The sequence below is a fragment of the Actinoplanes italicus genome, assembly GCF_003001815.1.
Lineage (GTDB): Bacteria > Actinomycetota > Actinomycetes > Mycobacteriales > Micromonosporaceae > Actinoplanes > Actinoplanes italicus.
In genome coordinates this window covers 172,766-227,619 of sequence record NZ_PVMZ01000018.1, presented here as the reverse complement: position 1 = coordinate 227,619, position 54,854 = coordinate 172,766, and the positions used below count along the sequence as shown (strand labels likewise).

Below are 54,854 nucleotides of genomic sequence, written 5' to 3'. Positions count from 1 at the left end.
CGGGCCGAACGGTGCCGGGAAGACGACGGCGCTGCGGGCCCTCGCCGGTCTCGCACCGCTTCAGGACGGGCACCTCGTCCTGGACGGCCGGGACATCAGCGAGCTGCCGCCGGAGGAACGGCCGATCGGTGTCGTGTTCCAGGACTATCTGCTGTTCCCGCACCTCAGCGCCCGGGACAACGTGGCCTTCGGGCCCCGGCGGCACGGCATGGATCGCCGGTCGGCGCATGCGGTCGCCGATCGCTGGCTGGAACGCGTCGGGCTCGCCGAGCACGGCCGCCGTAAACCGCGCAACCTCTCCGGCGGGCAGGCGCAGCGGGTCGCCCTGGCGCGGGCGCTGGCCGTCGATCCGGTGCTGCTGCTGCTCGACGAGCCGCTCGCGGCCCTCGACGCACGGACCCGGCTGGAGACCCGTGGTGAGCTGCGGCGGCACCTGGCCGCCCACCCGGGGGCGACGCTGCTGGTCACCCACGATCCGCTCGACGCGCTGGTGCTCGCCGACCGGCTCGTGATCGTGGAGGAGGGCCGGGTGGTGCAGGAGGGCGACGCGGCGACGATCACGGCGCGGCCGCGCACCGACTACGTGGCCCGGCTGGTCGGGCTCAACCTCTATCGCGGGCGGGGGGACGGGCACTCCGTCGCGATTGCCGACGGGCTCGCGCTGACCAGTACCGACACCGTGGAGGGGGATGCCTTCGTCGCCTTCCCGCCGTCGGCGGTGGCGCTGCATCCGCACCGGCCGGAGGGCAGTCCACGCAACACCTGGGCGGCGGTGCTGGCCGACGTTCAACGGCATGGAGACAATCTGCGGGTACGGCTCGACGGGCCGATAAGCGTGGCGGCCGACATCACGCCGGCCGCCGCCGCCCAACTGCATCTGGAACCCGGCCGCGAACTCTGGGTGGCCGTGAAGGCCGCCGAGACCCGCGCCTATCGGGCCTGAATCAGACCCGGCACTGCCAGGTGGACGCGTCGTAGAAGTTCACGAAGCGGTTCAGCTTGGCGTAGCCGTGCGTCAGCTCGGTGCAGGCCGCCGCCACGTCGATGTCGTAGTAGGTCGGGCCGGCCCGGCTGTACTGGACGCAGTGCCAGTCGTACACCGTGGTGCCGAGCAGCGCGGCGTCGCTGTAGCCCTTGCCGGTGCAGTACTCGGCGAAGCGGGGCGTGACGACGTCCGGCTGGACCAGCCAGCACCGCACCGACGCCGGGTCGTGGAAGTCGGCGATGCGGTCGACGGCGTGCTCGGAGGCATACGCCGACTTGCAGGCCGCGTCGAACGAGAGGTCGCCCTCACGGTCGCCGCTGACGCAGTGCCAGTCGTAGGCGGTGGACCCGGTGAGGGTGGCGTCCGTGTAGCCGATCGACCGGCAGTAGGCGCCCAGGTCGAGCCCGCCGAGATCGGTGGGCGGGGGCGGCGACGCGGAGGCCGGTCCGCCGACCGCCAGAACGCCGGCGAGGCCCACGAGCAAGGCGAGAAAGAACTTGCTGACAGAGCGCGAACGCATAGCTCTCCTGAAAAGGGGCGATGTGACCCCGACAGCCTAATATGGATCAAGCTCTTTGCAAGTCCTTGCAGAAGTTGCGGTCTTCTTAACAGCTCATTCTCCGTGGAAGACCGGTGGACGGCGCTCCAGGCTCGCGGCGATGCCCTCGGCGCTGTCCCGCGTCGCCCAGTGGATCTTCTGCTCGGCGAGTTCGTGGTCCAGGGCGGCCCGCACCCGGTCGGCCAGCCCCGCCCGCAGCGTCGCCCGGATCGACCGGACCGCCAGCGGCGCCGACGCCGCGATCTCCGCCGCCAGTGCCCGCGCCGTCTCATGCAGCCGGCCCGGCTCGGCCAGCCGGTCGGCCAGACCGATCCGCATCGCCTCCGCGCCGTCGATCCGCCGGCCGGTCAGCAGCATGTCGGCGGCGGCCTGCCGCCCGACGATCTCCGGCAGCGTGACGCTCGTGCCGAACCCCTGATGGAAGCCGAGCCGGGCGAAGTTCGCCACGAACCGCGTCGACGGCTCGGCCACCCGGAAGTCGGCCGCGCACGCCAGGCCGAGTCCACCGCCGACCGCGGTGCCCTGCACGGCCGCCACGATCGGCGTACGCACGTCGAACAGTTGCGCCGCCCGCCGGTAGAGCCGCTCCGCCGCGGCCACGTGATCGCGCGCGAAGTCGCCGCCGCCGAAATCCGCGCCGGCGCAGAAGTGCCTGCCCTCCGACGCCAGCACGATCACCCGGCAGGCCGGGTCGTCGTCGAGGGTGAGCGCCGCGTCGACGACCTGCCCGATCAGCGCCTCGTCGAAATGATTGGCGGGCGGACGCCGCAGCTCGAGGCGGGCCACACCGTCGGAAACCGAGACCGATAGATCCACCGGCTCATCGTCGCACGCTCGGAGAACAGCATGATCGGCAGGAAGAGGCCTGTTCCCGATGTGAATCTGGATTTACATTGTGGGCACTTCTCCACCGAAGCAGGAGGCCCGCATCATGCTCACTCCGACTCAGATCGACGTCCTTCGCCTGCTCTGCGACACCGTGGTCCCCTCGATCGAACACCCCGGCGACAGCGACGGATTCTGGGCCCGCCGCGCCACCGACACCGGTGCCGACCAGGGCGTCCTCGCTCTCATCGCGGCCATGCCCGCCGAGCATCAGCAGGGTTTCGGCGCACTTTTCGACGCTCTCGACGCCAACGGCTTCCGGACCGCGCCGCAGGCGGCCCGCGAGCAGCTGCTCCGGGCCATTCCCGAGACCGGGCCGCTGGTCAGCATGATTCTGCTGATGGTCTACGGGATGCCCGGTGCGGACGGCCGGAACCCCAACTGGACCCGGCTCGGCTATCCCGGACCGATCGGTTCGGCGGCCGCGCGTGGCCGTACCATCGCGACTTTGAAACCGGCCGGAGACCTGGAGCTGGACGCCGACGTCGTGGTGATCGGATCCGGTGCCGGAGGCGGTCTGATCGCCGGGCGGCTCGCCGCCGGAGGCGCCCGGGTGGTGGTCCTGGAGGCCGGCCGGTACCGCACCGAGGAAGACTTCCACCAGCTCGAACTCCCCGCCTACCAGGCGTCCTACTGGCGTGGCGGCCCGACGCCGACGGGCGACATGAACATCAACCTGGTGGCCGGCGCCGGGCTCGGCGGAGGCACCGTGATCAACTGGACCAACTGCCTCAAGACCAGGGATGGGGTACGGCGGGAGTGGGCCGCCGAGCACGGTCTCACCGACCTCGCGACCCCGTCGTTCGACCACCACCTCGACGCCGTCTGGCGGGAGCTCTCGGTGACCGGCCGGTGCTCGGAGTTCAACGGAGTCCACGAGGCCATGCAGCGCGGCGCCGAGAAACTGGGCTGGTCGTTCGCCACGATCTTCCGCAACTGGGACGAGAAACGCCACGACGCCGCGGCCGCCGGCTACCTCGGTTTCGGCGACCGCTCCGGGGCGAAACAGTCGACCCTCAAGGTCTACCTGGAGCCCGCGGCCGAGGAGCACGGAGCCCGGATCGTCGACGGCTGCCGGGTGGACCGGATCCTGGTGTCCGGCGGACGCGCCGCCGGTGCCGTCGGGCACTGGACCAGCGAGGACGGCACCGACAGCGCCACCGTGACGGTCCGCGCCCCGTCCGTCGTCGTGGCTGCCGGCGCCCTCGAGTCACCCGGCGTGCTGCTGCGCTCCGGGATCGGCGGGCCGGCGGCCGGGAAGTATCTGCGGCTGCACCCGTGCACCGTCACCATGGGTGACTACGGCGACGACATGCGCGCGTGGTGGGGGCCGCCGCAGGCCGGGCTGGTCAACGAGTTCGCGGACGTCGAGGACGGGCACGGGTTCCTGATGGAGAGCGTGCAGTACGCCCCCGGGCTCGGCGCGTCGTCGGTGCCGTTCACCTCGCCCGCCGAGCACAAGGAGGCGATGTCGAAGTATCGCGGCTACGGCTCGTACATCGGCCTGATCCGCGACCGTGGGCACGGCTCGGTCACGCTCGACCCGGCCGGGAACACCGTGGCCTGGTACGACCTCACCGACGAACTGGACGTCCGCAACTCGCAGCGGGCCCTCGAGGCGCAGATCCGGCTGCACCACGCGGGCGGGGCGCGGGCCATCCAGGTGTTCGCGGCCGGTTTCGGCGCCTGGAGGCAGGGCGAGGACCTGGACGCCTACATCGCGGCGGCGCGGCGGTTGCCGCTCTCGGCCGGGGGCGCGACGCTCTTCTCGGCGCACCAGATGGGCAGCTGCCGGATGGGTACCGACCCGGCGACCAGTGTCGCCGACCCTCGTGGCGAGCTGCACGACACGCCCGGCGTGTGGATCGGTGACGCGTCGGCGTTCCCGACCCCGTCCGGGACCAACCCGATGATCACCATCATGGCCCTGGCCTCCCGGACCGCCTCCCACATCGCCACCTCCTGACAGCTGGATCAGAGGGCGGTCAGTTCTACGCGGCGGTTCTCGGCTCGGTGTGCCGGGGTGTCGTTCGGGACCCTCGGGCGGGCCTCGCCGTAGCCGGTCACCGTCATCCGGTCGGTGGGCACGCCCAGCTCCTCCAAGGCAGCGCGGACCGCGTCGGCGCGAACGCGGCTCAGGGCCAGGTTCGTCTGACTTCCGCCGCGGGAGTCGGTGTGGCCCTCGACGCGGATCCGGGCGTGCGGGTGCTGTCCGAGCAGGGCCGCCGTCCTTTGCAGTGCGGCTCGGGACTCGGCGGTCAGTCCGGCTTCGCCGGTTTCGAACACCAGCGGGGGTACGGCGGCGAGCTCCCGCCGCAGCCGGGTGTCGGCGACACCGGCGGCCAGGGCAGCCCTGACGCGCTCGGTCACGCGCCGCACGCTCGGCTGCGTCCGGTCGGGGATGGTCTGCGTGACTACCACGCGGGTCCGTACCGCGCGGACGCCGTCGACCGCCGCGACCACGTCGTGGGCGCGGGCCGACAGCGGCGCGGACGTCACGACCAGGCCGTCCCGGCCGATGAAGGTGACGCGCGTGTCCGGCTGACCGGCCGCGACCAGAGCCGCTGTGGCACGACGGGTCAGATCGGCCTCGATCCGCTGCCGGTTGGGGCCGAGCTGGCCCGCGATGACGGCGGCCAGTGCGAACAGCACGGTGAGGCCGAGGGCGATGCGGCGGCTCATCGGGTCGCACGCTCCGACGTCGCGTGCTCCGAGGGCGGCTGGTCCGGGGGCGGCTCTTCCTCCGGCGCCGGCGGGCGGGGCCGCGGGCTCGGGCGGCGGCCTCGTGGTGAGGCGGCGGCCGTCTGACGGGCTGCGGCTGTCTGGCGGGCGGTGGCTGTCTCACGGGCGGCGGCCAGGCGGGCGGTCAGCGCGGTGAACGCGGCCTCGTCGCCATCGGCGAGCAGGCGTGCCTGACGGCTCCAGGTGCTGAGATTCGGCGCGGAACGGAGTCCTGCGGCACTGATCGCGGCCCGTTTCGTGTCGTCGTCGCATTCCGCCAGATCGGCGAAGGTCCGAATACCGGCAGCACGCAGTGCATTCGCCAGTTCCGTACTGATTCCCTCGATGCGCTCCACATCTTCGTGGACAGGGGGCGTCGTTGGGGCGACATTTTCCCGAGGTTTCACGGAAAGGCGTCCCGCAATCACACCGAGAAGGAATGCGAGCGCGATGACGACGAGGGACTGGCCGACGAACCAGGCCACGCTGACCTCCGGAAACGCGTGGAAGACAGCGGTTTCCCGCGTTGCGGACCGCCACGACATGATCATGGTATAGCGTCGCTCGCCCCTTTACCAAAGGGACTGACGACGCCATTGCGTGAGTGCGCGGCTACAATTTCACGGGTTCAGGAAGGCCAGTTTCACGGCCGCGTCCCGGGCCAGCAGGAATCCGACGATGCCGACGATCCAGGCCAGCGTCTCGCTGTTGGTCATCCACTCGCTGATCCGGGCCAGCACCGGTTCGATCCGCTTCCCGGCGGCCAGCCGGACGGTCAGCAGCGCCAGCGCCGGCACGATCATCAGCAGGCAGTAACCCGCCAGTGTCACGGCGACCGTGGCGACGGGCAGCTGCGCCGTCGTGATCAGGCCGATCGCGGCGATGTACGGCAACATCGTGCCCACCTCCACCGCGGCGGCCGTCAGTGCCAGCCCGGCCAGTGGCAGCGCCCCGCCCTCGTCGTTCAGAGCCCGCTCCCGCCACCGCTGCATGCCGGTCCGCTCGCCCTTCTTCCGGTTCCGCCCCATCACGAAGCTGTAGAAGAACAGCGCCACACCGAGAACCAGCTGCGCCCACTGCACCGGGCGGGTGTCCAGGAACGCCGAGATCTGCGGGAGGAACGCGCCGGCACCGAGCGACACGACCAGGCCCAGCGCGAAGTAGAACGCGGCGACCGTACCGAGAAAGATCAGAATGCGAGCGGAACGCACCGGGCCCGGATGGAGCAGCAGCCAGATCGGGATCAGCAGGGTTCCGAAACTGGTGGAGTCGATCAGCGCGAGAACGGCCAGTGAGGCTACGAGGGCGGCATCCATACCCCTCACGGTGGACGAGACCCGCCCCCGCGCGCGTCGAACCAACGATGTGCGTCCGGCCGCGGCCTACAACTTTAGGCGGACGCCACGGTGATCGCCGACATGATGGGATGGCGGCGTGAACGTGCGGAACCTGGCCACTCCCGCCGCCAACCTCGGCATCGGCCTGGTGCTCAACGGGGTCGGCCTCACCGACGTGTGGGACATCCCGGAACTGCTGCCCGGCCTGTCCGACTGGTGGCACACGCTGCCGCTGGCCGCCGGGTGCCTCATCATGCTGGGCCGGCAGCGCCGTCCGATGATCGCGCTCGGCGCCGGCCTCGTCGCCTTCTCCGCCGACATGGCGCTCGGCGGCAGCATCGCGTTCGTCCTGGTGCTGTTCGACCTGCTGTTCTCGGTCGGCCGGTACGCCTCGGCACGGGCCCGCAACATCGTGACCAGCGTGGTCTTCGTGGCGATCGGAACGGCCGGCGTGGTCGGCGGTCTGGCCGCCGGTGAGATCCGGATCGCCGTGTTCGTCTGGCTGCAGCTGACGGCACTGCTGTTCGTGCCGCTGTGGTGGGCCGCCAACCTGCGCCAGCAGCACCAGCTCGTGTCCCTCGACGCCGAACGCACCGCCCGCGAGGCGGTCGCCGCGGAACGTACTTCCATGGCCCGTGACCTGCACGACGTCATCGCCGCGCACCTGGCCACCACGGCCATGCACTCCGGCGCCGCGCTCGCGATGCCGCCCGACGAGGCCCGCGACCGGGCCGCGCTGAAGGCCGTGCGCACGAGCAGCCTGGCCGCTCTGGAGGAGATGCGCTCGATGATCCTGCTGCTTCGCGACGACACCGGGCGCAAGGACGCCGTACTGCCCGGCGGCCTCGACCGGCTCCCCGACCTGGTGGCCGCCGCGACCGCGGGCGGGCTGCGCGTCGACGTACGCGCCGGGGACGTCTCCGGGATCCCGGTCGTGGTGGCGCACACCGTCTACGGGATCGTGCGGGAAGCGTTGACGAACGCCGGCAAGCACGCACCCGGCTCCGAGGTCAGCCTCGACGTGCAGCCGGAGGGCGACCGGATCGCGGTCACCGTCAGCAACACCCTGACCAGGGCGGATCTCGACCATCGGGCGCTGAGCGCGGGCACCGGGCTGTGGTCGATCCGGGAGCGGGCCGCCCTGCTCGGCGGGGAACTGACCGCCGCCCGCGACGGTGACCGCTGGACGGTCCACGCGAGCCTCCCGGCGAGCGCCGCATGATCCGGGTGCTGGTCGCCGACGACCACTCGGCGATCCGGGCCGGGATGCGGCTCATGCTGGAACAGGCCGACGACGTCGAGGTGGTGGGGGAGGCCGCTGACGGCGCGATCGCTGTCCGGCAGGCCGCCGCGCTGCGGCCTGACGTGGTGCTGATGGACATCCGGATGCCCGGCACCGACGGCATCCAGGCCACCCGCGAGATCACGGCCGCGGGGCTCGCCGACGTGCTGATCCTGACCACATTCGACCTCGACGAGTACCTGTTCGGCGCGCTGCGCGCCGGTGCGGCCGGATTCCTGCTGAAGTCGGTGGAGCCGTCGGCGCTGGTCGACGCGGTCCGGCGGGTCGCGGCCGGGGACGGGTTCCTCGCGCCGGAGGTGACGCGGCGTCTGCTCACGGCGTTCGTGGCGACGCCGTTGCCGTCCCGGCCGGCGCCGCCGTCGCTCGGCGAGTTGACCGCCCGCGAGCTGGACGTTCTGGCGGGTCTCGGGCGTGGCCTGTCCAACGCGGGGCTCGCGGCCGAGCTGACGATCACCGAGGCGACCGCGAAGACCCACGTGTCGCGGGTGCTGGCGAAACTCGGGTGCAGTTCGCGGGTGCAGGCGGCGATCCTGGCCCGTGAGGCCGGCCTGCTCTGACCCGGGGTTCCTCCGCGGCGTTAGCTGGGCTATTGAAGGTCCTGGCCCGCGAGCCGTACTGGGCGCACCGGCACTTCGCCGGTCACCGGGCACGGACGGCCGTGCCGGGCCCGACGGGGACGCGCTCAGATCGCCCCGCTCCGCCACCCACCGTCGCCTGCGGGCCCCGCACCACCGCGGGTCGTCCAGCGACCGCGACGGACGGTTCCGCGTGCCGCCGCCACCCGCTCGCAAACTGCGGAGCACACACTCGGGCCTCGTGTGTGCTCCCGACGTCGTCGGCAACGACGGTCCGGTCCCACACAGTGAAACCGTGGACGCTCGCCGTCGCCACCGCGACGTCAGGGTCGCGCGCAGCAGCTACGTGTGACCTCACCGCCGCAGCACCGGTCCCGCCACAACACCGCCCTCTCAGGCACCGCATCACGCGGCGCTCTTCAATCACCCAGGGAATCCGCTGCCACCCTCTGGCAGCTGGAATCCACGGCTGAGATACGGCCGGCGGCTCGCACCCTGACCGCGAAGGGCATTTTCGTAGTCGGGGTGTGAACCGGCGGGCCGCATCGGGGGTTTCGGATACGGCTGGCGGGTTCCCGGGACGGCTGTCTGGCTGAGTCGTCGGTGGTGCTCGGTCTGCGGCCGGCTCGGTGATATCGGTGTGAGTTACGGCTCGCGGTCCGCTACCGCCATTTTCGGGTCGGGCTGCGGGATATGGCTGCCTCCGGCGGCGGGAAGGGTTCGCCGGTCACGGCCGGGCGATCAAAAGGCGCTGGGAAGGGTTCGCCAGCCACCGCCGGACGCTCCACAGCCACCCGAGCCCGGCGCTGGGGCTGGCGGGCTGGACCCTGACTGCGAGAGGTGTTCTAGATCTAGACACCTTTCGCGGCCAGGGTCTGGTTGGGCTTGGTGGGGACAGTCCTGTCCCGGGCCGTCTGATCGCCCAGCCGTGGGCGGCGAACCCTTCCCCAGACGGTTGATCACCCAGCCGTGGGCGGCGAACCCTTCCCCAGACCGCCTGATCGCCCAGCCGTGGGCGGCGAACCCTTCCCCAGACGGTTGATCACCCAGCCGTGGGCGGCGAACCCTTCCCCAGACCGCCTGATCGCCCAGCCGTGGGCGGCGAACCCTTCCCCAGACGGTTGATCACCCAGCCGTGGGCGGCGAACCCTTCCCCAGACCGCCTGATCGCCCAGCCGTGGGCGGCGAACCCTTTACCGGTCCGGAGGCAGCGATATCCCGGAGCCCGGCTCCGAAAACGGCCCTAGTTGATCGTCCAGCACCGGGCCGCGGCGGTAACCGACCCCGCGACCTCGGAGCCACGACGGTAACGCCCGGCCAACAGCCGACCGAACGCCACCGACGGCTCAAACGAATGCGGCTGACGGGCCGCGAACCCCGACTGTAAAAGCTCTCTAGCTGCGGACGACGATGCCGAGGGCGCCGGCCAGCACGTACGAGAGGCCGATCAGATCGTCCGGGTGCACGATCGCTCCGGTCCAGCTCGTGATGCCGCCGACGCCGGCCAGTTCGCAGTGCTCGAAGCGGGCGCCCTGCATGGTCGCGCCGCTGAACTGGGCGCCGGTCAGATCGCAGTCGACGAATCGGGCGCCGCGCAGGTCCGCGTTCGAGAAGTCGGCGCCGGACAGGTTGCAGCCGGTGACCGCCACGGCGTCGAACCGGGCCATCCGCCAGTTCGTCAGGTCCAGCTTGCCGTCGCTGAACGTCACGTCCCGTAACAGGCCGCCGTTCCACGCCAGCCCGGTCATCCGGCAGCCGGCGACCGTGACGCGTTCCATCGTGGCGTTCTCGGCGCGCAGGTTCGACCAGTCCGAGCGCTCGACCACGCAGTCGGTCAGCCGCAGTTTCGGCAGGCTTGCACCGGCCAGCCGCGCCGATCGGAACCTGACCTGAGCGAACTCCACCGACTGGGCGAACACCCCGGACAGATCCGAGTCGGCGAACAGTACCTTCTCGTGCAGATCCTCCGACTCGAGGTCGAACGGAACCTCCGGAAGCTCCTCGGGCACGATGGGCGGCCGAGGCCCCGACGCTGACACCCCGAACCGTGACACGCGGACACCATACGCGAGACAGGACAGAGCATGGACGACGAGATCTGGGCCGCCGCACACCGCTGGCGCGAGCACCTCGACGCGCACAACGGCGCCGACCCGCTCGAGCTGACCTGCCGGATCATGAAGATCACCGAGGAGGCGGGCGAGGCGGCCCAGGCCTGGATCGGGGTGCTCGGCCAGAACCCGCGCAAGGGTGTCACCCACACCACCGACGACGTGGTGGGCGAGCTGGCCGACGTGGTCTTCACGGCCCTGGTCGCCATCGCGAGTCTCGGCGCCGACCCCCGCCAGGCGGTCCAGGACGTGGTCACGAAGGCTTCCGGCTACCTGCCCGCGTGAGGGACCGCCTCAGCCCGTGAGGCGCCTCGGCGGCCGGGACGGTCCGCCTCGTCGCGGGCGGAGCCCCGGGACGGTCCCGATTCGGCGGGACGGCGTAGGCCGTACCGGATTATTGGGGTGATGCTTTTCTCGGTGGGTGAGCCGAAGGGCGGGAGATCGGCAGGATCGGGTTAGATTTCTGACTTCGCCGGCCTTTAGCCGATCTTGGAAGGACGCCCCGTCGTGACCCTGACCCAGCACGCCCCCGCGCCGCACGAGACGCAGCCGAGCCCTGGAGACCAGGCCGTGCTCATCGTGCACGGCCGGGACCGGACCGGGATCGTCGCGACCCTGAGCAGTGTCCTGGGCCGGCACGGGGCGAACATCGTGTCGCTCGACCAGTACTCGGACAACCCGCAGGGTGGCGCGTTCTTCCAGCGCACGGTGTTCGGGCGCGCCGATCTCAAGGCGGCGCTGCCGGCGATCGAGGCCGACCTGCGCGCCGAGCTCGCCAACGGGTTCGACCTGGAGTACACCCTGCGGGACCTGTCGGTCCCCAAGCGCGTGGCGATCTTCGCGTCCAAGGCCGACCACTGCCTGCTCGACCTGCTGTGGCGTAACCGCCGGGGTGAGCTGCCGATCAACATCAGCATGGTCATCTCGAACCACGCGCACACCGCCGACGAGGTCCGCTCGTTCGGCATCCCGTTCTTCCACGTGCCGTCACAGGGCCCGGACAAGTCGGCCGCCGAGGCGCAGCATCTGCGGCTGCTGACCGGGAACGTCGACTTCATCGTGCTCGCCCGCTACATGCAGATCCTCTCCGGTGACTTCATCGCCGAGGTCGGCGTGCCGATCATCAACATCCACCACAGCTTCCTTCCGGCGTTCATCGGCGCCGACCCCTACGCGAAGGCCCAGCACCGGGGCGTGAAGCTGGTCGGGGCGACCGCCCACTACGTGACCGAGGACCTCGACGAGGGTCCGATCATCGAGCAGGACGTCGTACGGGTGAATCACGCGCACACCGTCGCCGAGCTCCGCCGCCGGGGCGCCGACGTGGAGCGCGCGGTCCTGTCCCGTGCCGTCCTGTGGCACGCCGAGGATCGCGTGATCCGCCACGGCAACCACACCATCGTCTTCCAGTAACCCCGGCGGCCGGGTCGGGCGTCAGCGGCGCCACCAATGGCGGCGGGTGGGCGGCAGCGCGCGGGCCAGGCCGCTCAGCAGGTCGTGCGGATGGCGAACGGTGACCGCGGGCGGGCGGCCGATGTCGGTCAGGGCCGCCGCCACCTGCGCGTCCGTCCCCACCTGGACGACCGCGTCGACCCGGTCCGCCCCGGCATCCGCGAGCAGCGTCTTCGCCGTGTCGGCCAGCCGGTCCAGGTGCACGGCCTTGGCCGCCGCCAGATCGTCGCGGGTCAGCACGACCGCCTGATGCGGTTCCGGCAGCAGCATCGCGGCGCGCGGCTGGACACCGAGGCGGGCGCGGGCGCGTTCGATCTCGCGGGCCAGCCGCCAGTCGTCCGGGTCGGCCTCCGCGCCTCCGCGGGCCGCGGCCACCCGCAGCAGGGCCTCGTCGACCGTGGGTGCGCCGGGCGCGCGGACCACGGCGGAGGCCACGTGCCGGCCGCCGTCGACGAGGGTCAGCTCCGGCCAGGCGGCACCGGCCACGCAGACCAGGGTCAGGCGGCCGCCGGAGCGGTCGGCCGCGGCGACGGCTGTGGAGACGATGCGGGGGCGGGGGAGCCCGGCGCCGTCGGCGGCCTGTTCGAGCCGGTCGCGGGCCGGCCGGTCCCAGTGCTGGGCGGTGACGACCGTGAGGGCGGCCGGGCGCCCGGTCCGGTCGGCGACGTGGGAGAGGACGGCGGCGACCGCGGCCGGTGGGCCGCCGTGCCGCAGCAGGGTCATCGGATCGGGCCGGTACGACTCGGGCTGGGCCAGGCCCGCGGTGAGGGCCGCGGTCCCGGCCGTGTAGACGCCGTCGTCCTGGAAGACCCCGCTGGGTGCCCGGGCCCGTCCGTCGAAGAGCGCTGCCTGTACGGAACCTCCTGACTCGTACACCGCGGTGATCCACCAGGCGGCTATGTCGACGACCACAAGATCCGTCGTAGGCATGTCCGGCAGTGTCTCAAATGGACGAATCTTCCGGCACTTCTTGTCCGGAATTTTCCACGCATAGTGATAGATCAGCAACGTGGGGTTATTCTGATCGGATCGTCTCCAGGCGGCGCAGGACCTCCTCCAGGACCGGCCGCGACGTCGCGAAGTTCAGCCGGGCGAAACCGGCGCCACCCGGCCCGAAGTCCGGCCCCGGGCTGAGCATCACCTTCGCCTCGGTGAGGACACGCGCCGCCGGGTCGTCCCCGAGCTCGTGCAGGTCGAGCCAGGCCAGATAGGTCGCCTCCGGCGGGCGCTGGCGCGGGAAGGCCTCGGCGACCAGCCGCCGGTTGCGGTCGAGCAGGCCGCGCACCTCGGTCAGCCAGGGGTCCCCGTGCTCCCAGGCGGCCACCGTGCCGAGCACCCCGAGCGTGCCGGGCTGGCCCAGCAGCATGGGCGGCAGCCGGTCCAGGGCCTCGCGGACCCGCGGCACCGCCACGTCGGCGACCGCACAGCGCAGCCCGGCGAGGTTGAACGCCTTGCTCGCCGAGTTCAGCGTGACCGTGCGCTCCGGCGCCAGCGGGGCGAACGGCAGGTGCCGGTGCGGATCGTGCACCAGGTCCGAGTGGATCTCGTCGGCGATGACCAGCACGTCGTGCTCGCGGGCCAGGGTGGCGATCCCGGACAATTCCCGCTCGGTGAAGACGCGGCCGGTCGGGTTCTGCGGATTGACCAGGATCAGCGCCGCGCAGCCCGCCAGGGGCGACGGGTCGAAGACGTGACCCTCGCCGCGGTCGGTCAGGGGGAGCGGGACGAGCCGGCGGCCCATCCGCTCGATCGTCTCCAGGAACGGCGGGTAGGACGGCGTGTGCATGGCCACCGCGTCGCCCGGCGCGGTCGTCACGTGCAGGACCGCTTGGAGTGCCTGGATGACCTCGGTGAACAGCCGGATGCCGGCCGGGTCGGGGCGGTGGCCGTGACGGCGGGCGGTGCGTTCGACGTACACGTCGATCAGCGGATTGTCGCGCGGATCGTCGTCCCAGGCCGGGTAGCCGAGGTCGCCGCCGGCCGCCGATCGGAGGGTCTCGCGTACCGGATCCGGGATCGGGAAGTCCATGTCGGCGACCCAGGCCGGGATCGCGCCGACTGCCGTTGCCTTGACCCACTTGAGGCCGGATCGTCCTGATAAGTCGGTCAGATCGAGTTCGTCCAGCATGAACGCAGGCTATGCCGGATCCTTCCGCCGGGCATCGACATAAAGCCCGGCCCCGGTGGCGATCGCGCCCGCGGCCTCCCACAACGCGACGCTCAGGAACTCGCCCGGCGCCACGTCGGTCAGCACGAGCGTGGTGAAGACCGTGAAGGTGAGCAGCCGGAACGGGACCGTGAACCGGAAGAACGGCCGCCACTCGGTGGCCGTGGCGACCAGGTAGTAGACGCCCATGTTCAGCGACGCCATCGACGAGGCGGTGGCGAAGACCCGGCCGTCGTCGCTCAGCGTCCCGAATCCGGCGCCGGTGGCCACGGTCTGCGGCGAGATCAGCCCGATGACTCCGAAGAGCACCGCCATGACGCCGAAGACGGCGATCGTCCAGCCCGCGAGCGACCGCGGCAAGATTCTCATCGGTCGACCTTAATGCTTGCGGCTACGAACTCTGCATGCCAGAGTTCTCTGCAGTGGAGAGGGGAGTGCGATGGTCGCCTATGACGGAGCCGAGCTCGATCAGCTACGGATGCGGGTGCGTGCCGCCCGGCGGGCCGGATCCATCCCGATGCTGGTGTTCGGGCTGACCACTCTGGTCTTCGCCGTCTACGACGGCCTGGTCGGGTACTACTTCGTGCCGATGCCGCTGCACTGGCCCCTGTGCAGCCTGACCGCGCTGCTCCTGCTCTGGCCGATCGAACGGGTCCGGTCGCGTCGCAGCGGGATCGGCGAGGGCCGGTTCACCTATCGGCGGGCCGCCGCCATGCTGGTCACCGTGCTCGTCGCCGGCAACCTTCTCTGGTTCCTGCCGTTCCTGCGGATGCTGTTGTGGCCGGCCAGCGTGCTGACGATCCTGGCGCTGTGGCAGCGCAACCGGCGGCTCGCGTGCTGGTCCGGCGTCATCGGCGGCATGATGATCGTCAACTGGTTCGCCGACCTGTTGCTGCTCAGCGGCCACTACCAGCCGATCTACATGGGTGCGGGCGGGGTGGCCCTGGTCCTTGCCGGGCTGGCCGAGCGCAACCACGAGCGGAGAATCGATTGAGCGAGGCGGACCGGCATCCGGCCCTGGATCTCGACGACCGGGTGCACCAGAAGACCCGGCTCGCGCTGCTGACCGTGCTCGACGAGGCCGGCCGGGCCGACTTCCCGTACCTCAAGAAGGTTCTCGGACTGACCGACGGCAACCTCGGCCGGCACCTCGAAGCGCTCGCGGGGGAGGGCCTCGTCGAGATTCAGAAGGGGCACGAGGGCCGTCGCCCCCGCACATGGGCGACGATCACCCCGCTCGGGCGGGAGGCGCTCGCCGCCGAGATGCGGGTGCTCGCCGCGCTGCTCCAGCGGTTCCGGGACAGTCGCGACGGTCAGGAACAGGCCGGCTCGTAAGGCAGCGTCGTGACGTGGGCCGGCCACTCCGCACCGGTGAGGCCGCCCTGCCGCAGGCACGCCTCGGCGAGTGGGTCACGCAACGTCATCTGCACGGCGCTGGTGTCCCAGACCGTGGTGCCACCCGGATCGGCGACGGCCAGCAGCGGTCCGCGCGGGCTGAAAGCGGCCGACGTCGGCTCACCCGGCAGCACCGCCACCAGCAGCGGGTCGGCGCCGGCGGGCAGGCTCCACAACTCGGTGCCGGCACGACCGGTGACGGCCAGGAGCGTACGGTCGGCGGACAGCGTGACGGCGCCGATCCCGGCGATCCGGCCGCCCGGCCGCGGCGCCGAACGCACCACCCTGGCACTCCCGTCGCGGCCGTTCCACGTCACGACCTCGCGATCCACGGTGACCACCGAACCGCCGCGCGCCTCCAGCGCCCGCACCCCACCCTGCGCCGCGAGCGCCGCGACACGCGACGGCGCGGCCGGGTCGGACAGATCCCAGACGGTCAGCGCCGACTCCGCGCCACCGTTGTCGTCGGCGATCACCAGATGGCCGGTGACCTGGTCGAAAGTGACCGAGGCGACGTAGGCGGCGGGGATCTCGGCGAGCATCTGAGGATTCCCGCCGGGGGACACCCGATGGATCTGCACCCGCTCCCCGTCACGCAGGACCGCGGCCAGCCCACGATCCGGGTCGGCGTCGACGACACCCTCCAGCAGGCGTCGCGGCTCGGCGCCGGACAGGTCGTAGACCGCACCGTTGGCGTAGAGCAGAGCCGCCCCCGGCCGGACCCGGGACGCACCCGACGCCCGGAAGCCGGCGCGACCCCGCACCGGCCGGTCCGGATCCCGGAGATCCCAGAACTCCACCCGTTCGCCGCCCAGCGCCGTCACCACCAGCACGTCCGATCCGGAGATCCCGACCAGCCGGATCGGGTCAGCGTCAGCGTCGAGCCGGGTCCGCCGCACCGGCGCGAACGGGGCGACCCGCCACAGCGCCGCCGACCGGAAGGCGCCCTGCCAGCCCGCGGTGAGCAGCCGGTTCCCGTCCGGCGTGAAGTCCACCGACGAGATCCATCCGCCGTCGCGGCGCAGGGTCCGCAGCGCCTGTGGCCTGGCCGCCTCGGCGACGCTCCACAGGCCCACGGTCCGCTGCTCGCTGCCGACCGCCAGCAGGCTCCCGGTCCGGTCGAACGCCAGCGCCGTGACCGTCCCGTCGTCGGCCGCGAACGTCGACAGCAGCCGTGGCTTCGCCGGATCGCCCAGGTCGTACAGCCGCACCCCGTCGCTGACCGTGGCCGCCGCCAGACGCTTGCCGTCCGGGCTGAACGCCAGGTTGATCACCGCGTCGGCGTCGGTGACGACCGAGAGCCGGCGCGGCGTACCCCGGGCCGCCCAGATCGTCAGCAGCTCTCCCTCGGCGACCCCGGCGAGCAGCGTGCCGTCCGGGCTGAGCCGGGCGCCGCCGCGTGTCGCCGTGCCCGCCGGGGTGCTCCACACCGACCTCGGCTGCTTCCGGTCCTGTACGTCCCACAGCTCCAGCCGGTCCGCGACGGTCAGCAGCCGTTCGCCGTCCCCGCTGAACTGCACCGCGTCCCACGCCTGCCCGCTCAGCTCGGCCAGCGGATACGCCCCGGCCGTGTCCCACAGCTGCAACCGTGCCCCGGCCGTCGCCACGGTCCGGCCGTCCGGGCTGAACGACAGATCGGTGGTCTCACCGCCGGCCGTCGCCAGCGCGCCCACCCGCGTGAACCGGCTGCCCTCCACCGACCACAGGCCGACGTCACCGGCGCCGGCGGCCGCCACCATCCGCCCGTCGCCGCGGAACTCGGTCGTGTACACCGCCTCGTCCGGGCTCAGCTCGCCGTCGTACCCGGTGGCCAGGGCGGCGTCGATCGCGGCCCGGCCGCGATCCGACGGGCTGATCGACTCGGCGCTCACCGCCAGCCGCAGCGCCAGGCCGGGATCGGTCTCCAGGGCCCGCCCCGACCGGTCCAGCAGATCACGCTGGACCAGGGCCCGGTCCTGCCGTTCCACCCGCTCCGTGGATCGGGCCAGCGCCATCCCGGACGCCGTCAGCAGGCCGGCCACCAGCGCGGCGGCCACCACACGGCCGATCCAGCGGCGAGCCGGACGGTTCCCGGCCCGCGCCGCGAGCGCCGCCCGCCGCAGCTCGGGCGTCATGTCCGGGCCCGGAACGTCCGGCCGCCCCGCTGACAGCAGGCCGTCCAGCAGCTGGTTCGCCGACGGGCGACGGGCCGGGTCCTTCTCCAGGGCGGCCGCGGCCAGAGGCCGCAGCGGCTCCGGAATCCCGGCCAGGTCCGGCGGCTGGGTCAGGATCCGGCCGATCGTGGCCAGCGGCGAACCGCCGTCGAACGGGGTCCGGCCGGTGGCCGCGAACCCGACCAGCACACCCCACGCGAACACGTCCGCGGCGGGCCCCACCCGGTCGCGGGCCGCTGTGTCCAGGCATTCCGGCGCGAGGTAGCCGATCGTGCCGACGACCTGGTCCGGTCCGGTCAGCTCGGCGCTCAGGTCGACACCGCGGGCGATCCCGAAGTCGATCACCTTGGGCAGTCCGACGGCGAGCAGCACGTTCGCCGGTTTCAGGTCGCGGTGCACGACACCCGCCCCGTGGATGGCGACCAGCGCCGTGGCCACGCCGACCGCTATGGCGTACGCCTCCGTCGGGGTGAGAGGACCGTCGTCGCGGACCACCTCGGCCAGGCTCGGGCCGTCCACATACTCGACGACCAGGTACGGCGGGATGTGCTCCAGATCGTCGTGCAGCACGGCGGCCGTGCAGAACGGCGGCACCTGACGGGCCCGGCGCACCTCGCTGCGGAACCGGGCCAGGAACTTCGGATCGGCGGCCTGCTCCGGCCGCACCACCTTGACCGCCACCCGCTGCCCGTCCGGTGAGAGCCCGAGATAGACGGTGCCCATCCCGCCGGAGCCGAGCCGGCCGGTGATCACATGCGCACCCAGCCGGTCCGGGTCGCCGGGCAGCAGCGGGGAGACGGGCACGCTCAGATCCCCGTCCCGGTGTGGCCCGCTTCGTGCCCCATGGGAAGAGTCTCGACACGACGCGGTACTCCCGTCAACGCCGTCGCCCGGCCGTCCCGATCACCCGCACGGGTGCCACGGAACGCGAAGTGTCGTACCCCCGTGATGGAATCCGGGCATGCCGACGCATCGCCTTCCCGCCGGCCGCCCGGCCACGGTCCGGGCCCGTCCGACGCATCCGATCGACGTGTTCCTGATCCTCGCCCACGGCGACCGTGTGCTGCTCGCCCTGCGCGACGGCACCGGCTACGCCGACGGCCTGTGGAATCTTCCGAGCGGCAAACTCGAGCACGGCGAGGACGCGCTCACCGCCCTGCGCCGCGAGACCACCGAGGAGATCGGCCTGCTCCTCGCCCCCGACGAGCCACGCCTTGTCACGACCGTCCACCACCGCACACCGGCCGGTCACACCCGCATCGGCCTGACATTCGCGGTCACCTTCGACCCAGTCCGGCACGGGCAACCGGTCAACGCCGAGCCGCACAAGTGCGCGGGCATCGAGTGGTTCCACTGGGACGCGCTGCCACCCGAGCTCCACTCCTATTCCGCGGCGTGCGTCGAGGCGTGGCGGGCGGCCGAGCCGTTGCGGCTCAGCGGCTGGTGAAAACCCCTCCCGCGGTACGTCCGAAGCAGTCGGCGGACAATCGACACCCATGCGTGACCGCCCACCGGGTCTGGCCGAGTCCGACCTGATCTCCGCACTGGCCGCCGGCTGGACCATCGAGACCCGTTCCCTCGACTACCTGCCGGTCGGTGCGGGCAGCTACCACTGGTCAGCCGTCGACCGCTCGGGCGATACCTGGTTCGTCAAGGTGGACAAGACCGGCTTCGACGACCTGCGGCGGTCGATGGAGACCGCGCTGACCCTGCACCGCGACGCCGGGCTCGCGTTCGTCGTCGCTCCTGTCCCGGCCGTCGACGGCGCCGTGCTGCGACGGCTCGGTCACCGATACGCGCTGGCGGTGTTCCCGATGATCGAGGGCGTCGCCGGCGAGTTCGGCCCGCACCCCGACGCCGATCTGCCCGAGATGACGGCCCTGCTCACCGCCCTGCACCGGGCCACCGACACGGTCGCACACCTCGCGCCGCGCGACGACCTGCGGCTCCCGGGCCGGGCCGGGCTGCTCGAAGCCCTGGCCGACCTGGACCGGCCGTGGACCTCCGGCCCGCACGCCGAACCGGCGCGTCACCTGCTCGGTCGTCATCAGGACCGGATCCGGCGGCGGCTCGCCGACTTCGACCGGCTGGCGCACCTCGTCGGAGAGACCGCGGCGGACTGGGTGATCACCCACGGCGAGCCGCATCCGGGGAACGTGCTGCGGACCTCCGGCGGTCTCCGCCTCATCGACTGGACGACGGCGCGGATCGCCCCGCCCGCCCGCGACCTGTGGATGCTGACCCCGGCGTTCGCCGGCCTGACCACCGGCTCCGCCGGCCTGACCACCGGCTCCGCCGGCCTGCCGTCCGGCATCGCTTTTCACCGTGTCCGGTGGGTGCTGGCCGATGTGGCCGCGTTCACCGCGGATCTGCGAGCCCCGCACGGCGACGGGGCGGACGCCGCCGCGGCCCTCCGTTACCTCACCGCTTACCTCGCGAAGCCACGACGCAGTCCCGCAGCGGGTCGTTCGGAATGATCTCGGCCTCCTCGAAGAGCTGTTCGAGGGCCTCGAGACCGTGCTCATGCCGATATCGCTTCTCCGCCGCGGTGATCGGCAGCAGCCACAGCAGCTGCGCGTGCCCGCCCGGCACCTCGCAGCGCTCGAACTCCGGCCCCCACGGGTAGGGCAGGCTGACCAGCAGATGATCACAGGCCGACCCCGGCTGCCACGGCCGCCCGATCGGGACGGTGTGACCGAGGCCGAGCGTGTAGTCGCCGCCGCTGGCGTGGTAGTAGCCGACCATGGACAGCGTCTCGATGTGGGTCACGTCGTCCACCCGCGGGGCGTGGAGCACGAACTCCAGTCCGTGCCCGTCCCGCTGAGTGGCCTCCCACAGGCCGGTCGTGGCATAGACCCAGCCCGGGCCCGGTGGAGTGAGGCGGACGATGTGCAGGTCGGGGACCAGGGCACGGGCCGGCCCCGGCGCCGGCGGTGAAACAACAGGCGGGCCACCGTCGAACCGGGTGGTCAGATGGTCGAACACAGCCTGCCCGGCAGGGGTCAGTTCATGATCCACGGCGGCAGTCTCGCACGATGCCCCGGCTCAGCGCCGCCGGCGGCTGAGGGCCGTGGTCCGGGTGGAGCCGGCCGTGGTTCAGCGCCGTCGGCGGTTCAGCGCCGTGACAACGCTCAGTGCGGCCGCGGCCAGGGCGCCGAGCACCAGGATCAGCACATACGGGTCGACCATCTCGATCCGGCTCTCGGGGATGCGCAACGCCTCGGGTGCCTGCGGAGTGACGTCCGGGACGATCGTGTCCGGCCCCCAGTGTGCGAGCGTCACCACCATCGCGAAGATCAGCCCCATCGCGGTGGCCGCGGCCAGCAGCGCGGCGAGCAGACGGCCCGGGCCACGACCGGACCCGGCGAACCCGGCGATCAGCGCGGCCGCCCCCGTGACGGCGAGCGCTGCTCCGGTCGACGGCGGAACGGGCGGCGCGACCAGCACGACGACCAGCCAGACCGCGGCCGCCGCCGCGCCGCTGCCGGCCCCGGTGAGCAGCTGCCTCGGGCCCACCACCGAGCGCCGGGGAAACAAGACGACCGGCGCGAGCACGAAGGCCGCCGTGATGCCGCCGATCACCAGGACCGCGTCGCCGGTCACGACCGTCCGGCGGGCGCCGGCTCCTGGCGGCGAACCATCTCCGCGATCCAGATCGGCGCGTACGGTGACGTGCAGTTCGGCGGCGTCGGATAGTCCTTCAGGACCTCCAGGCGCTCGCCGATGGCGACGGCCCGGGCCCGCTGATCGGCGTGCGAGATGCCGATCTGGGCCAGGCAGTGGTTCATGGCCCACTGCAGCCGGTCGGGGGCTTCCTTCATCCGCTGCTCGATGACGTCCAGCAGCCCGTCCAGGTCGAGTCCGGCGGGCTTCTTCGCGACCCGTTCGACGGTCAGCGCCCACCCGGCGCTCGCGACCACCGGGTCCTCGTCGGCCGACCAGTGCAGGCGCAGTTCCTCGGCGTGCGGGTTCTTCTTGACCACGTAGTTGACCAGCCAGTCCTGCACCTTCGGCGTACGCGCCTCGCGCAGCATGGTGTCGAGCTCGTCGCGCCCGAACGCCCGCGGCCGGCAGATGAGCAGTGCCACCAGCCGAGCCGCCGAGTCGCCGGTCGCCCACAGCGCGACGGCGAGGTCCTGCTGGGTCTTGAGCCGTTTCGCGATCGCCCGCAGAGCGCCGAGGTTGACCCCGTGGTCGTCACCGTGCCGCTCGTTGACCGCGCGGGCCTTCGGGTCATCGAGCGTGGCCAGTTCGGCCAGCACCTCGGCCACCATCGTCTCGATCACCGCGTCCTCCGGGCCGTCGTCGTGAACAGGTGACCAGGATGCCACGGCCGGGTCAGGCGGTTCCCGCCCCGCCACCCCGGCCGTGTCGCACCGTTGTCTCGGCGGACTTGCGGCAGCGGTGCGACACAACTGGGGAGAGCGGGTCAGGAGGGGCGGCGGGTCAGGGTTGCCACGGCGGTGAGCATCACGAGGAGGGCGACGGCGAACCAGGTCATCACCGTGACGACCGGGGCGACCAGGGCGGCCAGGCCGATGGCGAGGGCGGAGACGGCCAGCGCCACGTAGGCGATCAGGAAGAGCCCGGCGAGCGCGGCTCCCCGGTCCTGCGGCGCGGCGAGCGCGGCGACCGTACCGATGCTCGCCTTGAAGAGGACGCCCGCGCCCGCGGCGGCGAGCAGGCCGCCGATGAGGAAGACCGGCAGGCTGGCCAGGTGCATGCCGCTGACCAGGGCTGTCGTGCCGGCCGCCTGCGCGGACAGGCCGAGCGTGGTCCTGCTTCGCGCGCTCAGAGCGGTGGTCAGGGTCTGCGCGACGGCCGAGCCGCCGAAGACCGCGAAGACGATCAGCCCGGCGAGGGCGCGGGAGGGCTGGTGCAGCGTTCCGGCGACGAAACCGGGCGCCACCGAGGTGAAGAAGCCGAAGACGGAGAACGCGGCGAACGCTCCGGTGGCGGCGGCCAGGTAGGCGGGGCCACGGCCGGTGGTCACGCGCTGCGGCCGGTACCGGTAGGCGCCGGACGGGCGCACGGTCTCCGGGGCCAGCGTGACGGCCGCGACGGCAGCCACGATCAGGACCACAAAGACGGCGTACGGCGTACGCAGTGGCGCCGTCACGAATTGCGCCAGCACACCGGCCACCAGCGTGCCCAGCCCGAGCCCGCCGATGTTCGCGGCCGTCGACACCACCTCGAACCGCGTTCCGGGCGCACCCGGCCGCTCGGCGGCGTGCAGTTCGTGCAGGTACGCCGTGGCGGTCGCGGTGATCATGCCGACCCCGAGCCCGGTGACGAACCGGGCGACGAGCAGCAGTGGCACCGAGTCCCCGGCCAGGAACAGCACCGCCGCCACGAGCTCCAGCCCGAGCGCCGGCACGAGGACACGCCGCCGCCCGAGCCGGTCGGACACGTGCCCGGCCAGGACCAGGCTCGCCACGACGCCGACCGCGTAGGCGGCGAACACCAGCGTGACCGTGAACGTGGAGAACCCGTACAGCGGATAGAGCGGAGCGGGAACCGTGGAGAACGCCATCGCGACCGCGAACGCGAACGCGACGGCCCAGAACCCGGCCCGGGAACCGGTTCGGGTGCGGGGTGCGACGGGTGCTTCCAGAAGTGCCATGCGCCGACTGTGCGTCGCCCCGATCATCACTGCCAACGAAATTTCTCGCTCGGTCTGATCGCGATCGTTGATGATTGCCGTCGTGGAACTACGTCAGCTCGAGTATTTCGTGGCCGTCGCCGAGGAACGTCACTTCACCCGCGCCGCCGCCCGCCTGCACGTCGTCCAGTCCGCCGTCTCCGCCGCGATCAAGACCCTGGAACGCGAGCTCGGCACCCCGCTGCTCGACCGCGACACCAAGCGCGTCCGCCTCACCGACGCCGGCGAGGCCCTGCTGCCACGCGCCCGGATCGCCCTCGACGCGGCCCGTGACGCCCGTGACGCCGTCGCCGAGGTCAGCGGCGGCCTTCGCGGCACCCTGCGGATCGGTACCCTCACCTCGATCCGGGTCATCGACCTGCCGGCGCTGCTCGGCGAGTACCACCGCCGCCACCCCGGCGTGCTGATCCGGACCGCGGTGTCCCCGATGGGCTCGCGCGGGCTGGTCGAGATGCTCGCCGACCACCGGCTCGACCTGGCGTTCGTCTCGGTGCCCGGGCCACAGCCGGCCGGGGTGCACCTGGTGGAGCTGACCAGCGCGGACATGGACCTCGCGGTCCCGCTCGGCCACCCGCTCGCCGACCGGCCCACGGTGCCGATCGATCGGCTCGCCGGACTGGACTTCATCGACCTGCCGGCCGGGTACGGCAATCGGGACGTCGCCGACCGGGCGTTCGCGGCGGCCGGGGTACGCAGGCACGTGACGATCGAGATCACCGACATCGGGATGAGCGCGGAGTACGTACGACATGGTCTCGGTGTCGCTCTTCTGCCGCGTTTCCTGACCGGCGGCGTGGCCGGGATCGCGTCGATTCCGGTGACCGGCGCTGACCTGCGCTGGCCCCTGTCGCTGGCGGTCCCGGCCGGACGTCCACCGGGTGCCGCGGCCCGCGCGTTGATCTCCCTGACCGCCGATTACCTCCCCGGATCGGGCCGTCCGGTCCGTTAGAGTGGGCCGCCATGAGGTCGATACGGGTCTGGATGCTCGTCGCGGCGCTGACCGTGACAGTCGCGGGAGGTGGCCTGGTCGTGGCCGGCACGAGCAGCGACGCGCCCAAGCCCGCATGGGCCGCTCCCAGCTCGTCCGTCGTCGCGGCCGCGGTAGCGGTACCGCCTGCCACGCCCGCTTCGTCCGCCCCCGCCCTCTCCCTCGGGGCCTCCGCGCTCGGCGCCTCCGACCAGGCGAAACGCATCAGCCAGCTGAACGCGGCGCTGAAGTCGGTCAAGGGTGAGTTCTCGGTCGCGGTCTACGACCGGAAGACCGGGCTGCGGTACGTCCATCGCGGTTCCGTCAAGTTCGACACCGCCAGCATCGTGAAGGTGCAGGTTCTCGCGTGCATGCTGCTCAAGGCGCAGGACGCCGGGCGCGGGCCGACGTCCGCCGAGATGAAGCTGGCCGGCCCGATGATCCGGCTCAGCGACAACAACGCGACCACGTCGCTGTACAACCGGATCGGCGGCAGGAACGCGGTCACGAAGTGCAACAAGCGGCTCGGCCTGACCCAGACGGTCGTCAACGCCCGCTGGGGCCTGACGAAGACCACCGCCGCCGACCAGATCCGCCTGCTCGAGGAGCTCGTCGACACGAAGGGCCCGCTGAGCGCGTCCTCCCGCAAGACGGCGTTCACCCTGATGAACACCGTGAACAAGGCGCAGGACTGGGGCGTCCCGGTGGTCACCAGGACCGGTGAGATCTTCACGGTCAAGAACGGATGGGACACGCGTACGGCCGACGGCGGCCTCTGGGCGGTCAACACCATCGGCCGGATCACCTCGAAGAACGGCAGGGTCGACGTGTCCATCGCCGTCCTGACCCGCCGCAACAAGAACATGACGACCGGCGTCAAGCTGACCGAGAGGATCGCCAAGCTGACCCGCCAGCACCTCAGGTACTGACCGTGCCCGTCACCGTCCGCCCGCGGCTACGATCTGGTCCGCCTCGACCGGGACGCGGTGACCCGGGCGCGCGAGCTCAAGCCGAGCATCCCGCTCGCCGCCGACGGCATCCCGATCCGCCACGAGCTGGAACTCGACTGCGTCTCCGACCGCCCGGAGCACGAGGTCGCCGCCGCCCGCGAGGACGTGCTGGGCCGGCAGGACCACCTGTTCGAGCCCCACCTGATGACCATCGACGGCGCCGGACGGCTGACCTCCGGCGCGGAGAACCAGGGCGGCTTCCGCCTGGCGACCCTGCCGGACGGTGACGACCCGCCGGTCTGGATCGTGTGGGGGCACGACGAGGAGGTCCGCAGCGCGTTGCCACTGAGCCGGTTCCTGCTCGCCACGTTGCTCTGAGAGGCTTTGCTGACCACGCACCACCGGGGAGGGCTGATGGGGCTGCACCATGTCGAACACGGGAGCGGCGTGCCGGTGGTGGCGCTGCACGGGTGGACGGCCGACCACCGGCTGATGCTCGGCTGCCTGGAACCGGTGTTCGCCGCGCGGCCAGGGTTCCGGCGGCTCTACCCCGACCTGCCCGGCATGGGCCGCTCGGCGGCGCCGCCGTCGATCGCGAGCGCCGACGACGTGCTGGCCGCGGTGCTGGACTTCGTCGGTGAGACGCTCGGCGACGAGCCGTTCCTGCTGGTGGGGGAGTCCTACGGCGGATACCTGAGCCGTGCGGTGACCGCCGCGCTGGCCGGACGGGTGCTCGGGCTGGCGCTGATCTGCCCGGTCGGCGCCGTGGTGGACCGCACCCGACGCACGCTGCCCGCGCGGCAGGTCCTGCGCGCCGACCCGGCCGCTGTCGCCGGACTCGACGCCCGGACCGCGGCCGCGTTCGCCGAGATGGCCGTGGTCGAGTCACCCGAGGCGGCCGCCGGGTTCCGCGACGGCATCATGCCCGGACTCGACCTGGCCGACGCCGAGGCCATCGACCGGATCGAGCAGCGCTGGCAGCTGACGACCGGCCCGGAGAGCGGCGACCCGTTCCCACGGCCCACGCTGATCCTCACCGGCCGGCAGGACCACGTCGTCGGGTACACCGACCAGTTCGTCCTGCTGCCGCACTACCCGCGGGCCACGTTCGCGGTCCTCGACGTCGCCGGGCACAACCTGCAACTCGACCAGCCGGCACTCTTCCGGACCCTCATGCACGACTGGCTCGACCGGGTCGCCGGATGATCGGCGCGTCACCGTCGGTGCATCGACGTTCTTGCACATAGAGTGACGCCGTGGATGAAGTAGATCCCCGGACAGCGCTCCGATTCGTGCGCAGCGTCGCCGTTCTGACACTCGACGCCGCGGGTCAGGAGGCCTGGCTCGGCCGGGCCTTCAACGGCACGGCGGTCGCCGTCGCCGAGCTGGAGATCGAGTTCGACGAGGGCTTCGCGCTGCTGCCGTCGTTCGTGGCGCGCGGCTGGCTCGACGAGGCGGCGCTGCCCGCGCTGACCCGGCTCGACGAGCACCTCGACGCGATGAGCGGCGACCACAACCGGCACCTCTGGCAGGTCGAGGCCCTGGCCACCCGCGCCGAGTGGGCGCAGGCCCGCGATCTCGCCCGCGCGGCTCTGATCCTGCTGGTGTGACCACCGCGCGAGCACTCGGCCACCGCTTCGTCGGAGTGGTGGTCCTCGTGGCCGGTTCGGCCGCGCTGGCCGCCATGGTGTGGCTCGGCCAGCAGGCGCTGTCCCGGATCGACGACCGCTACGGGGTGCGAAGCCCGGGCGTGGCCATGCTGCTCCTCGCGGTGATCATCCTGGGGTTCGCGTTTCAGCGGCGGGACGCGGCCGGTGCCCTGACCCGGCATGCCAGGCGGGCCGGATGGCGGGCGCTCGACCCGGACACCCTGGTGTGGCCGTGGCCCGAGGGGCCGGCGATGGTGCGGCGAGCCTGGTCCATCGAGGCGGACGGCCTGCCGGTCATCGCGGGAACGGTCGAGTGGACCGGCGACGCCTTCGCCGGCCTGGTCGACCAGCCCGCCGGCGCGGGGGTCTTCGTCGTGGTCCCGCTCGCGCGGCCGGTGCCGCCGATGGCCCTGCACCTGCCGTTCCAGCGGGTCGGCGACTCGCCGCTTCTCGATCTGCCGGACCTGCGGTGGAGTTACCTCAACGGCACGATCCCGGCCTGGACGGCCCGCGACCGGACCCTGTTCACGGTCACGCCCGCCGAGGAGTCCATCAAGCCGGCCATGATCGACAAAGCGGTCGACCGGACGCTGCGCATCCCCGGGCTCCTCGGCCTGGACCGAGGGGTCCCGCCGGCCGGGGACGACCGGGACGGGACCGCTGAGCGCCGGGTCGCCCGTGCGCGGCACTGGCGTGGGAAGGCCTTCCTGATCCCGTACGCGGGCATGGTCGTCTATCTCGTCCTGGCCCTGGTCGAGCTGCTGATGATCGGGTTGTACGCCTTCCGGGACACCGAGCCGGGCGGGCTCCTCCTCGCCCTGCTGTGCCCGGCCCTGGTCCTGGCGTTTCTCGTCCGCCCGGCGTGGTCGCGGCTCGCGGTGCTGCGTCATGCCCGGCGGGCAGGCTGGGAGCGGATCCGCCCGGGGAGCCGTGAATGGCCGTGGACCGACCTGCGCCAACAGGGCTCGATCAGGGTCCGCGCGGCCTGGTCGTTCCGTTCGGGTGGCTTTCCGGTCACCGCCGGGCGGATCTCGTGGGACGGCAACGCGCTCGCCGACGCCACCCCGGAACGCGACGGCAGCGGGGTCTTCGTCGTGCTGCGGCTGCCGGAGCCGATTCCCTCGGCCGCCATGCGCCTGCCCGGCAGACTCGTCGGCGACGTGGGGACGGCGGATGAGGTCGCGTTGCGGGCGGCGTTCCGGCGAGGGGAGATCCCGCCCTGGACGGCCCGCGGGCGGGAACTGTTCGTGGTGACGGGCGACACCGGCTCGGTCCGGCCGAAGACGATCGATGACGCGGTCCGGCGTACCCTCCACATCGCCCGCCTGCTGGGATGCCGGCCGGGAGATGATCGCCCACCTGGAGAAGCGCGCTGACCTGGGGTTTGGGGTGATCCTGGACACGGCGGCCTGGCTCCGGATGTAAGGGGCTGGGCGTGCTACGGTCCGTCGGGGAGGACGCATGCAGAGGCGCACGGATCTCATCGAAGATCTGATGGGACGGTTCCCGCACATCCCGCGTGAGGCGGTGATCAAGGAAGACCTGCTGCGGGGCGGGCTGGCGTTCGACGATTCGGCGCTCACCGACAACGAGAACGGTGACGTGAAGCCGAAGTCGTACTTCATCTTCTCGTTCGACCACCGGACCCTGCCCGAGCTGGGCGAGGCGGCGCTGCGGCGGCCACCGGAGGAGATCGTGCTCACCGGCGGGCCGTACGACCTTCGTCGCACGGTGGTGTCGGTGCGGATCAACCCGTCCTCGCCGTATCGGGTGAAGCCGACCGAGGACGGCAAGCTGATGCTGCACCTCGACGACCGGCCGATCGCCGACGTCGGGCTGCCGCCGATGCCGGACTACTACCGGCACACGCTCGAGAACGGGAAGCAGGTGATGGAGGTCGCGCCCACCATCCAGTGGGGCTACCTCGTCTACCTCACCGTCTTCCGGGTCTGTCAGTACTTCGGCGCCAAAGAGGAGTGCCAGTACTGCGACATCAACCACAACTGGCGTCAGCACAAGGCGGCCGGGCGGCCCTACACCGGTGTGAAGCCGGTCGACGAGGTGCTCGAGGCGCTCGCGATCATCGACAAGTACGACACCGCGAAGACGTCGCACGCCTACACGCTGACCGGCGGCAGCGTCACCAGCAAGGTCGACGGGCTGGCCGAGGCCGACTTCTACGGCCGGTACGCCCAGGCGATCGAGGAGCGTTTCCCGGGCCGGTGGATCGGCAAGGTCGTCGCGCAGGCGCTCCCGAAAGAGGACGTGCAGCGCTTCTACGACTACGGCATCCGGATCTACCACCCCAACTACGAGGTGTGGGACAAGTATCTGTTCGAGCGTTACTGCCCCGGTAAGGAGCGGTACGTCGGCCGGGAGGAGTGGCACCGCCGCATCCTCACCTCGGCCGAGGTGTTCGGCCCACGCAACGTGATCCCCAACTTCGTGGCCGGCATCGAGATGGCCGCGCCGTTCGGGTTCACCACCGTCGACGAGGCGATCGCGTCGACCACCGAGGGCCTGCAGTACTTCATGTCCCGGGGCATCACCCCGCGGTTCACCACCTGGTGCCCGGAGCCGACCACCCCGCTGGGCAAGATGAACCCCGAGGGTGCTCCCCTCGAGTACCACATCCGGCTCCTGGAGGCGTACCGCGCGACCATGGAGGCCAACGGGCTGTCCAGCCCGCCCGGCTACGGCCCGCCCGGCGCCGGCAACGCGGTCTTCTCGGTCAGCTCGTTCATGGACACGCTGCCGGCCGAAAAATGATCGAGGTGTTCCGCGACCTCCTGCGGATCCCGACCGTCTCGACCCGCGACACCGCCGCCTGGGACCACGTCGCCTTCGACGCGTTCCTGGCGGCGTTGCGCGGGCACTTCCCGCTGCTGCACGCGTTGCCGCTGGTCCGGGTCGGCAGCCACGGCCTGCTGTTCCACTGGGCCGGTGCCGCCGCCGACCGGCCGGTCGTGCTGATGGCGCACAGCGACGTGGTCCCGGTCGAGGGACCCTGGCGGCACCCACCCTTCGGAGCGGTGATCGAGGACGGCGTGATCTGGGGCCGCGGAACCCTGGACTGCAAGGGCAGTCTCGTCGCGATCTGCCAGGCCGTGGAGGACCTGCTCGCCACCGGGTACACCCCGGCACAGGACGTCTGGCTGTCGTTCGGCTGCAACGAGGAGGTCGCCGGCGACGCGGCCCCGCTCGCCGTCGAGGAGCTCCGCCGCCGCGGCGTCACCCCGTGGTTCGTGCTCGACGAGGGCGGCGCGGTCGCCTACGACGCCTTTCCCGGCGTGGAGAAGCCGATCGCGGTCATCGGCGTCACCGAGAAGGGCATCACCTCCCTCGAACTGCGCGTCGACGGCCGAGGCGGGCATGCCTCCACACCGGCGCCGCTCGGCCCGACCGCCCGCCTCGCGCGAGCCGTCACCCGCCTCGACCGCGCGCCGATGCGGGCCTCCGCGCCCGACGCCACCATGGAGCTCTTCCGGCGAGCGGCGCCACATGCCAAACCCCCCATGCGGTACGCGTTGAGCACCGCCGTCCGCAGCCGTGCCCTGCTGACCCGCCTGCTGCTGGCGGCCGGTCCCGAGACGGCGGCGATGGTCCGCACCACCGTCGCGGTGACGACACTCAGCGGCTCCCCGGCCCTGAACGTGGTCGCCGCCACCGCCACCGCCGGCGTGAACATCCGCATCCTGGTCGGCGACACCATGGAGGGTGTCATCAGGCACGTCCGCCGGGTGATCAAGGACCCGCAGGTGCGGATCACCGTGATCGACGAGGGCGAGCCGTCCCCGTCGTCCCCGCTCGACGAGGCGTTCGACCTGATCGCCGCGGTGACCGGCGAGCACTTCCCGGAGGCGGTGACCTCGCCCTACGTGATGATGGCCGCGACCGACGCCCGCCACTTCACGAAGATCAGCGAGCGTGTCTACCGGTTCACCCCGTTCGAGATGACCAAGAAGCAGCGCGAGTCGATCCACACGCACGACGAGCACATCACCGTCGAGGCCTACCTCAAGGGCGTCGCCTGGTATCGGACCCTCATGGAGCGCCTGTAGCGCCTGTACTGCCCGTAGCGTCGGCGGCGGCCGGGTGGTCGGGGCGTCGTGCCTCGTCGCGGACTCTCATCGAGCGGCGGCGGCGGCCGGGCGGGCTCGGACGTGCATTCGCTCGCCCTGCCGCCCCAGGATGCTGATGATCTCGACGGCGTGCTCGCCGGTGCTGCCGAACCAGTGCGGCACCCGTGTGTCGAACTCGGCCGCCTCCCCGGCCGCGAGGGTGAAGTCGTGGTCGCCGAGCACCAGCCGGAGCCGTCCGGAGAGCACGTAGAGCCACTCGTAGCCCTCGTGAGTCCGCGGTTCGGGCTCGGTCTGGTCACCCGGGATGATCACCTTCCAGGCCTGCAGCGAGCCGGCGTGCGGGGTCAGCGGCAGCACGATCCGCCCGTTCACCCTCCGGGGCGCCGGGCGTACCCGTGGGTCGGCGATCTGTGGAGCCCCGATCAGCTCGTCGATCGGCACCCGGTGCGCCTGCGCGATCGGCAGCAGCAGCTCCAGGCTCGGCTTGCGCTGTCCGCTCTCCAGCCGGGAGAGGGTGCTCTTGGAGATGCCGGTGACCTCGGCCAGCGCGGTCAGGGTGACGTTGCGGCGGGTGCGCAGGGCCCGGAGCCGGGGGCCGACCTCGGCAAGGGCTGCGGTGATCGCTGGTTCCACAGGCCCATTCGACCCGGCCATCCCCACATCGGCAACCAATGTTGCCGTTTCCGGGAAAGGACCGGGCAGACGCGAAGAACGCCCGGCGCAGACACCGAGCCGCCGGTGCAGGGCCGCCGCCATCGAGCCGTATGGGCCGCTGCCGTCGGGTGGCCGATACCGGGCTGCCGCCATCGAGCCGTATGGGCCGCTGCCGTCGGGTGGCCGATACCGGGCTGCCGCCGTCGAGCCGGCCGGTTCCCAGAAACGGCAACGTTCTTTGCCGGGATCCGGCGTGGCCGCGCAGCCTGGGCGGCATGAACGAATACGACGTCGTAGTAGTGGGCGGCGGCGCCGCCGGACTCAGCGCCGCCCTGGTCCTGACCAGGGCCCGTCGCCGGGTGGCGGTGATCGACGCGGGCCGGCCGCGCAACGCACCGGCGGCCCACATGCACGGATACCTGTCGCGCGACGGCATGCCGCCCGCCGACTTCCTGGCCGCCGGACGAGCCGAGATCAAGGGCTACGGCGGCGAACTGCTCGACGGCACCGTCACCGCGATCACCCCGCGCTCAGCCGGATTCCGTGTCGGGCTCGCCTCAGGCGGCGTGATCGGGACCCGGCGGGTGCTCGTGGCGACCGGCCTGCGTGACGAGATCCCCGCGATCCCCGGTCTGGCCGACCGCTGGGGCCGCGATGTGCTGCACTGTCCGTACTGCCACGGGTTCGAGGTACGGGACCGGCCGCTGGGCGTGCTCGGCGGCAGTCCCGAAACCGTCCGCCACGCCCTGCTGATCCGCCAGTGGTCGGCCGACGTGACCTTCTTCGCCCACACCCACGAGCTGAGCAACGACGATCGGCAGCGGCTCAAGGCCCGTGACATCCGCGTTGTCGAGGGCGTCGTGACCCGCCTGATCATCGAAGGCGACCGGCTGGCCGGCATCGAACTCGACCGGGCCAGCGTCGTCGCTCCGTACGCCCTCTTCGTCCGTCCCCGGCTGGTTCCCACTGACGCCCTGCTCACCGGCCTGGGCGCGGTCCTGACCGACGAGCGCACCGGACGCACCACCGTGCCGGGCGTCTGGGCGGCCGGTAACGCCGTAGACCCTCGGGCGCAGGTGATCACCGCGGCCGGCGCCGGATCGGCCGCCGCCATCGACATCAACGCCGACCTCGTCGAGGAGGACGTCCGCGACGCCCTCCCGTTCTCCGCGGCGCAGGAACGCCAGGTCGCTGCCCTCGTCAACCGCCTCCCGCTGTAGTGCCCGACCCCTTTCCGCTGTAGAGCCCAACTCTTCGCTGTAGAGCTCGCCCGCCTCCGGCTGTAGGCACTCGCCCGCCTCCCGCTGTAGGAACCGCCCCCAATCGCTGCCATATGAGGAGTCATCTCCATGTCGAATAGATCGAGCCGCCACCAGATGGCCGTCATGATCTGGATCGCCGTGTTCCCCACCCTGACCGTCCTGCAGCTGCTGCTCGGCGACCTGCTCCGGGACGCCCCGATGGTGCTGCGCACCCTCGTGCTGGCGACGATCGCCGTGCCGATCGTCGTCTATGGCCTGATGCCACTGCTGAGCCGCCTCCGGACCCGCCTCATCACGGCCCGCAGCTGATGACACCGTCCCGGCTGAAGGCACCGGCCGCTAGAAACACTGGCCGCTGCCGGAAACACGGGTCGCTGCCGGAAACACGGGCTGCTGCCGGAAACACGGGCTGCTGCCGGAAACACGGGCTGCTGCCGGAAACACGGGCTGCTGCCGGAAACACGGGCTGCTGCCGGAAACACGGGCCGCTGAGGAACAGCCCGGGCCGAAGGAACCGCGAAGGAACACGGGCGAAGGGCACCGCCCGTGGTTGACCGGGCTCAGCAGGGGATCAGCGTGGGCCCAGGCCAGTGCGCCCGTCGATCAGCTCCCGCGCCACGTCGAGGTGACCGGCGTGCCGGGCGGTCTCCTCGATCATGTGCAGGATGATCCGCCGCAGGTCGCCGGTCTGCTCGGCCAGCCACTCGACCTCGTGCCGCAGGGCCGGAGCGGCGTCCAGCGGCGTCACGGCGATCAGCTCGTCCGACCGCTTGCACACCTCACGGTAGAAGTCGATCACCGCCGAGGCCGGTCGTGGTGTGGTGAGCGGCGGGGCGTCGTCCCAGCCCCAGGGTGGGGGCTCGGCGGAGCCGGTCAGCACGTCCTGGAACCAGTGGATCTCGGCATGCCCGAGGTGCTCGATCAACCCGAGAGGCGTCCACCCCGAGGGCAGCACCGAGCGGTGCAGCGCCTGCTCGCCGAGCCCCTCGACGATCGCCAGGACGACACCTCGCTGATAGGTCAGGAACTCGTGCAGGACTGCCTTCTCGCCATCGATCCCCGTCATGGGAGCGCACGCTAGCGGTACCCCCTGACATTTTCCGGCCCGATCCCGGCGCTCCCGGAGAAGGTAATCTTCCCGGCGTGAGGAGTCGTCGGTTCGCGCTGGTCCGGGCGGATCTCGAGAACGGGGTGTGCCCGCTGCCCGATGATCTCGCCGCCACGGTGGGGGCGCGGGAGTCGGTCACGGTGGTGCTCGAACACCGCCTGCTGGGCGTCACGCCCGCGCGGGAGACGTTCGAGGCCGCGCCCGTACAGGATCCGGGTTGGCATCTCACCGACATCGTGTGGCCGCCGGACGTGCGGCCGGGCGCGTTCGTGACCGTCGCCTGGCGGCCGTCGGAGGAGTATCTGATGGTGAAGACCACGGTGCTCGACGAGCCGATGCGGGTCGACGGGGTCGACTTCTACCACGACTACGACCCACGAGTGGTCACCCGCGAGTTCGACCCGGGCGTCTCCAACCGTGGCCGGGTTCTCAACGCGGTCCGGCGGCTCGGCCGGGTCTTCGACGACGGTTCCGCCGCGTTCCCCGAGGCGGAGCTGCCGGCGCACTGCGGTCTGGGCCGGGGTAAGAAGGGCACGTTCCTGCTGCGCAACGCCGTCGACCAGCTGTTGCGGGAGGGCTACGTGACCCGCGTGACCGGCAGCACGGCCGTCGACGGCGCGCTCAACTACCCGGCCGTCGACGGCGAGGAGTCCCTCGACCTGCTGTTCTACGCCCCGCTGGTGGAGGAGGCCCCGCTACCCGACCCGTCCGGGGGCGGCGACCCGCACGGCGAGGGAGGGGACCGCCGCGACCACTGGGTCAACGGTTTCGTCCGCCGCCTGCCGCCCGGCGCGCACGCCTCGAAGAAGCAGCAGAACCTCCACCAGCAGGCCCTCGAGAAGGAGCAGATCGACGGCTTCACCCTGGAGCCCGGCTACACCTTCGTGAAGCGCCATCACCGCGGATAGTCGATCTCCGTGATGTCGTCGGCCAGGTAAGCGATGCTCACATCCGGGTTGAGCCGGCGCACGAGTGCGTCGGTGAGCGGCCGCAGGGCGAACACCTCGGTCACCGCTTCGAGGTCCACGTCCTCCTCGTAATAGTCCTCGGCGAACTCCTGGTACGCCGCGGGCGTACCGTTGGCCAGCAGTTCGAAGAGCCAGGCCGCCGTGTCGGCCCCGCGCCCGTGCCACCCGTCGTCGCCGGCCTCACGCCAGAGACAGATGTTGGAACCATGGCCGAAAGCGGGCTCGGCCACCTGGCGGGCGAACACCGCGGGCACCTCGTCGAAGAGACCTGGGCTGTACGGGACCTCGTGATCGAGCCCGCGGATGAAGACGCCGGCGGGGGAGAACACGATCGAGTACTCGTCACCCGACCCGTTGCGCATCGACGCCATCCGCTCACCACGGTCCGGACTCCAGCGGGAGTCGACGGAGTAGTAGCGGTCCTCCCAGGCCGGGCTCATGATCGCGTCGCACATGGCCAGCGCCTGCGACCGCCGCAGCAGTTCCTCGGGGCCGGGCAGAGCCGCGGCGACTTCAAGAACACTCACAGGATGATCGTGCACCCTTGTCGGATGAAAGCCGTAGCCGGTCTCGGTATCGCGTGTGTCCTGGCGTCCCTGGCGATGTATGCGGTGTTGCACGTGATGGCGCCTTCCGCCGACCTGGACTGGATGCGCCGCACCATCAGCCAGTACGCGTTGATGCCCAACGGCTGGATCTTCGACACGGCCACGCTGCTGCTCGCCGCCGGTTCGGCGGCGATCGTGGCCGCGTTGCTTCGCGCCGGTCTGCTGAGCGGGGCGGCGGCGGTCGCGCTGGGCCTGTGGGTGGCCGGCCTGATCGGCGTCGTCTGGTTCGAGAAGCACAACTGGCAGATGGGCCCGTCGATGAGCGGCGACATCCACCGGGTGGCCAGCGTGGTCGCCTTCCTGAGCCTGCCGGTCGGCGCCCTGCTGGCGTCCCGGCGGGGTGGTGGCCCGGCCCGCTGGGTGGCGGTCGGCGGCGTGGTCTCGCTGCTGTGTTTCGCGCCGATCCTGTGGGCGGTGCTGGCCGAGCCGTGGACGGGAGTGCGCTGGTGGCGGGCCATCCCGCTCGGCGGGGTCGAGCGGCTGCTCGGCCTGGCCGAGGTGGTCACGGTTCTGCTGCTGGCCTGGTGGGCGCTCCGTGACCGGCCGAACGGCCGGCAGCTCGATCCGGGCGCCCCTCAACCGGGCCTGACGAGCCGGACCATGACAGCCGACCCCGCCTCACAGATCTTGTGAATTTGCGGCTGCCCATCGGGACGTAAGTTCCCTAGATCTTCCTGAGTGGGGTGCCGTGCGGCTTCGTCGAGTGGGGCGCGGGAGAAGCGGCGCAGGTCGAGACGGTGAGCGGGCGGCAGTGCGGCACGAGGCGGTGAGGGAAGGACTCCGAGAGGAATGGCGGCGGATGCGGAGACGGCACAGGAATAGATGAAGGGCCGGGCTGCGGATCTTCGGTAATCCCGGCAGACTGGCGTGAATGAGCATGACCGACGATGCGTACGGGCCCTCTCTCGAAGGTCTGGTCCTCGGCGGGCGCTACCGGCTGCAGCGTCAGATCGGCGCCGGTGGGATGGCGGTGGTCTGGCGGGCTCATGACGATGTGCTGGGCCGGTCGGTCGCGGTCAAGGTGGTGGCTCCGGCGCGGGCCTGGGACGTTCGTCTGCGGGAGCGGATCCGGCACGAGGCGAGGGCGGCCGCGGCGCTGTCGCATCCGAACGTCGCTCAGGTGCACGACTACGGCGAGATGGATCGGGCGGGACGGGTCTTCCCGTACGTGGTGATGGAGCTCGTGCCCGGTGGAACCCTGCTTGCACGGCTGTCGGCGGGCCTGCCGCCGCCGGAGTTCGCCATGCGGATCGTGGCCGAGATCGCCGCGGCGCTGGCGGCGGCGCACGCCGAAGGGCTGGTGCACCGGGACATCAAGCCGGGCAACGTGATGCTCGCGCCGACCGGGGCCAAGGTGGTGGACTTCGGCATCGCGGCGGCGATCTCGCCGGGTGGTGTGGAGGAGCCGGAGGACGACGTCCTGGGCACCCCGGCCTATCTGGCGCCGGAGCGTCTCATCGGTGACGCGGTGGTTCCGGCCTCCGATGTGTACGCGCTCGGCGTCGTCCTCTACCGCATGCTGTCCGGCCGGTCGCCGTGGAGCAGCGAGGACACCCGGCAGATGGTGGAGGCGCACCTGTACATCCCGCCGACGCGGCTGCCGCCGATCGTGGGTGTGCCGGACTACGTGATCCGGCTCTGTCATCGCTGCCTGGCCAAGGATCCGGATCAGCGGCCGACCGCCGACGAGGCGGCCGAGGTGCTGGCCCGCGGCGCGGGGATCCGCGTGGTGAACGACGAGCCGACCGTCCCGGTGGCCGTCCCGTCCGAGCCGACGGTGCTGGTCCGCAGAAAAGCAGCCGCCGCGACGGCGGCACCCGGGGCGGCGGCACCCGCGAAGGCGAAGCCGCGGTGGCGGCCAGTGGCGGCCGTGGCGGCGGCGCTGGTGGCCGGCGGCGCCGGCGTGTGGGTGCTGATGGAACGTCCGGAGCAGGCTGGCGCGGGCGGCGGTGTCGCGGCGGGCACTCCGGTGACGTCACCGGCCCCGCCCACGCGCAGCGGTGCGGCAGCGACCGCCCAGCCGCAGGGCAGCGCTGATCCGGAGCGGACACAGCGCGTGCCGGCGGCGGAGGACCCGCAGGTGACACCGTCGCGGGCGATCGCACCCGGAACGGCTGTGGCCACGTCCTCGGCGGCGGCGCCACCCACGGCCGCGCCGACGGCCACGACACCCGCGACGCCGCCGCCCGCGGCCGTGGAGCGGACCTTCTCCTCGGCGGGCGGGAAGGTGGTGGCGACATGTCCCTCGCCGGTCACCGCCGAGCTGCTGTCGTGGACCGCCACCCGGCCGTACAGACTCGACTCGGTCGACCCCGGCCCGGCCGCGGCCCCGGCCGTGACGTTCCGGCAGGGCAACCGGGCCGTGACGGTGACGGTCACCTGCGACGACGGAACACCGGAGGCGGAGGTTGCCTGATCCCGACTGCGCCGAGATAATCGCACGGACCGTGCAATAATCACGGCTGTCTATCGGGAGGGTCGATGGGGATTACTCGCCGAACACTGATCGCGGTACCCGGCGGCGTGGCAGTCGCCGCCGCCGTCACCACTCCGGCCACGGCGGGCCGGGGCCGGCCGCCGCGTCCGGCGATCTTCATCCATGGCAGTGCCGGCTCCGCCATGCAGTTCCGGGTGCAGGCGAAGCGCCTGGCGAGCAACGGCTATCCGGCCGGGATCGTGGAGGCCCACGAATACGACTCGCCGAACATCGTCGCGATCCTCCAGCAGGTGTGGGCCGGACTCGACGCGCGCATCGAGCGGCTGCTCGCGCTGACCGGTTCCGATCAGGTCGATCTGCTGGCGCACTCGCTCGGCACCTACGTGACGCAGGGCTACCTGAACAGCTCGCCGGAGCGGGCCGCACGGGTCGCGCACTACGTCAACCTGGACGGCCGCCCGGCCGCCGCGCTGCCGGGCGGTGTGCCGACGCTGGCGATCTGGGGGGAGGGCGACCCGGCGCGGACCGTCGCCGGCGCGACCAACGTGTACTTCCCGGCGCAGTCGCACACCCAGACGGTGTCGTCGAAGGAGTCGTTCCGCGAGATCTTCCGCTTCCTGCGCGAGCGTGAACCGCACACCACCGAGGTCCGTGCGGCGCGCGTCGCGTACATCTCCGGTCGTGCCGTTCTGTTCCCGAGCAACGCCGGAGTGAACGAACCGGGCAACGCCGGGGTGAACGGACCGGGCAACGCCGGGGTGGCCGAAGCGAGTCTGGAGATCCACCGGGTCAGCTCCCGGACCGGCCGCAGGCAGGGCCGCGCGATCCGGGCGACCGTGGCCGCGGACGGCACGTTCGGGCCGGTAGCGCTCGCGCCGCACGAGCGGTACGAGTTCGCGCTGCTGCGCCCCGGCCAGTCGACGCACCATTTCTACTTCGAGCCGTTCCGCCGCTCCGACTCGTTCGTGCGGCTGCTGACCAGCCGTCCCGGCGAGGGCCTCGGCGGCCTGGTCGACACCAGTGACCGGCACACCGCGCTGACGTTCCAGCGGCAGAAGGAATGGTGGGGCGGCGAGGGTGACCACCTGTGGATCAACGGCCAGGACATCCTGAACCCGGCCACCGCACCGCACGCCCGCCGGGTGATCGGCGTTTTCGCGTTCGACGACGACAGCGACGGCGTCAGTGACCTGTCCGCCCCGCTGCCCGAGTTCATCGCGCAGACGTTCATCTCCGGCGTCGACCTGTTCATCCCGGCGTCGGCCCGCAAGTCCGTGCGCATCGTGGCCCAGGAGCGCGGCGGCGGGCGCACCAGCCTGCCGGTGCCGGCCTGGCCGTCGAGCGGGCACCGGATCAGCGTGGAATTCGGCTGAGCTCCTCCACCACCTGGACCACCTCGGGGAACGCGGCGATCGACGCGGTCACGTAACGCTCGTCGAAGTCGCCGAGACCGCGGACGCCGCTCTGCAGGCAGGCCACGAAAGCCATCCCCGCACCACCGGCCGCGATCGCGTCACCGGGCGAGTCACCGACGTAGACACACTGCGACGGCGACAGCCCGGTGTGCGCGAGCAGTTCGTCGAACGCCCGCGGATCCGGCTTGCCGTGCCGTGTGTTGTCCCGGTGCCAGACACCGCTGATCCGTTCGGCGAGCACGTGGTCGGGCTCCAGCATGTGCCGCACCTCGGGTCCCGTGCGGGAGGTCAGCAGCATGACGGTACGGCCGGAGAGCACCAGCTCGTCGAGGGCGGCCAGGTTCTCCGGCGGGATCACGTCGAGCCGTCCCTCGGCCACGTGACGCTCCATGGTGGTCTGGAACAGTGGCGAGAACACCTCCAGGTCCAGTCCCGGCGACCGTTTCGGCATGGCCGCCAGCAGCGGTTCACCCCAGGTCGTGAGGTGCACCGCCCGCTCGATCGGAGGTCGCCCCATCGCGGCGAGCACCTCGTTCTCCAGTTCGAACGACGACGCCTCGGTCATGCAGAGGGTGTCGTCCACATCGATCACGACTGCCTTGATCATCGGATGAGGTTACCCTCAGCCACGGTGCTGATAGACCATCTGCCAGTTACCGCGGATCACTTTGAGCAGCATGGTCAGGTGGCGGTCCCCGTCCACGGCCGAGCAGGCCGCCTCCCAGCGACCCGTGCCGACCATCCACTCGACGGCGTCCAGGGCGGGTTCCGGCTCGTCGAACAGCACGGCGACCACCGCCTCCCGCCCGCGGAACACCCGCCCGGACAGCCACAGGACCGCTTCCGAGTCCACGAGCGGGGCGAGATCACGGCCCCGGTAGGCGTCCAGGAACGTGCTCAATTCGCGAGCCGTCTCCTGCGTCGCGTCGATGGTGATCGGCTCGCCCCGCGCGATCGGACGCAGCGCCACGTCACAGCCACGGTCGAAGTCCTGGTAGCAGCTCGGGTCGTCGGCGTGGTTCACGAACCGGGCCGGAGCCGGATACAGGTGGCGACGGCCGCCGTAACTGTGCACGAACAGATGCTCTCCGGGCGGCAGCGCCAGGTAGCCGGCCTCGTCCAGCGGCTGCAGCTCGTAGTCGACGACGACCTCGCCGACGGCGAAGTCGCGGGCCGCGTAGACTCCGGTGCCCGCCAGGCCGCCGGGGCCCAGCGTCACATCGGGCACGCGCTCAGAGGACGAAACCGGCGATCAACTGGCCCAGCTGCCGGATGTCGGAGCTCGACTTGAACTCCAGGCGCACCTTGCCGAGGCCGCTGAAATACAGCTCCAGCTCGGCGTCCCGGTCGAAGTTGCCGGCGGTCTCGATCGAGAAGGCCTGGATCTTGTTGTACGGCAGCGAGGTGAAGTCGACCTTCTTGCCGGTCATGCCCTGGATGTTGGCGGCGATGAGCCGCTTGTTGGTGAACGCCACGAAGTCCCGGGTCGTCTTGAACGCGTAGATCAGCTGCTCGCTCTGGATCAGCAGCGGCGCCACCTGCGAATACACCGAACCGGGGTCGACGGGGGTCAGCTTGAACACCGAGGGGCTCGAGAAATCGATCACGGACCCACGGTAGCCCGCACCCGCCAGCGCCGGGCTTGATCTCAACCTCCGTTGAGGTCCTACCGTCGCCGCATGGACGTTGAGCAGCTCACTGACGAGGAACTGGCGGGTCAGCCGGCCGCCTACTGGACGGGGGTGGCGTACGAGGCCCTGATCGCCTTCACCCGGCGGCAGCAGGCCGCAGCGGGATTCACTCAGCCGGCGTTCTGGCTGTTGCGCAACCTGTCCGCGAATGATCTCTCGCCGGACGGCCGGGGCCGGACCGTCGCCGAGCTCGAGGAGGCGATGAGCACGTACCTGCGGGCCGAGGACGACCTGGCGGCCGAGGCGGCGGCACTCGCCGGGCAGGGTCTGCTCCGCGCGGACGCGGACGGGCGATGGTGGATCACCGGGGCGGGGGAGGCGGCCCGGCTCGAGATGAAGAAGGCAGGTCCCGCCATCCGGGCACGGATCCATGAAGGCATCGACGACACCGACTACGTCACGGCCCTCAAGGTCCTCCATCGGATGATCGCGAACGTCGGTTGACAACATGCAGTCGCTAGACTGCATAATGCAGGTCATGGACCTTGTGTTCCGGGCTCTCGCCGATCCCACCCGCCGCAGGCTGCTCGACGGCCTGCGCGCGGAGGACGGCCAGACGCTGGGCAGGCTCTGCGCGAGCCTGGACATCACCCGGCAGTCCGTCACCCAGCACCTCGCCGTGCTGGAGGAGGCCAACCTGATCAGCACGGTCAGGCGCGGCCGGGAGAAGCTGCACTACCTCAACCCGGTCCCCATCCACGACCTACGGCAGCGATGGATCGCCCCGTTCGAGGAGCCGCGGCTGCGGACGCTCGACGCGATCCGGCGGCATGCGGAGGAGCAACCGATGAAACCGAACTTCGTGTACGTGACGTACATCCAGGCCACCCCCGAGCGGGTCTGGGAGGCGCTCACCTCGGCAGACCTGACCGGCGAGTTCTGGGGACACCACAACGTCTCCGACTGGCGGCCGGGCTCGTCGTGGGAGCACGTGCGGACCGACGGGTCCGGCATCGCCGACGGCGGTGGGGTCGTGCTCGAGGCCGACCCGCCGCGCCGGCTGGTCATGACGTTCGGCGAGGCGGGGTCCGGGGCCGGGCCGGACGCGTCGACGGTCACGTTCCTGATCGAGCCGCACCAGGACATCGTCCGGCTGTCGGTCACCCACGAGAATCTGCCGTCCGACGACGACGCCGAGGCCGTCTCGCACGGCTGGCCGGCCGTGATGGCCAACCTGAAGTCGTTCCTGGAGACCGGTCATGTGCTCCCACAGGCCCCGTGGGAGATGCACGCCCACCTACGAGGCTGACGCTCCCAGCCGTGCGCCGAGAGCGGCTGACACCGCATCACGGACCTCGGCGTCCGTCGGCGGGCGCACGCCGCGCTCCCCGGCCAACTGCCGGAGAGAGGTCATCGCCACGTCGTCGAGGCTGCACGCCACGAACCGGTCGAAGACCGCCAGGTCCGTGTCCACGTTCAGGGCGAACCCGTGGGTGGTGATCCCGCCCCGGATCCGCATGCCGATCGAGACGAGCTTGCGCCCGTCCGGGGTCCACACGCCGACCAGGCTCGGGGAGCCCGGCGGAGTGTCCCGGCGCTCGGTCGCGAAACCGAGCGCCGACATGGCCTCGATCAGGCCGTTCTCCAGCCAGCGGACCACGTCCACCGGACCCCACGTGCGCAGGTCCATCACGAGGTAACCGACCAGCTGGCCTGGCCCGTGAAAGGTGGCGTTGCCACCCCGGTCCACTCCGACGGCCGGGATCTCCGACAGGTCCGAGGGCAGATCGGTGGGAGGGGTCTTCCGCCCGTAGGTGATCACCGGCGGGTGGCTGAGCAGGAACAATCGGTCCGGTGCCGTGCCGGCCTTTCGCTCCGCGGCCCAGGCGGCCATCTCGGTGACGGCCGCCTGGTACTCCACCTCGGCCAGATCGACGCGCAGCAGTTCTCTCGAATCGCTCACCCGCCCATCCTGCCCCGCTCGACGGACGAGCGTCAGGCAGGCTCGACCGGCATCCACAGCTCGCACGTCGCGGTGCTGAAGTCGGCCGCCATCTCCTGAACCGCGACGATCGATGGGCCGGGCCGCAGCCGCCATGGGTTCGACGGGAACCAGTCGGTGGCGGTCGCCGCCCACGCCGTCTGCAGCGCCTCCGGATAGGGCCCGGAGGTGCGGAACACCGCCCACTTCCCGGCCGGCACCTCGATGGCGTCGAGGTCGTCCGGCACCGGGGTGTCGTGACCGACGGCCGCGCCGTGCAGATACGTCAGCTCGGTGCCCTCCGGAGCGTCCGGCTCGACACCGTGCGTGACCTGCAGCAGGCCAGCCGGTTCGGTGTCGCTGAGCGCCTTGAGCCGCTGGTGCTGCTCCATCGGCAGGCCGGCGATGAACTGCTGGATGTGCGGGTTGGCGCCCGAGTAGATCAGCGGAACGCGGGTGGCGTGGCCGACGAGCCGGATGTCGGGGCGGTCGGCGATACGGGTGTCCATGGGGGTGCTCCCTTCGACGGTCAGGCGGAACCTGATCTGCGGTTGTGTGCGAAGGGGGCCTCCATCTCGGCGTACCTCACCGGGGCCGGCGCCGTGGACCGCCCGGAACGCGCGCCCGAACGCCTCGGCCGAGCCGTATCCGTAACGGACCGCGACACCGAGCAGGTCGTCACCACGGACCACGTCCCCGGCGGCGACCGTCATCCGGCGCCGCCGCACGTACTCCGACAGCGGCATCCCGGCCAGCGACGAGAACATCCGCCGCAGGTGGTACTCGGTCGTCCCGAGCTCGCGGGACACCGCGCTGACGTCCAGCTCCTCGCCGAGGTGCTCCTCGACCAGGTCGACGAGCCGGTTGAGTGCCGAGATCATCGAGGCCTCCTTCCGACGTCAACTCTTCACCGCGGGACACCTGTCACGCCCGATCGTTCTGGCCCGATCCGATCATGTTTGACAGGGTGTCATGGTGAACCTGCTGGATGACTCGGCCCTGCACTCGTCGTCGGTCGTGGCCAACAACGCGATGAATCGCGAACGGCAGCTGACCGGCGTCAACAGCTACGCCAGGGTGCTCGGCTTCGACCCGGTGGAGCGGGCCGGGAACGGCTGGCTGGACCTGTGCTGCGGCAGCGGCCGGGCACTGATCCAGGCCGCCGGGCGGATCGACCCGGCGCGGCTCACGGGTGTGGATCTGGTGGACGCGTTCGCCCCCGCGCCGCCGGGGCTGACGCTGGTCGCGGCGCCGATCGAGACGTGGACCCCGGGGCGGGCGTTCGACCTGATCACGTGCGTCCACGGGCTGCACTACGTGGGCGACAAGCTGGCCGTACTCGCCAGGGTCCTGAAGTGGCTGGCGCCTGCCGGGACCTTCGTCGCGGACCTCGACCTCGCATCGATCAAGCCGGGAGGCCGGCGGCTGACCGCCCTGCTCAAGGCCGCCGGGGTCGGCTACGACGGACGCCGGAAACGGATCACCTGCGTCGGCCCGCGCGACCTCGGCCTGCCCTATCGCTATCTCGGCGCCGACGACCGGGCCGGCCCGAACTACACGGGGCAGCCCGTCGTCAACTCCTACTACGAAAATGGGTTGACGCCACCGATAGCCTGATCCTCCGTGCCCGCGATGGGTTTCGAGGGGGGCTCGACGCCCACCTCACCTCGCGGAGACACCGTTGAAGTTCCTGCTCGTCACCGTCTTCATCGACATGCTCGGGCTCGGCCTGATCGTGCCGATCCTGCCCGCCCTGATGACCGCCGTCACCACCGATCCCGCGGCCGCCGTGCTCTGGTCCGGGGTGCTCGGATCCACCTACGGCCTGCTGCAGTTCGTCCTGTCGCCGCTGCTCGGGCGCGTCTCCGACCGGTACGGCCGGCGGCCCGTCCTGCTCGTCTCGCTGACCTGTCTCGGCGTCGACTGGCTCGCCCACGCCGCCGCGTCCGGACCGTGGACGCTGCTGCTGTTCCACGCTCTCGCCGGGGCCTGCGCGGGCACGAACACCGTGGTCAACGCCTATGTCGCGGACGTCACCGAACCCGCGGGACGCGCCCGGGCGTACGGCCGGATCGGTGCCGCCTTCGGCCTCGGCTTCGTCGCCGGACCCACCCTCGGCGGGCTGCTCGGCGCGGTCGACGTACGCCTGCCGTTCCTCGCCGCGGCCGTGCTGTGTTTCGCCAACGCCGCCTACGGGTGGCTGATCCTGCCCGAGTCCCGGCCCGGCGACCGCACCACCCCGCTCACGCTGCGTACCGCGAACCCGGTCACCGCGATCACCGTCGTCCTGCGCCGCCCGGTGCTCGGCCGGCTCACCTGGGCGCGGCTCTGCGCCGACGTCAGCCGCATGATCCACCAGTCGGTGTGGTCGTTCTTCCTGGCCGTCCAGTTCGCCTGGACGACCGCCCACATCGGAGCCGTCATGGCTGCCGGAGCCCTGGCCGGCGCGCTGTTCCAGGCCAGGGCGGTCGCCCCGATCGTCCGCCGCCTCGGCGACCGGAGGTCCGCGATCGCCGGCAACCTCATCGGCGTGATCTCGCTGACGGTCACGGCCGTCGCCACCACCCCGTGGATGCTCTACACCGCCCAGGCGATCGGGGTGACCGCCTCGTTCGGCGGCGCCGCCGCGCAGTCGTGGATCTCCCGCAACATCCGGGTGAGCGAGCAGGGCACCGTCCAGGGTGCGCTGACCGGCGTCGGAGCGATCGCCGAGGCCTGCGTCCCGGTCACCGCGGGCGTGGCTTTCGCTTCCCTCATCGCGTACGGATCACCCGCGCTGATCTTCGTCGGCGCGGCGCTCTTCGCGGCAGCCGGCACGATCCTGCTCGCCACCGTCCCGGAGCCGGACCGCGCCTGATCGATGGCATCGCCCGGTTACCCTGCCCGCCATGCGATTCTTCCGGAGGGGCCTCACCGTCGGCTGCGTGGTGGCGTTCCTGGGCGGTTGCCTGTGGAGCGTGGGTTTCGCCTGGCTGTGGCTGACCGGCGACGAGGGCGCGCTGCCGCCGACGTGGCGGATGCCGGACCTGCCGGCCGGGGCGGAGATCGTCGACGACGAGGACATGGCCTGCGGCTCCGGCGGCTGCACCAGACTGGTCAAGGTGCGGCCGCCGGACGGGCAGTCACCGGAGGACCTGGCCGGCGCCATGGGCGTCGACAGGTCGCAGGTGCTGTCCCCGGCACTCTTCGACCCGGCCGAGGTCTACCTGGCCGCCGAGCCCGACGGCAGTTACCTGATCGTCCATCTGCAGTACCGCGGCGGCCTCAAGTGATCATCCGAGGTGCCGCAGCAGCGGCTCCCATGTGGTCAGACCGGGCGCCGGCTGCGGGGGCGGCGGCACGTCCTCGGCCGCGAAGCGCAGCAGCGCGAGGGTCATCCGTGACCGGCGGATCGTCTCCGGGGTCCGGGAGCGCCAGTCCGCCGGCAGCGCCGCGGCCTCGCCCGGTGTCATCGGCAGCGCGGCCAGGCAGACCCGTGCCACGTCGCCGACCGGGACGGTGCCGGGCCGGTCCAGGACGAACTCGGACCAGCGCCACGCCCACTCGTCCGCGGCCGTCCGGCCGGCGACCTGGCGGAGCAGCCACAGGCCGAACGCGGTCCAGGTGTCGCGCCGGGCCGGGTCGTCGCGGTGCAGGTTGAACAGGACGGCCAGGTGGTGGGTCCACTCGCCGGGCGGACGGCGTTCCAGCCAGGCGGACCAGGCGCCCTCCGGGGCGGTCGCGATGTCGCGCACCTGTCGCCGCAGATGCTGGGGCGGAGGATCGGCGCTGGTCAGTGGCGGGGTGGCCGGCACGCTGATCTTCACGACCCGGCCGGTGTCGGTGTCGATGCAGGCCTCGCTGCCGGACGCGGTGATCCGGACGTAGTCCGAGCCGGGCACGGTGTAGGAACCGGGTGCGAGCTCGAAGCCGTCGAGCTCGCGCAGCAGACGCTTCCACCTCGGCGGCTTGCCCATCCGGTGCGCCTGCACCATGAAGAACTGGCAGCGCCAGGGCTGAACCGGCGTCCACCTGGTGAAGTGTGCCTCGAACAGGCCCCAGTCGCGGACCATGCCGTGCGGGCTCACCACGCTCTGGGTGAACGGCGCGTGCCCGGCGAGCAACTCGGGGTCGTGGTTGGGGGAGAAGCCGTGGACGCGGCCGGTGGCCAGCGCTTCCAGGCAGACTTCGACGGCCTCGGCGCGAGGTTTCACCCCGACAGGCTATCGACGACGGCCTCGGCGGTCAGCACGTTGACCCCGATTCCGGCGAGGTCGGCGAGTCTCTCCGGGCTCGTCCGGGAGACGGCGTCGGAGACGATGACGGTACGGAAGTCGCGCTCACTGGCCTCGAACAGCGTGGCCCGCGGACAGTTCGGCAGGTTGCAGCCGGCCACCACGACGGTGTCCACCCCGCGCGCCCGCAGCCAGGACTCCAGCTCGGTCCGGTAGAACGCACCCCACCGCGGCTTGAACAGCACGATCTCGTCCTCGCCGATCCCCTGCGGGCGTCCCGACAGCAGCAGCCGGGGATCGAGTGGCGTCGGTACCGGAAGCCCCGCGACGATCTCCGAACCGGCCGTGCCGGGCGCCACCATCGTCCCCGCCAGCGACCGGCGTGGCAGGTCCACGTCGGAGCTGCCGGCCGGATAGAGCCGGACGATGTGCACGATCGGCCGGCCGGCCCGGCGGAACGCCTCGGCCAGAGCGGACACCGGCTCGATCACCTCTGGTGTGCCGTCGATGCCGGTGAAGTCGGCCTGCATGTCGATGACAACGAGGGCGGACGTGTCCCAGTGCGGCGCAACGTGATCGGTCATTTGCTAGAACGTATCCAATGCGAAGTGTTCTAGTCATCGGCGGAACCGGGACGATCGGCGGGGCCGTCGCCCGCCGCCTGCTCGCGGCCGGCTGGCGGGTCACCGTCACCGGACGCCGTCCCCGCCCGGTCCCGGAGGGCGTCACCCTGGTCCTGGCCGACCACGACTCCCTGCCTGTCGGAACGTTCGACCTGGTCGTCGACTGCGCCTGCTACACCGCCGAGCACGCCCGCCAGGTGCTGCCTCTCATGCGCGACGCGGGCTCCGCCGTGATGATCTCCAGCAAGGCCGTCTACGCCGACGCCGACGGCAACCACGTCAACTCCGCCGGCCCGCCCCGCTTCGACGGCCCGGTCACCGAGGACCAGCCGACCGTGCCGCCCGGCGACATGGACTACAACTCGGCCGGGGGCTACGGGCCCAACAAGGTCGCGGCGGAGCGGCTGCTGCTCGACAGCGGCGCTCCGGTCACCGTGCTGCGGCCGTCCAAGGTGCACGGGCCGGGTGGCAGCGAGCCGGCCCGCGAGTGGTGGTTCGTCAAGCGCGCGCTGGACCGGAGGCCGTACGTGCTGCTCGCCGCCGAGGGAAAGGGCGCCGATCACACCTCGGCCGCCGCGAACATCGCCGCGCTGGTCGAGTGCGTCGCCGACCGGCCGGGCCGCCGCGTCCTCAACGCCGCAGACCCGGACGCCCCGGACGGCCTGACCATCTCCCGCGTGATCGCCGATCTGACCGGGCACACCCGCGAGGAGATCCTGCTGCCCGGCGACGATCCGGCCGGATGGCATCCCTGGCATCGGGTCCCGCCGATCGTCCTCGACATGAGCGCGGCCGGACAGCTCGGCTACCGGCCGGCCGGCGACTACGCGGCGACCGTGGCCGAGACGGTGGAGTGGCTGTTGCGCAACCGGCCCGGCCACGATCCCGAGGGCTGGTTCGACTACACGGCCGAGGACGCCCGGCTGCGTAGTCGATCTAGATTGGAGGCGTGACGGGGTTCGGGGGGCGGCTGCGTTCGCTGCGGCATGCCGCGGGGCTGACCATGGACCAGCTCTCCGAGGCGTCCGGGGTCAGTGTCCGCGCGATCAGCGACATGGAGCGGGGCCACAGCCGTACGCCCCAGCCGCGCACCCTGGCCGCGCTGGCCACCGCCCTCGGACTCGGTGACGACGAGCACCGGGCCTTCGCCGACTCCGCCCGTGAGCTGCGGATGCGGACCGCCGACGCCCGTCCGCGGCTGTGCGAGCCGCCCCGCGAGGTCGCCGACTTCGTCGGGCGGGCCGCCGAGATCCAGCGGATCGCGGAGAACACCGGCCGTGTCGTCGTCGTGCACGGGCAGCCGGGCGTCGGCAAGACGGCCCTGGCGGTGCACGCGGCCGCCCGGCTGCGCGACGAGTTCACGGACGGCTGGCTGCACCTGGACCTGCGCGGCGTCGACCCGGAACCGCTCGACCCCGGGGAGGCGGCCCGGCAGCTGCTGCGCGCCCTCGACGTGAGCCCGCGCCGGATCGCCGACTCCGCCGACGAACGCTGCAGCCAGGTCCGCGCCGAGCTCGGTGAACGCCGATGCCTGCTGGTGCTCGACAACGCCGCCGACGAGGCTCAGCTGCGGCCGCTGCTGCCCGGCGCAGGCGGCGGCATGGTGCTGATCACCAGCAGGCGCATGCTCGGCGGCCTGGAGGGGGTGCTGCGGATCGGGCTCGGCCCGCTCGCCCCGGCCGAGTCCGCCGGGCTGCTGCGGGCGATCGCCGACCAGGCCGGTGACCCGGCCGCCGCCGGACAGGTCGACGAGGTGGCCCGCCTCTGCGGCCACCTGCCGCTGGCGCTGCGGATCGCCGGCACCCGCCTGGCCACCCGGACCGCGTGGACGGTCGGCAACCTGGTGGACCGGCTCGCCGACGCCGACCGGCGGCTCGCCGTGCTCAGCACCGGCGACACCGGGGTGGCGGCCGCGTTCGCCCTGTCACACGCCCAGCTCTCCGGCGAGGGCCGGGCCCTGTTCCGGCGGCTCGCCCACGTGCCCGGTCCCGACTTCGCCGCACCGATCGTGGCCGTCCTCGCCGGATCGGACCCGCACGACGCCGAGGACCGCCTCGACGAACTGGTCGAACTCGGGTTGCTGCAGGCCGACGGCGCCGACCGGTACCGCTTCCACGACCTGATCCGGCTGTTCGCGGGGGAGCGGCTCAAGGTCGAGGAACGGCCCGCGACCCGGGACGCCACCCGGCAGCGGATGATCCGCTGGCTGCTGGGGACGACGATCGTGGCCGGTCGCTGGTTCGAACCCGGCTACGGCGCCCTGCCCGCCGGGTGGACCGGGTTCGTGCCGCTCGCCAGCCTCGAGGAGGCCGCGTTCTGGCTGCAGACCGAGGCCGGCAACTGGCTCGGCGCCCTGCGGCAGGCCGGCGACGACCGGCTGATCGTGGAGGTGGCCGAGGCGCTGCACTGGTTCTCCGACACCATGATCGGCTGGCCGGGCTGGTACGAGGTGTTCGCGCTGTCCCGCGACGCGGCGGCGCGCCTGCCCGACCCGCGGCAGCGCGTCGTGCATCTCAACTACTTCTCGTGGGCCGCCACCTGCTGCGCGCACCGCTACGACGAGGGTGCCGAGGCCGCGCGGACCGCGTACGCGCTCGCCGTGGAACTCGGCGACCTCAGCGAGCAGAGCTGGGCGGTGCAGTACGAGGGACACGCGCGACGGTACGCCGGACATCACGAGCAGGCGCTCGACGCGTACTCCCGGGCCCTGCCCCTGGCCGAGGCGTGCGGTGACCACGACAGCTACGTCCAGGTGCACCTGGCCGTCGGGCAGGCGCTGCGCCATCTCGGGCGCAACGCCGAGGCCCTGGAACAGCTGCGCCGGACCCTGCACGAGATCGGCCGGCGGCCGGTGTCACCCCGGTCGGCGCTGTTCGTCCGCTCGTCCGGGGGCGTGTACATCGCGCTGGCACTAGTCGATCTGGGCCGTCTCGGCGAGGCTCTGACCGAGGGCGAGACGGCGATGACACTCACCGTGGAGTTCGGCGAACCCGGCATGATCGGGCTCGCGCATCTGGCCATCGGCCTCGCCCACGCCGGGCTCGGTGCCGTCGAGCAGGCCCGGGACCACCTCGGCCGCGCCGTCCAGCTGGTGCACAACCGGCAGAACAGAGACTTCGCCGCACGCCGGCTGGCGGCACTCTGACCTTCTGCCGGTCGTCCTGCATGGCCCGCCGGTCCGTTCGACGGTTGCATGATCGGCATGTCTTCGGTTTCTCGTCGTACCGTTCTTGCCGGTACCGCGGCGGCTGCGGTGGCCGTCGCCGCCTCCGGCACGCCCGCGGCCGCCGGCCGTCCCAAGGTCAAGCCCACCATCGTTCTCGTGCACGGCGCGTTCGCCGACGCGGCCGGCTGGTCCGGTGTCCTGAAGCGGCTGATCCGCGCCGGATATCCGGTCCTCGCCCCGGCGAACCCGCTGCGCGGTGTCGCCTCCGACTCCGCCTACCTGGCCAGTGTCCTGAAAACCATCTCCGGTCCGATCGTGCTGGTCGGCCACTCCTACGGTGGTTTCGTCATCACCAACGCCGCCACGGGCAACCCGAACGTCAAGGCACTGGTGTACGTGGCCGCGTTCGCACCCGACGCCGGTGACGACGTGTACCACCTGCAGGTCAGGTTCCCCGGCACCGAGCTGGGCCTGGAGGCGCTGGACTTCCGGGAGACCCCCGGCGGCGGCCACGACGGCTACGTCAAGCGCGAGGTCTTCCAGCGCGTGTTCGCGGGCGACCTGTCAGCGTCCGAGGCCGACCTGCTCTGGGCCACCCAGCGGCCCGGCGACTCCAGCACCCTGCAGACCCCGTCCGGTGAGCCGGCCTGGCGGACCATCCCGTCGTTCTTCCTGGTGGCCCGGGACGACCGGCTCATCCCGGCGGCCGTGCAGCGGTTCATGGCCGAGCGGGCCGGCGCCGTCCGTACCGTCGAGGTCCGGTCTTCGCATGTCGCCATGATCTCGCAGCCGAAGGCGGTCGCCGACCTCATCGAGCGGGCCGCGGCGAGGAGCTGAGGGCGTCACCGGCGGCGGTCCTCCTGGAGGCCGCTGCCGGTGTTCTCCTTCGTGCCGGCGGCGGGATGCCGGGGCAGATCCGCGGCCCGCGGGAGGTCGCGGAACGCCTCGGCCAGCTTGTCGCCATGGATCTTCTTGGGCTCTTCGGTTACGTGCGTCTCTCCCATGACTCCATGGTCAGCCCGGCGGACCCGCGCAGAGGCGGATTCCGGTTTCCAGGGCGACCCGGTTCCGCGAGGTCCACTCGTGCGCTGCCCGTACCTCATCGGCGATCCCGCTGTCGCGCAGCGCCCCCATCGCCGGATCGCCGGCCTCGGCCCGCACGGTAGACGGTGTTCTTCGGCGACAGGTCGTTGTGGCAGACGACCCCCTGATCACCGGCCAGATCGGTGCCCGCGGTCAGATCCGCCCCAACACCGCGTGTACGAGATCCGGGTTCCGCGGCGGCGTCTTGCGTACCGTCGCACCGACCCGGACCGCGTCCGCCGCGAACCCACCCGGCAGCGCCTGCTCGACACCGCAGACCGTACCGCTCAGGCTATGGGCTTGGTGAGATAGACGCAGGTGAGTGCCGCCTGCGCGGGACGGCCCGTGATCATCTCGCGGATCTGCGGGTCGTCGGTCTTGGGCATCCGGCAGGACTTGCGGGCCTTGTCGATCACCGCGAGCGCCTGGGCGATCTCGGACTCGCGCTGCGGGCAGCGATGGCTGACGTCCAGGTGCACGTCGGCGAGGGTGCCGTCGTCGGTGTTCACCGCCACCCAGCCGGCGAACTCCTCCCGGTCCCAGCCGCAGACCTGCGCGGCGACCTCCTCGATCTCGGCGAAGCCGGTGTCCGAGAGCGGGTGCCCGATCTGTTTCTCCAGGGCGCCGCGGTAGGCGGCCGGGTCGTAGGAGGATTCGGCCAGCGGGGCGCCCGCGACCGTGACGGCCGGCGCGGCGGCGGCGACCGGGGTGGTGTTCTCCTCGCGGGCCGGCGTCACGCCGGTCTCGGCGACACCGATGCCGGCCGCGCCGAGCACGGCCAGGGCCCCGACGGCGAACCGGGCACGGCGGCTCATCCGGCGCCGATGCAGCGCGCGACGCGTGTGCACGCCCCGGTACCGCTCGTCCATCCGATGCCCCCTTCCGCTTCCCGGTGCCGATCAGCCGTTCCACCTGTCCATTCGGCTGTCGCGGCGTCGGCGAAAGCAGTTAGGGGTACATCTCACACATCGGTTCAGTCGCCCTTGACGTTGACCATCTGGCGCAGCGTGTGACGGATCTCGACCAGGTCCTCGGCGTCCTTCATCACCACGTCGATCGGTTTGTACGCCTGCGGGATCTCGTCGAGGAACGCGTCGGTGTCCCGGAACTCGATGCCCTTCATCGCCTCGCGCAGCTGCTGGCGGGTGAAAGTCTTGCGGGCCGCCGTCCGCGAGTAGGCACGCCCGGCCCCGTGCGGCGACGAGTTCAGGGCGGTGGCGTTTCCCTTGCCGGCGACGACGTACGAGGCGTCGCCCATCGAGCCGGGGATGAGACCGGGCACCCCACGGGCCGCGTTGATCGCACCCTTGCGCGACAGCCACACCTGTTCGCCGTAGTGGGTCTCGCGCTCCGTGTAGTTGTGGTGGCACTGCACCCGGTCCCGCTGCTCGACCGGCCCGCCGACGAAGTCCGCGAAGCACGCGATCACCCGGTCCATCATCTCGTCCCGGTTGATCAGCGCGAAGGTCTGCGCCCACCGCAGCTCCCGGAGGTAGGCGTCGAACTGGTCGCTGCCCTCCTCCAGGTAGGCCAGGTCGCGGTCGGGCAGGTCGATCCGCCGCTGTTCCATGAGCTGCCGCGCGACCTGGATGTGGTGGGTGGCGATCTTGTTGCCGATGCCGCGGGAGCCGGAATGCAGGAACAGCCACACCGCGCCGGACTCGTCGTGGCACACCTCGATGAAGTGGTTACCGCTGCCGAGCGTTCCGAGCTGCAGGGTCCAGTTCTTCGCGTACCGCAGAGGATCGAATTCCGCCTTCTCGGCCTCGGTGGTCAGCTGATCCACGCGGCGCCGCGCCGACTCGGTGAGCCGGGAGTTGTAGGAGCCGGCCGACAGCGGCACGGCCTCCTCGATCGAGGTGCGTAGCCCGCGCAGGTCCCCGACCAGGTCGTCGCGGTGATACTGGGTCCGCACCGCCGCCATCCCGCACCCGATGTCGACGCCGACGGCCGCCGGGATGATCGCCCCGACGGTCGGGATCACCGAGCCGACCGTGGCGCCCTTGCCCAGGTGGGCGTCCGGCATCAGCGCGATGTGCGGATGGATGAACGGCAGCCGCGACGCCTTCTCGGCCTGCCGCCGCGTCTCCTCCTCCAGGATGCTGGCCCAGCTGATCAGCCGCTCGTTGATCTGCCACATCTCCAGGTGCACCTCTCGCCCGTCTCGTCCCGGATCAGGTTGGCAGGCCCGCTCACGGGTCCTCACACCGCCACACCCCTGGGCCGCCCTCAACCGGCCCGCAGTTCGCGGACGTGCTGGACGAAGTCGTCGTCGGCGCGGACCACCCGGAAACCGGTGGAGCGCAACACTCCGAGAGAACCGGTGTTCCACGGTCTCGCACGGGCGTTCAGCCACTGCAGCCCGTACTCGTCCCGGGCAGCGTCACAGATCCTGCGGACGCCCAGTTTCGCCAGTCCACGCCCGGTCGACCGTTCCGCCATGCGGAACCCGAGCTCGGCACCGCCCTCCGCGACGTCCACAAGATTGAACCGTCCCACGATCGCGCCCGCCTCGTCGACCAGGACGTGAAAATGGCAGAGACCGGTCGCCTGTTCCGCCAGCAGCGCCGCATGCCGCGCATCGAACTCGGCGAAGTAGGCGTCACCGCGATCCGGTATCGACCGCGCGAACCAGGCCCGATTGGCGACCTCGAACTCCAGCAGGGCCGGCGCGTGATCCTCGTGGAGCCGTACCAGGGCGAACTCCGGGTCACCCATCACGCCGTACCGACGTGGACCGGCCCCGTCGGG

61 protein-coding genes (1 of these 61 cut by a window edge) are annotated in these 54,854 nt (G+C 71.7%); 32 read left to right on the top strand and 29 right to left on the bottom strand.

Translation table 11 applies throughout. From position 1 onward, the window contains the following. Positions 1-943: the 3' portion of an ABC transporter ATP-binding protein gene (locus tag CLV67_RS35865; protein ID WP_203737152.1), read on the top strand. 110 nt of this gene lie to the left of the window's left edge; the window shows 943 of its 1,053 coding nt (coding positions 111-1,053); its start codon lies off the left edge, out of view; its stop codon occupies positions 941-943. Position 944: 1 nt separating this feature from the next. On the opposite strand, the gene CLV67_RS35860 is transcribed toward CLV67_RS35865, so the two are convergent. Together CLV67_RS35860 and CLV67_RS35855 are read right to left on the bottom strand one after the other, a co-directional pair. Continuing rightward, a complete protein-coding gene (locus tag CLV67_RS35860; RefSeq protein ID WP_106326549.1) occupies positions 945-1,505 on the bottom strand; it encodes a hypothetical protein in 561 nt (186 codons plus the stop codon). A gap of 93 nt (positions 1,506-1,598) precedes the next feature. Continuing rightward, entirely contained in the window at positions 1,599-2,360 is a 762-nt protein-coding gene (locus CLV67_RS35855; protein ID WP_106326547.1) for an enoyl-CoA hydratase/isomerase family protein, read from the bottom strand. A 115-nt stretch (positions 2,361-2,475) separates the two neighbouring features. Here CLV67_RS35855 and CLV67_RS35850 point away from each other — a divergent pair, with 115 nt between their 5' ends. Beyond that, positions 2,476-4,395 carry a GMC family oxidoreductase N-terminal domain-containing protein gene (locus CLV67_RS35850; protein WP_106326667.1) on the top strand — a complete coding sequence of 640 codons (1,920 nt, stop codon included), beginning with the start codon at positions 2,476-2,478 and terminating at the stop codon, positions 4,393-4,395. 8 nt (positions 4,396-4,403) lie between these two features. Here CLV67_RS35850 and CLV67_RS35845 read toward each other — a convergent pair whose 3' ends face one another. From CLV67_RS35845 to CLV67_RS35835, 3 genes are all read right to left on the bottom strand, one after another. Further along, entirely contained in the window at positions 4,404-5,111 is a 708-nt protein-coding gene (locus CLV67_RS35845) for an OmpA family protein (RefSeq protein ID WP_106326545.1), read from the bottom strand. Beyond that, entirely contained in the window at positions 5,108-5,701 is a 594-nt protein-coding gene (locus CLV67_RS35840; protein ID WP_146169418.1) for a DUF4332 domain-containing protein, read from the bottom strand. Before CLV67_RS35840 ends, CLV67_RS35845 begins: the two co-directional genes overlap by 4 nt. 69 nt (positions 5,702-5,770) lie before the next feature. After that, positions 5,771-6,466, bottom strand: coding sequence for a GAP family protein (locus CLV67_RS35835; RefSeq protein WP_106326541.1), 696 nt, complete (start codon positions 6,464-6,466; stop codon positions 5,771-5,773). Positions 6,467-6,584: 118 nt separating this feature from the next. Between CLV67_RS35835 and CLV67_RS35830 the strand changes: the two genes are divergently transcribed. Both CLV67_RS35830 and CLV67_RS35825 read left to right on the top strand, forming a co-directional pair. Next, on the top strand, positions 6,585-7,709 hold the full coding sequence (locus CLV67_RS35830; RefSeq protein WP_106326539.1) for a sensor histidine kinase: 1,125 nt from the start codon (positions 6,585-6,587) through the stop codon (positions 7,707-7,709). Beyond that, a complete protein-coding gene (locus CLV67_RS35825) occupies positions 7,706-8,347 on the top strand; it encodes a response regulator (protein WP_106326537.1) in 642 nt (213 codons plus the stop codon). Before CLV67_RS35830 ends, CLV67_RS35825 begins: the two co-directional genes overlap by 4 nt. 1,412 nt (positions 8,348-9,759) lie before the next feature. Here CLV67_RS35825 and CLV67_RS35820 read toward each other — a convergent pair. Further along, the gene (locus CLV67_RS35820; protein WP_106326535.1) at positions 9,760-10,419 is read right to left on the bottom strand and encodes a pentapeptide repeat-containing protein; all 660 of its coding nucleotides are present in this window, start codon (positions 10,417-10,419) and stop codon (positions 9,760-9,762) included. Between the two features lie 30 nt (positions 10,420-10,449). Between CLV67_RS35820 and CLV67_RS35815 the strand changes: the two genes are divergently transcribed. After that, positions 10,450-10,761, top strand: coding sequence for a MazG-like family protein (locus CLV67_RS35815; RefSeq protein WP_106326533.1), 312 nt, complete (start codon positions 10,450-10,452; stop codon positions 10,759-10,761). A 222-nt stretch (positions 10,762-10,983) separates the two neighbouring features. After that, on the top strand, positions 10,984-11,889 hold the full coding sequence (gene purU / locus CLV67_RS35810) for a formyltetrahydrofolate deformylase (protein ID WP_106326531.1): 906 nt from the start codon (positions 10,984-10,986) through the stop codon (positions 11,887-11,889). Between the two features lie 21 nt (positions 11,890-11,910). Here purU and CLV67_RS35805 read toward each other — a convergent pair whose 3' ends face one another. The 3 genes from CLV67_RS35805 to CLV67_RS35795 all read right to left on the bottom strand — a co-directional run bounded on the left by CLV67_RS35805 (position 11,911) and on the right by CLV67_RS35795 (position 14,464). Continuing rightward, positions 11,911-12,858: an Hsp70 family protein gene (locus tag CLV67_RS35805; protein WP_146169417.1), complete on the bottom strand. Its 948-nt coding sequence runs from the start codon at positions 12,856-12,858 to the stop codon at positions 11,911-11,913. 85 nt (positions 12,859-12,943) lie between these two features. Further along, a complete protein-coding gene (locus tag CLV67_RS35800) occupies positions 12,944-14,056 on the bottom strand; it encodes a MalY/PatB family protein (RefSeq protein WP_106326527.1) in 1,113 nt (370 codons plus the stop codon). A 9-nt stretch (positions 14,057-14,065) separates the two neighbouring features. Continuing rightward, positions 14,066-14,464, bottom strand: coding sequence for a hypothetical protein (locus CLV67_RS35795; RefSeq protein ID WP_106326525.1), 399 nt, complete (start codon positions 14,462-14,464; stop codon positions 14,066-14,068). 70 nt (positions 14,465-14,534) lie between these two features. Here CLV67_RS35795 and CLV67_RS35790 point away from each other — a divergent pair, with 70 nt between their 5' ends. Continuing rightward, positions 14,535-15,089 (top strand): hypothetical protein, encoded by a 555-nt coding sequence (locus CLV67_RS35790; protein ID WP_106326523.1) that lies wholly within the window; start codon positions 14,535-14,537, stop codon positions 15,087-15,089. Then, positions 15,086-15,430 (top strand): transcriptional regulator, encoded by a 345-nt coding sequence (locus CLV67_RS35785; protein ID WP_106326521.1) that lies wholly within the window; start codon positions 15,086-15,088, stop codon positions 15,428-15,430. Before CLV67_RS35790 ends, CLV67_RS35785 begins: the two co-directional genes overlap by 4 nt. On the opposite strand, the gene CLV67_RS52860 is transcribed toward CLV67_RS35785, so the two are convergent. Further along, the gene (locus CLV67_RS52860) at positions 15,409-18,447 is read right to left on the bottom strand and encodes a serine/threonine-protein kinase (protein WP_146169416.1); all 3,039 of its coding nucleotides are present in this window, start codon (positions 18,445-18,447) and stop codon (positions 15,409-15,411) included. The two genes, CLV67_RS35785 and CLV67_RS52860, sit on opposite strands and share 22 nt — an antisense overlap. Positions 18,448-18,604: 157 nt before the next feature. On the opposite strand from CLV67_RS52860, the gene CLV67_RS35775 reads away from it, so the two are divergent. Both CLV67_RS35775 and CLV67_RS35770 read left to right on the top strand, forming a co-directional pair. Further along, the gene (locus CLV67_RS35775; protein ID WP_106326518.1) at positions 18,605-19,090 is read left to right on the top strand and encodes an NUDIX domain-containing protein; all 486 of its coding nucleotides are present in this window, start codon (positions 18,605-18,607) and stop codon (positions 19,088-19,090) included. A gap of 49 nt (positions 19,091-19,139) precedes the next feature. Next, on the top strand, positions 19,140-20,120 hold the full coding sequence (locus CLV67_RS35770; protein WP_106326515.1) for a phosphotransferase: 981 nt from the start codon (positions 19,140-19,142) through the stop codon (positions 20,118-20,120). On the opposite strand, the gene CLV67_RS35765 is transcribed toward CLV67_RS35770, so the two are convergent. The 4 genes from CLV67_RS35765 to CLV67_RS35750 all read right to left on the bottom strand — a co-directional run bounded on the left by CLV67_RS35765 (position 20,065) and on the right by CLV67_RS35750 (position 23,266). Further along, on the bottom strand, positions 20,065-20,661 hold the full coding sequence (locus CLV67_RS35765) for a suppressor of fused domain protein (RefSeq protein ID WP_106326512.1): 597 nt from the start codon (positions 20,659-20,661) through the stop codon (positions 20,065-20,067). The genes CLV67_RS35770 and CLV67_RS35765 overlap by 56 nt on opposite strands. Positions 20,662-20,739: 78 nt before the next feature. Next, a complete protein-coding gene (locus CLV67_RS35760) occupies positions 20,740-21,246 on the bottom strand; it encodes a hypothetical protein (protein WP_106326510.1) in 507 nt (168 codons plus the stop codon). Beyond that, positions 21,243-21,917 (bottom strand): DNA alkylation repair protein, encoded by a 675-nt coding sequence (locus CLV67_RS35755; RefSeq protein WP_106326664.1) that lies wholly within the window; start codon positions 21,915-21,917, stop codon positions 21,243-21,245. Before CLV67_RS35755 ends, CLV67_RS35760 begins: the two co-directional genes overlap by 4 nt. 155 nt (positions 21,918-22,072) lie before the next feature. Beyond that, positions 22,073-23,266, bottom strand: coding sequence for an MFS transporter (locus CLV67_RS35750; RefSeq protein WP_106326507.1), 1,194 nt, complete (start codon positions 23,264-23,266; stop codon positions 22,073-22,075). Positions 23,267-23,348: 82 nt separating this feature from the next. Between CLV67_RS35750 and CLV67_RS35745 the strand changes: the two genes are divergently transcribed. The 8 genes from CLV67_RS35745 to CLV67_RS35710 all read left to right on the top strand — a co-directional run bounded on the left by CLV67_RS35745 (position 23,349) and on the right by CLV67_RS35710 (position 30,932). Continuing rightward, positions 23,349-24,254, top strand: a complete 906-nt coding sequence (locus CLV67_RS35745) for a LysR family transcriptional regulator (RefSeq protein WP_106326504.1) — start codon at positions 23,349-23,351, stop codon at positions 24,252-24,254. A gap of 11 nt (positions 24,255-24,265) precedes the next feature. Continuing rightward, positions 24,266-25,201: a serine hydrolase gene (locus CLV67_RS35740; protein ID WP_106326501.1), complete on the top strand. Its 936-nt coding sequence runs from the start codon at positions 24,266-24,268 to the stop codon at positions 25,199-25,201. A 57-nt stretch (positions 25,202-25,258) separates the two neighbouring features. Then, positions 25,259-25,600 carry a hypothetical protein gene (locus tag CLV67_RS35735; RefSeq protein WP_106326498.1) on the top strand — a complete coding sequence of 114 codons (342 nt, stop codon included), beginning with the start codon at positions 25,259-25,261 and terminating at the stop codon, positions 25,598-25,600. Between the two features lie 36 nt (positions 25,601-25,636). Next, complete coding sequence (locus CLV67_RS35730) at positions 25,637-26,428, top strand: alpha/beta fold hydrolase (RefSeq protein ID WP_106326496.1); 792 nt, start codon at positions 25,637-25,639, stop codon at positions 26,426-26,428. A 50-nt stretch (positions 26,429-26,478) separates the two neighbouring features. Beyond that, a complete protein-coding gene (locus CLV67_RS35725) occupies positions 26,479-26,832 on the top strand; it encodes a hypothetical protein (protein ID WP_146169415.1) in 354 nt (117 codons plus the stop codon). After that, entirely contained in the window at positions 26,829-28,247 is a 1,419-nt protein-coding gene (locus tag CLV67_RS35720; RefSeq protein WP_106326492.1) for a hypothetical protein, read from the top strand. The genes CLV67_RS35725 and CLV67_RS35720 overlap by 4 nt, the downstream gene beginning before the upstream one ends. Before the next feature lie 85 nt (positions 28,248-28,332). Then, complete coding sequence (locus tag CLV67_RS35715) at positions 28,333-29,640, top strand: radical SAM protein (RefSeq protein ID WP_106326489.1); 1,308 nt, start codon at positions 28,333-28,335, stop codon at positions 29,638-29,640. Then, positions 29,637-30,932 carry a M20/M25/M40 family metallo-hydrolase gene (locus tag CLV67_RS35710; protein WP_106326487.1) on the top strand — a complete coding sequence of 432 codons (1,296 nt, stop codon included), beginning with the start codon at positions 29,637-29,639 and terminating at the stop codon, positions 30,930-30,932. The genes CLV67_RS35715 and CLV67_RS35710 overlap by 4 nt, the downstream gene beginning before the upstream one ends. Before the next feature lie 66 nt (positions 30,933-30,998). Here the strand turns inward: CLV67_RS35710 and CLV67_RS35705 are convergent, their stop codons facing one another. Then, positions 30,999-31,586 (bottom strand): helix-turn-helix domain-containing protein, encoded by a 588-nt coding sequence (locus CLV67_RS35705; RefSeq protein WP_239166368.1) that lies wholly within the window; start codon positions 31,584-31,586, stop codon positions 30,999-31,001. Between the two features lie 296 nt (positions 31,587-31,882). Here CLV67_RS35705 and CLV67_RS35700 point away from each other — a divergent pair, with 296 nt between their 5' ends. Beyond that, positions 31,883-32,827: an NAD(P)/FAD-dependent oxidoreductase gene (locus CLV67_RS35700; RefSeq protein ID WP_106326482.1), complete on the top strand. Its 945-nt coding sequence runs from the start codon at positions 31,883-31,885 to the stop codon at positions 32,825-32,827. Positions 32,828-32,956: 129 nt separating this feature from the next. After that, positions 32,957-33,178: a putative antibiotic biosynthesis monooxygenase gene (locus CLV67_RS35695; protein ID WP_106326480.1), complete on the top strand. Its 222-nt coding sequence runs from the start codon at positions 32,957-32,959 to the stop codon at positions 33,176-33,178. Positions 33,179-33,440: 262 nt separating this feature from the next. On the opposite strand, the gene CLV67_RS35690 is transcribed toward CLV67_RS35695, so the two are convergent. Further along, positions 33,441-33,935: a DinB family protein gene (locus tag CLV67_RS35690; RefSeq protein WP_106326478.1), complete on the bottom strand. Its 495-nt coding sequence runs from the start codon at positions 33,933-33,935 to the stop codon at positions 33,441-33,443. Between the two features lie 77 nt (positions 33,936-34,012). Between CLV67_RS35690 and CLV67_RS35685 the strand changes: the two genes are divergently transcribed. Beyond that, entirely contained in the window at positions 34,013-34,885 is an 873-nt protein-coding gene (locus CLV67_RS35685; RefSeq protein ID WP_106326476.1) for a hypothetical protein, read from the top strand. Here the strand turns inward: CLV67_RS35685 and CLV67_RS35680 are convergent. Then, positions 34,873-35,472 carry a hypothetical protein gene (locus tag CLV67_RS35680; RefSeq protein ID WP_239166369.1) on the bottom strand — a complete coding sequence of 200 codons (600 nt, stop codon included), beginning with the start codon at positions 35,470-35,472 and terminating at the stop codon, positions 34,873-34,875. The genes CLV67_RS35685 and CLV67_RS35680 overlap by 13 nt on opposite strands. Before the next feature lie 24 nt (positions 35,473-35,496). Between CLV67_RS35680 and CLV67_RS35675 the strand changes: the two genes are divergently transcribed. The 3 genes from CLV67_RS35675 (at position 35,497) to CLV67_RS35665 (ending at position 39,363) form a co-directional block, all read left to right on the top strand. After that, entirely contained in the window at positions 35,497-36,186 is a 690-nt protein-coding gene (locus CLV67_RS35675; RefSeq protein WP_170154120.1) for a DUF998 domain-containing protein, read from the top strand. 238 nt (positions 36,187-36,424) lie between these two features. Next, a complete protein-coding gene (locus tag CLV67_RS35670) occupies positions 36,425-37,969 on the top strand; it encodes a serine/threonine-protein kinase (protein WP_106326473.1) in 1,545 nt (514 codons plus the stop codon). Positions 37,970-38,034: 65 nt separating this feature from the next. Next, complete coding sequence (locus CLV67_RS35665; protein ID WP_106326471.1) at positions 38,035-39,363, top strand: alpha/beta hydrolase; 1,329 nt, start codon at positions 38,035-38,037, stop codon at positions 39,361-39,363. Here the strand turns inward: CLV67_RS35665 and CLV67_RS35660 are convergent. The 3 genes from CLV67_RS35660 to CLV67_RS35650 are packed head-to-tail and all read right to left on the bottom strand — an operon-like array spanning position 39,344 to position 41,012. Continuing rightward, on the bottom strand, positions 39,344-40,012 hold the full coding sequence (locus CLV67_RS35660) for an HAD family hydrolase (protein WP_106326469.1): 669 nt from the start codon (positions 40,010-40,012) through the stop codon (positions 39,344-39,346). The genes CLV67_RS35665 and CLV67_RS35660 overlap by 20 nt on opposite strands. Before the next feature lie 15 nt (positions 40,013-40,027). Next, the gene (locus CLV67_RS35655) at positions 40,028-40,633 is read right to left on the bottom strand and encodes an SET domain-containing protein-lysine N-methyltransferase (RefSeq protein WP_146169414.1); all 606 of its coding nucleotides are present in this window, start codon (positions 40,631-40,633) and stop codon (positions 40,028-40,030) included. Between the two features lie 4 nt (positions 40,634-40,637). Then, positions 40,638-41,012: a PH domain-containing protein gene (locus CLV67_RS35650; RefSeq protein WP_106326466.1), complete on the bottom strand. Its 375-nt coding sequence runs from the start codon at positions 41,010-41,012 to the stop codon at positions 40,638-40,640. 72 nt (positions 41,013-41,084) lie between these two features. Between CLV67_RS35650 and CLV67_RS35645 the strand changes: the two genes are divergently transcribed. Together CLV67_RS35645 and CLV67_RS35640 are read left to right on the top strand one after the other, a co-directional pair. Then, the gene (locus CLV67_RS35645) at positions 41,085-41,540 is read left to right on the top strand and encodes a transposase (protein ID WP_106326464.1); all 456 of its coding nucleotides are present in this window, start codon (positions 41,085-41,087) and stop codon (positions 41,538-41,540) included. 34 nt (positions 41,541-41,574) lie between these two features. Further along, a complete protein-coding gene (locus CLV67_RS35640) occupies positions 41,575-42,345 on the top strand; it encodes an ArsR/SmtB family transcription factor (protein ID WP_106326660.1) in 771 nt (256 codons plus the stop codon). Here the strand turns inward: CLV67_RS35640 and lipB are convergent. Both lipB and CLV67_RS35630 read right to left on the bottom strand, forming a co-directional pair. Beyond that, positions 42,334-42,999 carry a lipoyl(octanoyl) transferase LipB gene (lipB, locus tag CLV67_RS35635; RefSeq protein ID WP_239166370.1) on the bottom strand — a complete coding sequence of 222 codons (666 nt, stop codon included), beginning with the start codon at positions 42,997-42,999 and terminating at the stop codon, positions 42,334-42,336. The two genes, CLV67_RS35640 and lipB, sit on opposite strands and share 12 nt — an antisense overlap. Before the next feature lie 32 nt (positions 43,000-43,031). Next, positions 43,032-43,898, bottom strand: a complete 867-nt coding sequence (locus tag CLV67_RS35630; protein ID WP_106326459.1) for an AraC family transcriptional regulator — start codon at positions 43,896-43,898, stop codon at positions 43,032-43,034. A gap of 94 nt (positions 43,899-43,992) precedes the next feature. On the opposite strand from CLV67_RS35630, the gene CLV67_RS35625 reads away from it, so the two are divergent. The 3 genes from CLV67_RS35625 to CLV67_RS35615 all read left to right on the top strand — a co-directional run bounded on the left by CLV67_RS35625 (position 43,993) and on the right by CLV67_RS35615 (position 46,289). Further along, the gene (locus tag CLV67_RS35625) at positions 43,993-44,634 is read left to right on the top strand and encodes a class I SAM-dependent methyltransferase (RefSeq protein ID WP_249037978.1); all 642 of its coding nucleotides are present in this window, start codon (positions 43,993-43,995) and stop codon (positions 44,632-44,634) included. Positions 44,635-44,698: 64 nt separating this feature from the next. Further along, a complete protein-coding gene (locus CLV67_RS35620) occupies positions 44,699-45,874 on the top strand; it encodes an MFS transporter (protein ID WP_106326455.1) in 1,176 nt (391 codons plus the stop codon). Between the two features lie 31 nt (positions 45,875-45,905). Next, positions 45,906-46,289 (top strand): hypothetical protein, encoded by a 384-nt coding sequence (locus CLV67_RS35615; protein ID WP_106326452.1) that lies wholly within the window; start codon positions 45,906-45,908, stop codon positions 46,287-46,289. On the opposite strand, the gene CLV67_RS35610 is transcribed toward CLV67_RS35615, so the two are convergent. Further along, complete coding sequence (locus CLV67_RS35610) at positions 46,290-47,210, bottom strand: hypothetical protein (RefSeq protein WP_106326450.1); 921 nt, start codon at positions 47,208-47,210, stop codon at positions 46,290-46,292. It abuts the gene before it with no gap. Further along, the gene (locus CLV67_RS35605) at positions 47,207-47,815 is read right to left on the bottom strand and encodes a cysteine hydrolase family protein (RefSeq protein ID WP_106326448.1); all 609 of its coding nucleotides are present in this window, start codon (positions 47,813-47,815) and stop codon (positions 47,207-47,209) included. Before CLV67_RS35605 ends, CLV67_RS35610 begins: the two co-directional genes overlap by 4 nt. A 17-nt stretch (positions 47,816-47,832) precedes the next feature. Here CLV67_RS35605 and CLV67_RS35600 point away from each other — a divergent pair, with 17 nt between their 5' ends. The 3 genes from CLV67_RS35600 to CLV67_RS35590 are packed head-to-tail and all read left to right on the top strand — an operon-like array spanning position 47,833 to position 51,857. After that, positions 47,833-48,807, top strand: coding sequence for an NAD-dependent epimerase/dehydratase family protein (locus tag CLV67_RS35600; RefSeq protein WP_106326446.1), 975 nt, complete (start codon positions 47,833-47,835; stop codon positions 48,805-48,807). After that, positions 48,804-50,999 (top strand): ATP-binding protein, encoded by a 2,196-nt coding sequence (locus CLV67_RS35595; RefSeq protein WP_106326444.1) that lies wholly within the window; start codon positions 48,804-48,806, stop codon positions 50,997-50,999. The genes CLV67_RS35600 and CLV67_RS35595 overlap by 4 nt, the downstream gene beginning before the upstream one ends. A gap of 57 nt (positions 51,000-51,056) precedes the next feature. Continuing rightward, positions 51,057-51,857 (top strand): alpha/beta fold hydrolase, encoded by an 801-nt coding sequence (locus CLV67_RS35590; RefSeq protein ID WP_106326658.1) that lies wholly within the window; start codon positions 51,057-51,059, stop codon positions 51,855-51,857. A gap of 5 nt (positions 51,858-51,862) precedes the next feature. Here the strand turns inward: CLV67_RS35590 and CLV67_RS52205 are convergent, their stop codons facing one another. From CLV67_RS52205 to CLV67_RS35570, 5 genes are all read right to left on the bottom strand, one after another. Further along, on the bottom strand, positions 51,863-52,024 hold the full coding sequence (locus CLV67_RS52205; RefSeq protein WP_170154119.1) for a hypothetical protein: 162 nt from the start codon (positions 52,022-52,024) through the stop codon (positions 51,863-51,865). A 10-nt stretch (positions 52,025-52,034) separates the two neighbouring features. After that, entirely contained in the window at positions 52,035-52,181 is a 147-nt protein-coding gene (locus CLV67_RS52200; RefSeq protein WP_170154118.1) for a hypothetical protein, read from the bottom strand. A gap of 209 nt (positions 52,182-52,390) precedes the next feature. Then, positions 52,391-52,972 (bottom strand): hypothetical protein, encoded by a 582-nt coding sequence (locus CLV67_RS35580; RefSeq protein WP_106326442.1) that lies wholly within the window; start codon positions 52,970-52,972, stop codon positions 52,391-52,393. A 104-nt stretch (positions 52,973-53,076) separates the two neighbouring features. After that, complete coding sequence (locus CLV67_RS35575; protein WP_106326656.1) at positions 53,077-54,243, bottom strand: RtcB family protein; 1,167 nt, start codon at positions 54,241-54,243, stop codon at positions 53,077-53,079. Positions 54,244-54,332: 89 nt separating this feature from the next. Continuing rightward, positions 54,333-54,821: a GNAT family N-acetyltransferase gene (locus CLV67_RS35570; protein ID WP_106326440.1), complete on the bottom strand. Its 489-nt coding sequence runs from the start codon at positions 54,819-54,821 to the stop codon at positions 54,333-54,335. Positions 54,822-54,854: the final 33 nt, after the last annotated feature.

Bases quoted from the DNA above. Each gene is read 5' to 3' on its own strand.
- CLV67_RS35860 (WP_106326549.1), bottom strand. From the start codon at position 1,505: ATGCGTTCGCGCTCTGTCAGCAAGTTCTTTCTCGCCTTGCTCGTGGGC.
- CLV67_RS35850 (WP_106326667.1), top strand. From the start codon at position 2,476: ATGCTCACTCCGACTCAGATCGACGTCCTTCGCCTGCTCTGCGACACC.
- CLV67_RS35845 (WP_106326545.1), bottom strand. From the start codon at position 5,111: ATGAGCCGCCGCATCGCCCTCGGCCTCACCGTGCTGTTCGCACTGGCC.
- CLV67_RS35840 (WP_146169418.1), bottom strand. From the start codon at position 5,701: ATGATCATGTCGTGGCGGTCCGCAACGCGGGAAACCGCTGTCTTCCAC.
- CLV67_RS35835 (WP_106326541.1), bottom strand. From the start codon at position 6,466: ATGGATGCCGCCCTCGTAGCCTCACTGGCCGTTCTCGCGCTGATCGAC.
- CLV67_RS35825 (WP_106326537.1), top strand. From the start codon at position 7,706: ATGATCCGGGTGCTGGTCGCCGACGACCACTCGGCGATCCGGGCCGGG.
- CLV67_RS35815 (WP_106326533.1), top strand. From the start codon at position 10,450: ATGGACGACGAGATCTGGGCCGCCGCACACCGCTGGCGCGAGCACCTC.
- CLV67_RS35805 (WP_146169417.1), bottom strand. From the start codon at position 12,858: ATGCCTACGACGGATCTTGTGGTCGTCGACATAGCCGCCTGGTGGATC.
- CLV67_RS35800 (WP_106326527.1), bottom strand. From the start codon at position 14,056: ATGCTGGACGAACTCGATCTGACCGACTTATCAGGACGATCCGGCCTC.
- CLV67_RS35795 (WP_106326525.1), bottom strand. From the start codon at position 14,464: ATGAGAATCTTGCCGCGGTCGCTCGCGGGCTGGACGATCGCCGTCTTC.
- CLV67_RS35790 (WP_106326523.1), top strand. From the start codon at position 14,535: ATGGTCGCCTATGACGGAGCCGAGCTCGATCAGCTACGGATGCGGGTG.
- CLV67_RS35775 (WP_106326518.1), top strand. From the start codon at position 18,605: ATGCCGACGCATCGCCTTCCCGCCGGCCGCCCGGCCACGGTCCGGGCC.
- CLV67_RS35770 (WP_106326515.1), top strand. From the start codon at position 19,140: ATGCGTGACCGCCCACCGGGTCTGGCCGAGTCCGACCTGATCTCCGCA.
- CLV67_RS35755 (WP_106326664.1), bottom strand. From the start codon at position 21,917: ATGGTGGCCGAGGTGCTGGCCGAACTGGCCACGCTCGATGACCCGAAG.
- CLV67_RS35750 (WP_106326507.1), bottom strand. From the start codon at position 23,266: ATGGCACTTCTGGAAGCACCCGTCGCACCCCGCACCCGAACCGGTTCC.
- CLV67_RS35740 (WP_106326501.1), top strand. From the start codon at position 24,266: ATGAGGTCGATACGGGTCTGGATGCTCGTCGCGGCGCTGACCGTGACA.
- CLV67_RS35730 (WP_106326496.1), top strand. From the start codon at position 25,637: ATGGGGCTGCACCATGTCGAACACGGGAGCGGCGTGCCGGTGGTGGCG.
- CLV67_RS35715 (WP_106326489.1), top strand. From the start codon at position 28,333: ATGCAGAGGCGCACGGATCTCATCGAAGATCTGATGGGACGGTTCCCG.
- CLV67_RS35710 (WP_106326487.1), top strand. From the start codon at position 29,637: ATGATCGAGGTGTTCCGCGACCTCCTGCGGATCCCGACCGTCTCGACC.
- CLV67_RS35700 (WP_106326482.1), top strand. From the start codon at position 31,883: ATGAACGAATACGACGTCGTAGTAGTGGGCGGCGGCGCCGCCGGACTC.
- CLV67_RS35695 (WP_106326480.1), top strand. From the start codon at position 32,957: ATGTCGAATAGATCGAGCCGCCACCAGATGGCCGTCATGATCTGGATC.
- CLV67_RS35690 (WP_106326478.1), bottom strand. From the start codon at position 33,935: ATGACGGGGATCGATGGCGAGAAGGCAGTCCTGCACGAGTTCCTGACC.
- CLV67_RS35675 (WP_170154120.1), top strand. From the start codon at position 35,497: ATGAAAGCCGTAGCCGGTCTCGGTATCGCGTGTGTCCTGGCGTCCCTG.
- CLV67_RS35670 (WP_106326473.1), top strand. From the start codon at position 36,425: ATGAGCATGACCGACGATGCGTACGGGCCCTCTCTCGAAGGTCTGGTC.
- CLV67_RS35665 (WP_106326471.1), top strand. From the start codon at position 38,035: ATGGGGATTACTCGCCGAACACTGATCGCGGTACCCGGCGGCGTGGCA.
- CLV67_RS35660 (WP_106326469.1), bottom strand. From the start codon at position 40,012: ATGATCAAGGCAGTCGTGATCGATGTGGACGACACCCTCTGCATGACC.
- CLV67_RS35645 (WP_106326464.1), top strand. From the start codon at position 41,085: ATGGACGTTGAGCAGCTCACTGACGAGGAACTGGCGGGTCAGCCGGCC.
- CLV67_RS35640 (WP_106326660.1), top strand. From the start codon at position 41,575: ATGGACCTTGTGTTCCGGGCTCTCGCCGATCCCACCCGCCGCAGGCTG.
- CLV67_RS35630 (WP_106326459.1), bottom strand. From the start codon at position 43,898: ATGATCTCGGCACTCAACCGGCTCGTCGACCTGGTCGAGGAGCACCTC.
- CLV67_RS35615 (WP_106326452.1), top strand. From the start codon at position 45,906: ATGCGATTCTTCCGGAGGGGCCTCACCGTCGGCTGCGTGGTGGCGTTC.
- CLV67_RS35605 (WP_106326448.1), bottom strand. From the start codon at position 47,815: ATGACCGATCACGTTGCGCCGCACTGGGACACGTCCGCCCTCGTTGTC.
- CLV67_RS35600 (WP_106326446.1), top strand. From the start codon at position 47,833: ATGCGAAGTGTTCTAGTCATCGGCGGAACCGGGACGATCGGCGGGGCC.
- CLV67_RS35590 (WP_106326658.1), top strand. From the start codon at position 51,057: ATGTCTTCGGTTTCTCGTCGTACCGTTCTTGCCGGTACCGCGGCGGCT.
- CLV67_RS52205 (WP_170154119.1), bottom strand. From the start codon at position 52,024: ATGGGAGAGACGCACGTAACCGAAGAGCCCAAGAAGATCCATGGCGAC.
- CLV67_RS35580 (WP_106326442.1), bottom strand. From the start codon at position 52,972: ATGGACGAGCGGTACCGGGGCGTGCACACGCGTCGCGCGCTGCATCGG.
- CLV67_RS35575 (WP_106326656.1), bottom strand. From the start codon at position 54,243: ATGTGGCAGATCAACGAGCGGCTGATCAGCTGGGCCAGCATCCTGGAG.
- CLV67_RS35570 (WP_106326440.1), bottom strand. From the start codon at position 54,821: ATGGGTGACCCGGAGTTCGCCCTGGTACGGCTCCACGAGGATCACGCG.